Here is a 57,671-nt window from a genome sequence, read left to right on the forward strand (position 1 = left end):
TWAAAACAGTGTCTAAATTCTTCCGCTGGCTGCCATTGATGCGGCTGGGAACCCTCACACGACAGAAATTACTCATCTTTAGCCTGTTATTTACCCTCACCCTCACACTGGTGAGTGTATTTGAGTATTTTCCCCCCTCTTACCAACGCTGCAACCACCCCCCCTCAGATCGCCACCCCCTCTCAACTAAAGGGACACAAGTCGTTGATGCCAAGGGAACCCCAGTCCTCTTAACGGGGGGTGAACTGGTTTGGCATGGAAACAGATGTCCATGTTCCCCATGGCCTCTGGGCACGAGACTACAAAGATATGCTGGCTCAGATTAAAGGTCTGGGATATAACGTCATTCGACTGCCGTTTTCAGTGCAAGCCTTACGCTCTCCGTCCATCAGTAGCGTTAACTTTAGCTTAGGAAGTAACCAAAGCTTGCAGGGGAAAACGCCGTTGCAAGTCATGGACTTAGTAATTCAAGAAAGTAACCGACTGGGGCTATTAATTTTACTCGATAGCCATCGACTGGGTGACTACAGCATTCCGGAACTTTGGTACGGAGATGGCTTTACCGAGGCTGACTGGATTAACACTTGGACAATGCTCGCCAGTCGCTATAAAAACCAGCCAAATGTCATAGGGGCAGATCTCAAAAATGAGCCCCATGGCCGCGCCAGTTGGGGCACAAATGACTTAGCCACCGATTGGAGGCTGGCTGCTGAACGCGCTGGAAATGCCATCCATGGGGTGAATCCTAAGTGGTTAATTGTGGTGGAAGGGGTTGAGAATAACGTCCCTGGACAGAAGCTGTCTCACTGGTGGGGCGGCAACTTAGAGGGGGTCAAGAACTATCCTGTGCAACTGTCACAGCCCAATAAACTCGTCTATTCGCCCCACGAATATGGGCCAGGAGTCTATAACCAGCCCTGGTTTTCTGAACCTACGTTCCCGAATAATCTCGATAGTCGTTGGGAAACTGGATTTAATTACATCACCACCCAGAAAATTGCACCGATCCTGGTGGGTGAATTTGGGGGGCGTCAGGTAAATAACCTCTCCAAAGAAGGGATCTGGCAGCAGCGTTTTATTAATTATATCGGTCAGAAAAAACTCAGTTTCACCTACTGGAGTTGGAATCCCAACAGCAGCGATACGGGGGGCATTCTTTTAGATGATTGGAAGACTGTCTACCAGGCCAAGCAGCAGCTTCTGAGTCAACTATTGACCACACCCACGCCCACGCCCACGCCCACGCCCACGCCCACGCCCACGCCCACGCCCACACCCACACCCACGCCCACGCCCACACCCACGCCCACACCCACACCCACACCCACGCCCACACCACAGTCAGGTCTCCAGGCAACGGTCAGTTTGCAATCGGATTGGCCGGATGGCTTTTGTGCCAACTTCCAGGTGAAAAATCAGAACTCGACTAGTACGCACAACTGGCAACTCTCGTTCAATCTAAATCAAGCCGCCATTTATACCATCTGGAATGCCACGATCTCACAACAAGGCTCCCGTTATGTCGCCACGCCGCCGGACTGGGGACGGGTGATCCAACCTGGGATGACGGTAAATTGGATGGGATTCTGTGCTAGTAAGATCGGCAGTGATTACCTACCCAAACAGGTGTCTGCAATGGGTTCCTACTAGCTGAATTCCCAAATTGATCACCTGAGAGGGCGATCGCCGACGGAGGTAAGCGCCCTCTTTTTTAGGCACGTTAGACAAGGGTCGGTCGAACGGACTAGAGTGATGAAATTGAGGCTAAGTATCTTGTTTAGCCCTTGCCATTTTCTAATTCCCATGTCTGAGCAACGCCCCCCTTCTGAAGTTCAAAGTACCCTGGACGAAATTCGCGCCACCCGACTGGCAAAAGTGGCTCAACTGCAACAGCTGGGCTGGAACCCCTATGCCTATCGCTGGCAGTCTACCCACCATGCCGCCCAACTCCAGGAAAAATTTGCGGAGTTAGCCCCTGGCGAGAGTGTGGATCTGCCCGTGGCGATCGCCGGTCGCATCTTAGCCCGTCGCGTCTTTGGCAAACTGGCGTTCTTCACCTTACAGGATGAAACTGGGGTGATTCAGCTCTACCTAGAGAAGCAGAAGATCCAGGAGGGGATGGCAGCCATGCACCCCCAGTCCTTTGATCTGCTTAAGCAACTCACCGATGTTGGGGATATTCTTGGCGTTAACGGCACGATCAAGCGCACCGAAAAGGGCGAACTGTCAGTCTACGTTGATGACTACACGATTCTTACCAAGTCCCTGTTGCCCCTCCCCGATAAATGGCATGGCTTAACGGATGTTGCCAAGCGCTATCGCCAGCGCTATGTGGATTTAATTGTGAACCCCAAGACACGGGAAACCTTCCGGCGGCGAGCCTTAATTACCGCAGCCATGCGTCGGTATCTGGAAACCCAGGGCTTTATTGAAATTGAAACCCCGGTTCTGCAATCCGAGGCTGGGGGAGCGGAAGCCCGACCCTTTATTACCTACCACAACACCCTGGACATGCCGCTGTATCTGCGGATTGCCACGGAACTACACCTGAAGCGGCTGATTGTGGGTGGGTTTGAAAAGGTCTTTGAGTTGGGACGCATCTTCCGCAATGAAGGGGTGTCCACTCGACACAACCCAGAGTTTACCTCCGTGGAAGTCTATCAAGCCTATGCGGACTACAACGACATGATGGCCTTGACGGAAGCGCTCATTACCACCGTCACCCAAGAAGTGCTGGGAACGCTGCAAATCACCTATCAAGAACAGACGATTGACCTCACCCCTCCTTGGCGTAGGGTCACCATGCATGAAGTGGTGCAGGCGGCTACGGGTGTTGACTTCCGTCAATTCGACACCGTGACAGCGGCACAGACGGCGGCGGCGCAGGCCGGTATTGCAGGGGTCGCAGACTGCGAGTCCATTGGACATATCCTCAACACAGCCTTTGAGCAAACCGTCGAACAGACACTGATTCAGCCCACTTTCATCATTGACTATCCCGTTGAGATCTCACCCCTGGCAAAACCCCACCGTAGTCAACCGGGTTTAGTGGAACGGTTTGAATTATTTGTTGTGGGACGGGAGACAGCCAATAGTTTCTCGGAACTAACAGACCCGGTTGAACAACGCCAGCGGCTGGAAGCCCAAGCTGCTAAAAAAGCTGCGGGGGATCTGGAAGCCCACAGCGTCGATGAAGACTTTCTGACGGCGCTAGAACATGGAATGCCACCCACCGGGGGACTGGGCATTGGCATTGACCGCCTGGTGATGTTGCTAACCGATGCCGCCAGTATTCGGGATGCGATCGCCTTCCCACTGCTAAAGCCAGAGAAGGAGGAGTGAATCAGGACGATCACCCGATGATTCAACCCCAGGGGTTGCTCCGCTAGTTGGAAACCTCAGCCATTTCTATCACCCGCTGATCAATATCTTTCACCAGAAAGTTCAAGGGTTTCTCCCGGCGAATTTTATGGCGAATGCCACGGGTCTGAATCCGCAGCAGTACCTGCTCCAAACAGTCGCGATCGAAGCAGACATGGCGTTGACGATCCTTCTCGCCCAAGCTAGCGCCAGAGATAATATGAAGCTGGGTATTCTTTTTCAGCTGATACCAGAGTCCTGCCGAGCTACCGACGCCCCGGGCTGCCGGACGTCCCATGCCAGCATAGAGGGGGTCTAGCCCCGTGGTGCCAAGGGTCTGCTCATAGTTGTAGTAGTAGTGGAGCGGTACTTCAGCCAAGGGAAGATTCAACAGCCCTTCATAGAACTGTTGGGCGACCTCTAAGTCAGACACCATCATGGTGTGAACTTTCGGGGCACTGGTGAGAAACATCCACATGGCGACGGCATAGGCTCCCAGTAGCATCACCATGATGCCCTGGGTTGAGAAGAGGCCGTCTAGGGGAAGATCTGGAAAGAGAGCAAGGATAGAACTCACAACAAACATTTTGAATAAGTTGCCAGAGTGAAGATGGCAGTGAAGGTTTTACACAGTTTTACATGAAGTTGAGGCATCCCGCATGGGGGATTGACTTTATGATAAGCCCCTGTTTGGCAGGGAGGAGACTGGTTTTTTTCCCTGGAGGTGATCAACCGTTAAGGACTGGGAGTCCCCGTAGCTGCGGGCGTTGGAGGTTGCTTCCAGAGTTGGATCTGCTGTTGGACTTTGCGGTAAATGCTGGCCTGGGGAGGAAGTTTTCTCTGCAGCGGCGATCGCAGCGGTGAGATTGGTGGCAGCCAACGCCTCCGCCTGTTTCAGAATTTGCTCACTCCACTGATTCATCAGCAGGTTGGCCTCTGACCGCTGGGGGCTGGCCGCAGGAACCTGATCTGCCATCTGCACCGCTGCTACCAAGGCATCTAAGGTCTGAGGCTCTGCGAGACGGCGGGCATTCTCCAGATTGGTTTCGCCTTTGACTGTCGCTTGCCACCGCTTCAAGAGTGCCTGGGCATCAGGATAGAGCACACGCCCTGGTTGAATTTGCTCTAAGAGGTCGATGGCAGCGGCTAGATCGCCGTTGCTTGACAAGTCCTGCGCTTGATCCAGGAGGGGCTGGTCTTGAAGTCGCTGTACCTGCTGGGTCCAAGTGCGAATTTTCCCTTGAGCTTCGGGATAAAGTGCCCGCCCCTGAGCAATTTGTTTCGCGGCTTCAATTCCGGCTAATAAGGCTGCAAGATCACCACTGTTGACGATTTGAACCGCTCGTTCCAGGAGGGGGCGATCTTCGATCACCTGAATTTGTCGGGTCCATCCTTCGATAGCTTGTTGCGCTCGATTCCAAAGGGGATTAAAGGAGGGAATCTGGCCCGCTTGATCGATGGCAGCTGATAAATCTGCAATTTGTCCTCGGGCTGCTAACGTTTGCGCTTGCTCTAGGACAGGAATCGCTTCGATTTCTAACTGCCAGCGGGTAACCAGGTCTTGGGCACGGTCGTACAATGGACGATTGACACCCAGTTGTTGAGCTTGGGCGATCGCTGCTTCGACATCTGCTAACCGTCCCGGCCAGGATTTTGACTGCGCTTGGGCTAGAAAAATGAAGTCCTGAACCTCTAACTCCAGGTTGGCACTCTTGGGAATTTTGAGAACGATGTCCGTTGCTTGCTGCAAGTTTCTGCGATCGAGGCTGGCCTGCGCCAAGGCTAGAACTTGATTCCCGAAGGTGGCGATCGCGGTATGGGTTTGCTCAGCGACGTAACTGTTGGGGAGAATTTCCTGGGCCAGTTTAATGGCCGCCAGCAGGTTATCTAAACCACCCTGGGCTGCTAGATCCTTGGCTTTCCTCAGTTTCACGCCATCTTCCCTGGCAGTACGAATGAGGCCGTTGAGTTCTTCATACTTGGTGGTTTCCCAGTAGCTGTTGCCGATGGACAACAGCCCCATCCCCGTCCGAAAGGCCTGTCTCCAGTTTTCCTGGCGTAATTCTGCCTCGGCTCTTTGGTAAATGCTCTCGGCTTTTGACCAAATGGCCTGCCATCGCGCCACCTTCCCCGCCACCTGTTGATGGACAGGGGTATTCTCAGGGATCTTATAGACCATCGTCATGGCTTCCGACAGTTGCCCTTGGTCAAAGGTCTCCTCGGCCAGCCGCAATATATCCGTTGACCATTGCTCTAAATACTGATTGATTTCAGGGCGGACGGGGGTGATCGGCTGGGAGGCTATTGACTAAGGAGATGGCTTCCAGTAAGTCGGCGACGGTTTGCTTGTTCGCCGCCACCTGGGCGCAGTACAGGCGCATCGACGCTGAGGCCATCGGCCAGAAAATTGCCGGACAATTGGGCAGCGCTGGCAGTTTTAGTAACAACGCCACCGCCAGCAGTCCCACTCCCCCAGAGACCAAGATACCTAAGCTAGTCAGGGTGATCCAATTCCACGGCGATCTCTGGGGAAGCGCTCCATTGGGGCGATCGCCCTCGGGCAGTTCCAGCGTGTTGGGGGTGGCTACAGGCGGCGACTCTGGGGTCACAGGAATTGTGGCCACAGGTATTTCAGCGGTGGGCAACGGCCCTGGAAGCGGGCGGCGACGGGGCAAGGGGGGCAATTCTGGTGGCGATTTTGCTGCCCCCTGTGTTTGGGGTCTGGGGGTTGGTGGGCGGTCTGGAGGTGGGCGATCGCGGGTCATGGCCGATACCAGTCTGGCAGTAGCAGCCCCAAGGCTGTGGGGATCAGGGGTGTTTGCTGTCATCCTAAACCTTAAGTTCCCAAAATTCCAAGTAATGGCAGACAGAATGCAGCAGCTTGTCATTACCAACATCTCCTAGACTCACAAAAGAAACGTATAGAGTAGTGAAAATGAGTCTGGAAGCCTGTTTAGACGCGAGAACATGGGCAATAGAGCAATGGGGAAGCGTGGAATTAGGGGATAGTCGTCGGAACGAAGGCGCCATCACCATGGGTGCAGCCATGGCAGCAAATCCGGGCATCAGTTTACCAACCCCTGGTAATCCAGAAATTTTGGGACTCGGAGGGCAACAGATCTGGTCACGCCTGTCAGCAGAGAGTACAAGCACAGCGACTCAACGCCGTCTCCAACATCGTTGACGCGTATGAGACCGATAATATTTCACAACACCAGTTAGCAAAAAACTTTGGAGTCGCTTTAAGTTTGATCCAAACCTTACTTAAACACTATCGTGAACAGAGTAGCATCGTCCCCAAAGTTCGGACTCAGCAGACCCCGACCAAACTTATGCTTCCTGATTTCCTTGCTAACCCAGTGAAGGATGGGAGGGAAGCACTCGTTCTCTGGCTTTTTTTGACCCTTTCATCCATTGGAATCCAACCAGGTTTAGCAAAATGCCAATCAGGAACAAAATCACCATCAACAAGATCTGATACCAGGCGATCGGCTGTACCATCAGATCGGCGAGGAGATGGGCAAAATTCAGCAGGGTATAAATGACCGTTAGCCCGAAGTGAATCCGTCGATAAGACGTTGAATTGGTAAAAATAGTAGCCACGATCGCAAACATTGGCAATATAAAAAAGCCCAGCATCAACCACAAAATTGGAACGATCTCTGCCATACCTTGAGCGTGGGAGTCCGCGACATCGAGACCGTGAAAAAGTGGCATCAATCCCAGTTGAGTGTGGAAGAGAAGCCCCAATAAAAATACGATCCAGAGGGTCACAATCTTTTCTCGAAGATTAATCTCCATATGCTTTATATTCGCTCCTTTTCATTATCCCTAATGGGTTGCTAATTTTGATTTTATGAGTCGCAAAAATTCAACAAACCTGATTAGAAAATGTTTTTATAGCGGTTCTGACTCCCAGAAGATAGATTCTGGCTTAGAGGATGTTTTAAAAGTCTTTCAGGGTGTGTTTCACCACCCTAGCTACCTAGAAGCTAATACGAGAGAATCAGGGTTCCAGGGTTTGCGATCGCGCCTCTGAGTTGTATTTGAGGCTAAAGCCTACCCTTTTAAAACATCCTCTAAGAATCGAGGGTGCAGAATTCAGACGGGTTGTGTGATCATGACTCTTGGCTCCGAAATCCTAACCAAGAAGCTGCCATTGATTCATTGGGAAATTGCGCTAGAAAATCTTTCACTCCTAAAAATAGTCTTGCTAGAGTACCAGTTTAACCCAGGCCATTAAAGGCTTGGGGATCTGTACGCTTGCAAAAAGGTGATGGCAGCCCCTAGACTTCAGCATCAGCGATCGCAGTTGCGCAAGATACTTAACGCCACGGCCTCTGCTACTTTGATGCCATCAATCCCCGCCGAGAGAATGCCCCCTGCGTATCCCGCACCTTCACCCGCCGGATACAGACCTGCGGTGTTGACGCTTTGATAATCCTCATGACGTTTAATCCGAATCGGTGAGGAAGTGCGGGTTTCCACCCCAGTCAACACAGCGTCATCCATGGCAAAGCCTTTGATCTGTTGGTCGAAGGCGGGCAGGGCTTCACGGATGGCGGTGATCGCATAATCGGGGAGGCTATGGCTCAAATCCCCTAAACGCACTCCCGGTGTATAGGAAGGGATCACGGTGCCGAAGGCCGTCGAAGGACGATGGTTAAGAAAGTCACCCACGAGCTGCCCTGGGGCGTCATAGGTACCCCCGCCTAGCTCAAAGGCTTGGGCTTCTAGGCGACGTTGAAAGGCAATTCCAGCTAAGGGATCACCGGGATAATCGTCGGGGGTAATGCCAACGACGATGGCGCTATTGGCATTGCGCTCGTTACGGGAGTATTGGCTCATGCCATTGGTCACCACCCGTCCTGGTTCCGAGGCCGCCGCCACCACCAGACCACCGGGACACATACAGAAGCTATAGACGGAACGACCATTTTGGCAATGGTGCACCAGTTTATAATCGGCAGCTCCCAAGAGCTTATGACCTGCATGGTCACCAAAACGGCAGCGATCGATCAAAGATTGGGGATGTTCAATCCGAAAGCCAATCGAAAACGGTTTGGCCTCTATGTAAACCCCGCGATCGCAGAGCATTTCAAAGGTGTCTCTGGCGCTGTGACCCACTGCCAGAACCACATGATTGCTGGCAATCTGTTTGCCATTGGCGAGGGTGACTCCCCTTACCTGACCATTTTCAATTTGCAGGTCCGTCACTCGACTTTGAAAGTGAATTTCGCCCCCCAAGGCTGCAATTTTAGCTCGAATATTTTGGACAATTCCCACCAATTTGAAGGTGCCAATATGGGGTTTATTGACATAGAGAATTTCCGGTGAGGCTCCGGCATTGACGAGTTCAGTCAGCACCTTGCGACCGTGATACTTTGAATCCCTCACCTGGCTGTAGAGTTTGCCATCGGAAAAGGTACCGGCTCCACCTTCCCCAAACTGGACATTGGATTCTGGGTTCAGTCCCTCGTTTTTTTTTCCAAAAATTAAAGGTGTCAACGGTGCGATCGCGGACAGGTTTTCCCCGCTCTAAAATAATCGGTCGGAACCCCATTTGTGCCAGCAGCAAACCTGCAAACATCCCACAGGGACCTGTACCAATAATGATGGGACGGATTGAAAGGTGTCTCGGTGCTTCAGCCACCGGGTGATAACCCATGTCTGGTGTCAACCTCACCTGGGGATCTTTTTTCAGTCGCTGGAGCAGCGACTGTTCCTGGGTGGTTTCAACATCCAAAATATAGACCAGGATAATCTCTTCCTTTTTACGGGCATCGTAGCTACGCTTAAAGATGGAATAACGGATCAGAGCCTCTGGAGAGATTTGTAGCTTTTTGAGGATAGCCGTCTTGATCGCCTCTTGGGGATGATCCAGGGGCAGCTTGATTTCGGTGAGTCGTAACATAGGCAATATCCCGACTGGATGGCAAAAACTGCACGTTAGTACAGCTCATATTTCATTAATTGACAGGGCAATGTTCCGTTGTACACTGCTATTCGCTGGGATGATTTCAGCCCAATGGATTGGGACAGCTCCTTGTTGCCACTGAGGACAAAGGCAGTCCAACCTTTGAACCGTTGTTTGAGCACATTTCCCAATAGTTTGTAGAATCCCGCCAGATCGCTGTCTCGCCCCAGTCGTTCGCCATAGGGAGGATTGCAGAATACGACGCCACTGTCTGCGGGAGCAACCACGTCATTTAGCTCTATTTGAGAAAACCAGACATGGTTAAGGACACCGCAGTTTGTGGCATTGACGATCGCCTGCTCAATCACAGCACCCTCGCGATCGCTGCCCCAGATAGGAGCTGCCAGGGTTTCTCGTTGACTGGCCTCTGCTGCTTGAATCAGTTGTTCAAACAAAGAGAGATCAAAATCCCGCCAGGTTTCAAACCCAAAGCGATCTCGAAATAGACCAGGAGCGATGTTGAGAGCCTTGAGGCTAGCTTCCAAGGGGAGGGTACCCGAACCACAGAGGGGATCGTAAAACATCTGATCTGGCTGCCAACCGGAGAGCTGGATCAGTGCTGCTGCTAGGGATTCCTTGAGAGGAGCGGCACCCACGGCAGGGCGGTAGCCCCGGCGGTGCAAACTATTTCCCGAACTATCGAGGCTGACGGTACAAGTGTCCTGGTCAATATGAACATTGATCCGCACATCGGGTTCTTGGAGATCCACATCCGATCGCTCCCCTAGCATGGCTTGTTGTTGGTCAACGATGGCATTTTTGACCTGGAGTGCGGTGAAATGGGTGTGGTTGAGATGATCATTTTTACCAGTGGCATTCACTGCCAGGGTGCGATCGGGGGTGAGATAGCTTGACCAATCGATGCTCTGGATGCCGTTATAGAGATCCTGGGCATCGCGACAAGGAAACCCATGGAGTTTCATTAAGATCCGGAATGGCAGCCGTGCCCAAAGGTTGACGCGATAGAGCAGGGCGCGATCGCCCGCAAAGGCGGCACCGCAAAACCCTGGTTCCACTGCATCAGCACCCAATTGCTCTAACTCTTGAGCCACGAGTGCTTCCAGACCCCGGGCAACCGTTGCAAAATACTGATTCATGTTCGCTCTTGAAGGTAATGCCCTGAAGGGCAGAATAGAGTAGGGAGTGGCACCGAAGAGGTTTTGAGCAGGAGTCACTGACTATGACAACGTCTACCTGTCCAAGAAGTTAGACAATCACATCGCAGCTATTTGGAATTTTGTGCATCACTACAATGCAGTATGACGACGCCAACTGGGACTCGCTGGATGCCATTTCACTTCCTTCCTTTCCTTCATGGCACTACCGGAATTTCCAGAGTGATGACCAGTAGTCTCAAAGGTGCTTGTCAGATCTCAATCAGGGGAACTGGGGGCTAATTCCTCAAGGATGGTAAACCGGACATGGTTGAGTGCCAAATCCCCAATGGATAGATCCGCCGTGATTTCCTGAAGCCGTTTGCCCTGGGTTCTCACCGTCTCGAAGGAAATGCCTTTTCCAACTTCTGCATGGGACCAGGGCAGCCCCATAAAAAACGCGCGTGGGATAGGGGCCTCCCTCGACAATATCATCGGGATTGGATTCCATCGGCAGCCAGCCAAAGCCTGGGAGGTAGAATTCCAGCCACACATGGTTAAAGTCAGGCTGGAGAGGAATGCCGCGAAGATCGGCATGGGGGGGACATTTATAGCGTCCTACGGTACGGCAGGCAATGCCATTTAACCGGGCAAGGGCTAGGAGAACTCCCACATACTCCCCACAGGAACCTGTCCCCCGCTCCCACACCTCATCAGGTTGATCAATATGGGGCTTAATACAATAAGACAGGCGATCGTAGACGGTGTTGCGAATCCGCAGCATCTGGCGCAGTCGGTTTGTTTCCGTGCCGATCGCCTCTCGGGCTGCTTGCTGAATCACCTCCGTCCCCATGGACAGGTCATCATCGTCAATCAAGTAACGAGCTTGCAATTCAGGGGACAGGGCCGGAAGTTTTTTCTACGTCCGGGTACGTCAGCTGGTACTTGATCCCCCACACCTCTAGGAGGGCTTTCCAGCCAAAAACCCGACCTTCAAAGGGAGTCAGTTGATCAAAGCGAAACACGGCTACTCGCTGCCCATCCTGGATATCTTCGGTAAAGGGCAGGCCAATCGCTTCCACCTGTCTGACTTTTTGGCGATGGGTTTCGCTGGGCAGGGCAATACGCCACTCTAAATCTTGCAAATGTACGGCTTCTAGGGGAGAAAGCTCTTCCAGATAGGTCATCTCAATCAAGAAGCCATTGGACAGGGCATAGTGATCCGCCCGGTGATAGGCAAAATGCAGGGGATGGACAAAGGTGCGATCGCGAAATTCGAGTTGTTGGGGGGGGGTTTGCGTTGGGGTCATCTCGAATATAGGCTTCTTCACTGGCATAGGCCACATAGAGCATCGAATCCCCCGTTTGCGAGTCAGGATAGAAGGTGAGACCGGTTGGGGAATCGAAGGGAGTTAAGACACTGAATTGCAAATTTCCCGTTGCCCGATCCAGACAGTAAACACTTTGCTCGGTGCGATCGCACACCCACAATTCCTCCCCCCGAAGGGTGAGATTCTCGACCCCTACCCCTGGTGCTCGAAACTGGGTAATTTTTTTCCCAGTGCTACTGCTGATCACCCAAATATAGCCAGCCTGCTGACTGCTCACATACAAGGTAGTGTCGGAAACTGCAATCCCATCGATCAGATCGGGAAGGGTGAGAAACGGTTGGGGATTCAGATCGGAAAGGGAACAGGTATAGATCTGCTTCCCACGGGTCAACCAAAGTGTCTCGCCCTGCCGCGCCAGTCCTGTAACGTCCAAAAAATTTTGGACGTGAAACGGATTCAGAATCGTGGTGTTGTCCGTGTGGGGATCGATGCGTAGCAGGTAGCCCCGCAGGGTGTCGATCGCCAATAAATGCCCACCCAGCGCAGTTAGGCCATACAGAGCATAGGCTGCATAGGGGCGAACGGTGCGAAACTGTAGCGAGGTTGGTAAACCAGCGATCGCTGCGTCGGAATCGAGGTAGGCAGAAGACATAGGGCTGTTGGGTAGCTACCGAGGAAGTCTAAATCATAATCGAAAGGCCGCAAGTTCAATGTATTCAAATCATCTCCATGGTTGCCGCCGTCAGGGGAGTACCCCGATCCGGGAAAAATTGGGGGAAAGCAGCGATCAACTGGGGAAAATCTGAGATGGTAATGGAGGTGGCTTGTCAAGCGGGGAAGACCCCTGCAATATGGGAGATCAAATCAACAATATTTCGCTAGATTGTGCATACACAAGACAGGGGGAGCGGGAGGGCAATGGAAACAGCACAGAAGCATCGAGTTTTGGTGATTGATGATAGTTTGATGGCTCGAAGGTTGTTGTTTGAGCAACTATCCGGCGATCGCTTTGAAGTCTATGAAGGCAAAGATGGCCCGACTGGTTTGGCGGTTGCGGAGGAAGTCAATCCCGATCTGATTCTGCTGGACTTTGTGATGCCGGGGATGAATGGGTATGAAGTTTACCAAGCCCTGCGTGATCAGCCGAAGTTTGTTCATACCCCCGTGATTGTAATCTCTAGTAGCTATGAAGAAGTTTCTAAAAAATTTGGCCACCCCTTTGTAGGGTTTGAATTTCTCCACAAACAATCAACGGGGGAACAACTACTGGAACGCATCAATGCGGTGTTGCCCGAGGCAGTGGCGGTCACCCCAGCGGCAACCGATCCCATGACCGATCTCGAAACTCTGGTTTTGGCTGACAGCCTCGCCCCCGCCAAGGAAGTACTTGCCACTGTTGCACCGACCGAAACAATGGTGGCGGCTCCCCCTGCTGTCGATCCCCCCCCCGCTCTGCCTGTGGTGGATTTGACCCCCCTGATCGCCCGTATCGAGCAATTAGAGCAGCAAATGGTTGCCAGCCTCAGTCATCTGCAACCTCTCCCCGATCGCACCGAAGCAGTGCTGGTGCGGCTGAGTGATCTGGAGCAACAACGCTCAGACACCGAGTCCATGCAAGTATTGGAACAACGGTTTGCTGCCCTGGAACAGCGACTGGGGGAGATACCCCTGGATCGGAGTGGTGAGGTGCTGGAAAAATTGACGGCGATGGAGCAACACTTGGAAACATTGTCTCCCCCCATCCCTTCCCCGGTGTCGTTGCCCTTAGCCCCAGAATCCTTGGCTACCTTGGATGCTATGATCTACAAACTAGATCAGTTCAGCCCGACCGCAACGGTGGATTGGCAGCCAATTCTAGAACGCTTGGAACAATTCGAGCAACAGTTGGGTAACCTCCCCCCTGCCAATTTGGCCGTTGTCCCTGCTGCCACCCCTCCCTCCCTCCCGGGGTGGCAAGTGGTGGTGGTATCAGCCGTCATTGGAGCCGCGATCGCCACCTTGGTGAGCGTTGCGATGAGACCCAGTACGCCATCAACGGCTTCCCACGCCCAGGGATTCCCCACCTGGGATTTCATCACCCCCAGGGCTGTGAATTAGAGAGCGAGAATCCGATGGGAGACTCTGATCAAGGTGCCTCTGGATTTGAGACCAGCAGCAGTTTCTACGACCAATCGACTCGACTATTAGGCATGACTCCGACCGAGTATCAGCAGGGTGGGAATGGCATGGAAATTCAGTTTGCAGTCAAACCCTCATCGTTAGGGTGGGTGCTGGTTGCCGCGACAACCCAAGGGATCTGTGCCATTCATCTGGGTGATACAGTCGAGGAACTAGCCACCCAACTTCAACACCAATTTCCTCAGGCTCAGTTGCGGCAGTGGGATCCCAGCGTTGAGAATTGGCTTGACCAGGTGATTGCCTGGATCGAAACACCCCAGCGAGGGCTAAATCTCCCCCTTGATATTCAAGGAACTGCTTTCCAACAAAGGGTTTGGCAGGCACTCCAAGACATTCCCCTAGGTCGTACCACCAGCTATGCTGCGATCTCAACACAGATTGGCAATCCCAAAGCCGTGCGTGCCGTGGCTCGAGCCTGTGCCGCCAATCAATTCGCGGTTGCCGTTCCCTGCCATCGGGTTGTGGGCAGTGATGGAGCCTTGCGAGGCTATCGTTGGGGCAGCGATCGCAAACGTGCGTTGCTAGAACGCGAAGCAACACCAACAGCCAAAGGGAACGCCTCCCAGTTCAGCTAGACAGCCAATATAGTGGTTCTCACTGACATGCGGTACATTCTGAATGGCTAACCAAGGAGCCGTACCTCTTTCATTGAGGAATTGCGATAACTGTATCCTGTTTAACAATTGGTTACCGAGGGACTGCTTAAGATAAAGGTTTAAATCATTGTAAATAAAAATCGATAAAAGCCAATTTAGAGTCATAATTATGAGCTGTTTTAAGTGATTCAGGTGCATGGCGCAATCCCTCGGAGGTAGATCACCCGCAATGGTTGGTACCCATGTCGGGGTGACTGAGAGTAGCCTGTTTTTTTCTGCTCTCACCCGATATGCTCTGTATCATTGATGCTCAGGGTAATTTCCAAAAGCTAAACCCAGCCTGGGAGAAGAATCTGGGCTTCAGCAAGATGGAACTCCGTTCCCAGTCCTATCTCACCTGGGTACATCCCGATGACCACGCCCTAACCCTCGCCCAGGTGCAGGCCCTCCAGGAAACGGCGGGAACAAGCTGCCTGGAGAATCGCTATCGCTGCAAAGAAGGGGCTTATAAGTGGCTCTCGTGGACGATGACCTCGTTTGGCTCCGCTGGGTTGGTGTACTGTGTGGTGCGGGACATTACCCCTCGCAAACGGGCCGAGCAAGAAAGCTGGTTATTGCAAACCCTCACCCAGGCGATTAGCGAGTCCCAAGACTTTCTGACTGGGCTGAAGGTTGCTCTACAAAAAGTCTGTGAAGTCACGGGGTGGGATTATGGGGAAGCTTGGCTGCCCCGAAGGGATGGTACCCGACTGGAGCGCACCCCCGCTTGGTATGGTCGAGGGGATGATCTCGCTGATTTCAATCGACTCAGCACCCAAATGACCTTTAAGCCGGGGGTTGGGATACCAGGGCAGGTTTGGCTTTCGAAACAACCCCTGTGGATTCAGGATGTGACCACGGAACCCAGCGATCGCTTTTCCCGTAGTCAGGCAGCGATCGCCCATGGCTTAAAAGCTGGCTTGGGAATTCCGATGATTGCCGAGAACGATGTTTTAGCCGTGCTGCTGTTCTTCATGGTTCTCCCCCGCTCGGAAGACCAGCGATGGATCGAACTCGTTTCTACGGTTGCCGTCCAGCTCAGCGTTTTAATGAAACGCAAGCAAGTAGAAGAAAAATACCGCAGCATCTACGAGAATTCCATTACCGGTATTTTTCAGACCACTCCCGATGGTCATTACCTGAGTACCAATCGCGCGCTGGCTCGAATATACGGCTATGAGTGTCCCCAAGAACTGGTTAAAAACCTTTGCGATATTGAACATCAACTGTATGTAGATCCTGAGCGGCGTCATCACTTTGCCGAGTCGATGCGGCAGCATGGAGCAGTGACAAAGTTCGAGTCCCAGGTGTACCGACGTGATGGCAGTACGATCTGGATCTCTGAAAATGCCCGTGAGGTGCGAGACAGTGAAGGGCATCTGCTTTACTACGAAGGTAATGTTGAAGATATTACCGATCGCAAGCTGGCAGAACAGGCTCTGCAAGCCGCGGAAGCTAAAAATCGCGCCCTGCTGAACGCCATTCCAGACTTGATGCTGCGCCTCCACCGGGATGGCACCTATTTAGATTTCAAAGCTCCCCTCGACTTTCAAACCTTGCGGACTGGTGATGTATCGATTGGTCAAAACTTTCTGGAACTGTTGCCACCTGAGATTGCCCAACAGCGAATGCACTATCTCCAGCGCGCCTTACAAACTGGAGATGTCCAAATTTTCGAGTATCAACTGCCCATCAATGAATTAAATCGAGATTTTGAAGCTCGGATGGTTGTCAGCGGCGAGGATGAGGTGACCATGATTGTGCGTGACATCACTGAGCGCAAGCGCATGGATCGCCTGAAAAATGAATTTGTCTCGGTGGTAAGTCATGAACTCCGAACCCCATTGACCTCGATTCGGGGTTCTTTGGGATTAATTGTCGGGGGAGTGGTGGGTGAAATTCCTGCCCAAGCGCAATCTTTAGTGGAGATCGCCCATAAAAACCAGTGAACGCTTGGTGTTGTTAATCAACGACATCTTAGACATTGAAAAAACTTGAATCCGGTAAGATGCACTTTGACATCAAACCCCTGGACTTATTGTCCTTAGTCGAACAAGCGATCACCGCCAATCACGCCTATGGAGAACAGTTTGGAGTTACCTTCCAACTCACCTGTACCTTACCGCCAGTGCAGGTGAGTGCCGACCATAACCGCCTACTCCAAGTTTTAACCAACTTATTGTCTAACGCTGCTAAGTTTTCCGCCCCCGCTAGCCAGGTGGATGTGACCATTACTCGTTCTGCTGAGGGGATGCTCCGGGTGGCTGTGATCGATCACGGTAGTGGCATTCCCGAGGAATTTCGCAGTCGGATCTTTCAAAAATTCGCCCAAGCAGACGCTTCCACCACGCGACAGAAGGGGGGAACGGGTCTGGGGTTGAGCATCAGCAAGGCGATCATCGAAAAACTCGGAGGACGGATTGGATTTGAAACCGAGATCAATATCGGCACCACCTTTTACTTCGATCTCCCTGAACACTGCCAACTGCCCCAGTCAGCCCCCCTGAATCAACCCCAGATGCGGGTTTTGATCTGCGAAGATAGTCCTGACGTTGCCATGCTCTTGAGCCTTATTCTCAAACAGGCGGGCTTCTCAACGGACATTGCCTATAATGCAGACCAAGCCAAGCAGTTCCTAGCCCAGCAGCACTATGATGCCATGACGGTGGATCTAATGTTGCCGGGGCAGGATGGGATTTCCTTAATTCGGGAATTGCGTGAGCAGGAAGTCACGCGATCGCTGCCCGTTGTGGTAGTTTCTGCCTGCCCCCACGAAGAAGCTGAGTTAAGTACGGGGAGCTTAGCCATCATTGACTGTCTTGAGAAACCGATCAATCCAGAACGATTAATGGTGGCGGTGCAACAGGCCGTTTTGCAAACCTTGGGGAACAAGCCTCGGGTGCTACATATCGAAGATGATTTAGACGTGGTGCAAGTTGTGGCAACTATTCTCAACGGAACGGCCCATGTCACCTCTGCCTTAAGCCTCCAGGAGGCACTGCACCAACTCTCGCAACAAACCTTCGACTTGGTGATTCTCGATCTGAACTTAAAAGATGGGATGGGTATGGAACTCATCCCCTACCTCAACAGTCAGGGAAGTTCACCCATCCCGGTTGTGGTTTTTTCTGCCCAAGAAGTCAGTCAGGAAGCATTTCATCAGGTGACTGCTGCCTTGGTGAAATCCCGCACCTCCAATCAAGAGCTTCTACAAACGATTCAATCCCTGATTCGCAGGCGGCGCACCAGTGAATCCCATCCCTCTCCCGTCCGTGTTTTGGAATAATTTGCCCTTTGCCAATGCCTATTCCGCCCCTAAACCTGATTCTCTATGTTGAAGATGAACCTGATATTCAGGCAATTGCCCGACTGGCACTGGTTGCCGTGGGGGGGTTTACGGTGGAAGTTTGCTCCTCAGGCACGGAAGCCATTCGGGTTGCTCCCACCGTTGCCCCCGACTTAATTCTGCTGGATGTGATGATGCCCGATATGGATGGTATCCGCACCCTGAAAGCGCTACGGGAAATTCCCTCTCTACAAGCCACCCCGATTATTTTTATGACGGCGAAGGTGCAAACCCACGAAGTCACCCAGTATCGCCAGCTCGGTGCCTTGGATGTGATTTCTAAGCCCTTTGACCCCATGATGCTGGCCACCACGGTTCGTACCATCTGGGAGCAGCACCATGGTTAGCCTGCCTGACGAGATCCAGGCCCAGCTAGCAACGCTGCGTCAAGCCTATGCCCAACAACTGCTCGGCAGGGTGGAGCAGATTGCCACCACTTGGCAGCAGTTATCTCGGCGGTGGGATGATACGATGTTGGCCACCCTGCACCGGATGACCCATAATCTCGCAGGTTCGGGGGCCACCTTTGGTTTTGCCGCCATTAGCGATCGCGCCCGGGCCCTCGAATGCCTGTTGCAAACAATCATGGAAAGTCGCAACCAAATCACCCAGGAGGAGGGAGATCAGATCACGGCGCTTCTAGAACTGCTGCAACTTGCCGCCGCAGAACCCAATAGTCCCACGGTGATGGCAGAACTGGAGCACATTCCACCCGTCGTGATGCCACCCACCTATCCTCCCGATGAGCGGCTGATCTTTTTTGTGAAGGACACCCCCGATCTCACCTCCGATCTGGTGCAGCAGCTGAGTTACTTTGGCTACCGCGTCCAAACCTTTGCCTCCCTCAAGGCACTCCAGGAAGCGGTTCACGATACCACTCCAGCCGCCATTATTGTGGATGTGCGGGCCTCAGAGGGGAGTTTTGCTGGGACAGAAATGATTAAGCAGATTCAGCAGCGTCGGGAGACACCGATCCCCGTCGTTTTTCTCTCTATCCGCAGTGATCTAGTCGCCCGCTTACAGGCCGTCCAATCGGGGGGCTACGCCTATTTCACAAAACCCGTGGAAATTGGGACGCTGATTGATAAGTTAGATGCCCTTAGCGCCCACCAATCTCCCGATCCCTATCGGATTCTGATTGTGGATGATGAATCCACCCTGGCTTCCTACTACGCTTACACGTTGCAGCAGGCAGGGATGAAAACCTTTGTGGTGTCTGACCCCCTCCAAGTACTGCAACCCCTAGTGGATTTCCGCCCTGATTTAATTTTGATGGATGTCTACATGCCCAGTTGTAACGGCTTAGAACTGGCGGCCGTGATCCGACAACTGGAGAGCTATTTGAGTATTCCCATTGTCTTTCTCTCCACGGAAACCAACTTAGATCGACAACTGGCCGCCATGAGCCTGGGCGGGGATGACTTTTTAATGAAACCCATCCATCCCCACCATTTGATTCGAGCTGTTTCCAGTCGTGCCCAGAGATCGCGGCTGTTGCGTTCCTACATGATTAAAGACAGTCTCACCGGCCTCCTCAACCACACCAAAACCAAGGAGCAGTTGATGATTGAGGTCAGTCGCGCCCAGCGGCGGCAGCGACCCCTCACCTTTGCCATGATTGACATCGATCATTTCAAGTCTATTAATGACAGCTATGGTCATGCCATTGGCGATCGCGTGATTACCAGCCTGTCACGGCTACTGCAACAACGCCTGCGCAAAACCGATGTGATTGGGCGCTATGGGGGCGAAGAATTTGCCGTGATTTTGCCGGAGACGGATGGAGTGGCAGCAACCCCCGTTTTAAATGAACTGCGGGCGGGCTTTGCCCAAATCCGTCATCAAGCTGCGGATCGAGAATTTGCGGTGACCTTTAGTTGTGGTCTGGCAGTGTACCCTCAGTATCCAGAGGCAACCAGTCTCAGTGATGCTGCGGATAAAGCCCTTTACCTGGCCAAAGCCCAAGGGCGCGATCGCGTGATACTCGCCCAACCCAAGGAGTTCGCCTAACCCAAGCCCCCGGTGAGTAGCATCGGAGCTTGGATTTTTAAGATAAGATTAATGTTGTATCTTTAGTTACTGATCCCTGATGGGAAATTGTCCACTCTTCCCGGTTTGAGAGGCAAGCGGGGATAGCTTGTGCTGTTTTTACTGCTATCCACAGCAGTTGCTGCCAATAGGCCAGAAGAGAGCTGAGACTAAATCGCTGCTGGAAAATCGTTTGTTTGACGCACTTTAGAACCACATTTTACAGCTAGAAGGCGGATGCTATGGAACCCAGCGTGGTCAAAGTACTCCTAGTCACAGAGGACAAAAACGACTATGGACTGATCCAGGTGCTGCTATCAGAGATTGAGACGGCAACCTTTAACTTGGAATGGGTAACCACCGCCAGTGCGGCCCTAGGGCAGATGCCCCAGAATCACCATCAGGTCTATCTGGTAGATTATCGACTGGGGGGCCTGGAATTACTCCATGCCGCCATTGCTCAGGGATGTCGTGGCCCGATTATTTTACTGATCCATCCGGGAGATCAGACCATCGATGTGGCGGCATTCGGGGCAATCGCTGTAGACATTCTGATCAAAGGTCGCATTGAGGCATCCTTACTCGAACGGGCGATCCGCTATGGCAGGCAGCACACCCACACCCTGACGGCACTCCATGAAAGTGAGTCCAAGTTAGGGGGAATTCTCAATTCCCTCATGGATGTGGTCTGGTCACTGTCCGCAACCACCCTAGAGGTGCTTTACATCAGTCCGGCCGTGCAACGGGTCTATGGGCGCTCTGAGGCTGAGTTTTTTTGCCAATCCTCATCTCTGGCTTGAGGTGGTGCATCTCGACGATCAGGAAAGGGTTCGGCATTATATTTCAACGGTGGTGCAGGAGGGTTCCATCGATTGGGAATACCGGATTCTCAAGCCCGATGGTGCCGTCCGTTGGGTGCGCAACCGTAGTTGTCTGGTCTGCGATCGCCATCAAAGAACCTGCCGCATTGATGGCATGGTGACGGATATCACCCAGCGAAAGATCGCGGAGGTGGCGCTGCATCAGGCCGTACAGCAAAACAGTCTTTTAGCCCTGGCGATCTCAAATCTCGCCACTGGGGTAATTATCTCTGACGCTACCCTGCCAGACAATCCTGTGATTTTTGCTAATCCTGGTTTCACCGCGATCACGGGCTATGCCAGCGACGAAATCATCGGACGTAACTGCCGTTGCTTGCAGGGTGCTAACACTGAAAGAACCACTGTGCAGGCAATTCGGCAGGCGATCGCAGACAGACAGCCCTACAACTGCGTGGTGCTGAACTATCGCAAAGATGGTATCCCATTCTGGAATGAGCTGACACTGAACCCGGTCTTCGATGTTGCGGGGCAGCTTACCAACTTTGTAGGACTGCAAACCGATGTTACGGCTCGCAAGCAAGCAGAGACGATGCTGGAGCAGTTACGCCATCAACATCAGTTGATTTTGAACTCTGTGGGTGAGGGAATTTATGGCTTAGATTTGCAGGGCCATGCCACGTTTGTGAATCCAGCGGCGGCCAGGATGACAGGGTGGGAGGCCGCAGAGTTAATTGGTCAGTCTATTCCAGGCATCTTGCATCAGTCGATGTCGGAGGAAATTCTTTCCTCCTGGCAGGACGCCATCGTCGGGGAAACCGCCGGAGATCTCAGTCCAGTGGAGGGCGTCTTCTGGAGAAAGGATGGCAGTAGTTTTTGGGTGGAATATATCCGCAAGCCGATTCGAGAGCAGGGCGAGTTGGTTGGTATGGTGGTGACCTTTCAGGATATCACCGAGCGCAAACAGGCTGAGGAAGCACTGAAGGAAAGTGAAGAACGCTATGCCCTAGCGGTACAAGGGGCGAACGATGGGCTGTGGGACTGGAATCTCAAAACCAATCAGATCTATTTTTCCCCCCGATGGAAAGCCATGCTGGGCTGGGGGATCGACGAAATTAGCAACAGCCCCGACGAATGGTTCACCCGCCTCCATCCAGAGGAATTAGCCCAGGTGAGAACCGCCCTGTTGATCCACCTGGAAGGACAAAGTGCTCATTTTGAAATTGAGCATCGGATGCAACACAAAGATGGTAGTTTCTGTTGGGTTCTGAATCGAGGACTGGCCATTCGCGATCGCCAGGGGAGGGTTTCCCGCATGGCAGGATCGTTGACGGATATTACCGAGCGCAAGCAAGCAGAAGCCCAGCTCCTGTACGATGCCTACTACGACCCGTTGACCCAGCTTCCCAATCGGGCCTTGTTGATGGATCGCTTGGAGGAGGTCGCCAATTGGGCGCAGCAGCGGCATACCTTGTTTGCTGTTTTATTCATTGATCTGGATCGGTTCAAAGGGGTCAATGATAGTTTGGGACATACGCGGGGCGATCAATTACTGATCGCCATTGCCCAACTTTTGAAAGTTTGTGTGCGGCAAGGAGATACCGTTGCCCGTTTAGGGGGCGACGAGTTTGCGATTGTTCTTGACGCCCTCCAATCTGTTACCGATGCCATCAGTGTAGCGGAGCGAATTCAGCAAGAACTGACCCTTCCGATTAACTTAAGCGGCTGTGAAGTCTTTGCCACGGTCAGTATCGGCATTGCCCTCAGTGGTGAAGGGAATCAAGAGCCAGAAGACCTGTTGCGGGATTCGGATATTGCCATGTACCAGGCCAAGCTCCTGGGTAAGTCGCGTTATGTAATCTTCGATGCCCAGATGCGCCACCGGGCGATCGCCCAGTTGCAGTTAGAGACAGACTTACGACGGGCAATGACCGCCCAGGCATTTCACCTAGAGTATCAGCCCATTGTTTGCCTCAGTCGTAACTCCATCATTGGGTTTGAAGCCTTATTACGCTGGCGACATCCCTTGCGGGGAGCCATTTCGCCAGGAGAGTTTATTCCCCTGGCCGAAGAGACCGGCTTAATTGTGCCCTTGGGGTTTTGGGCGCTGAAGGAAGCCTGTCTTCAAATGCAGAGCTGGCAATCTCAGTTGCCCACACCCTTACCGCTGACGATCAGTGTCAACCTTTCCTGCAAACAATTTTCCCAACCCAACCTGTTCGAAAACATCGCCCAGATTTTGCAGGAAACCCAATTGGATGGCCAGTTCTTAAAACTGGAGATCACTGAGAGTACGATCATGGAAAATGCCGAAGCTGCTCCCTCCATGTTGACTGATTTAAAAGCCCTGGGCATTCAGTTATCCATTGATGATTTCGGCACCGGCTACTCCTCTCTGAGTTATTTACATCGGTTTCCCATCGATACCTTAAAGATTGATCGGTCATTTATTAGCCGCATCACCACGGCTTCTGAACCATTCGAAATTGTCAAAACCATCCTGGCCTTAGCCGAAAACCTGGGGATGACCGTCGTTGCCGAGGGGGTCGAAACCCCCGATCAACTGGTGCAATTGAAGATGCTAAAGTGCCCCTATGCTCAGGGATATTTCTTCTCTCGTCCAGTTTCCAGTGCCGCAGCGCAGCAATTGATTCTCCAGCAGTGTTCACCAACCGCTCCATCCCAACTGTCCTCAATTTAACAGCCACCACTTCTATGTTCACACTCGCCAATCTGTGGTTTTTTGGCTCCAGTTTTCCCTTTCGAGGTGGGCTGCCAGCATTAGGAGGGGTTGCGATGCTGACAGCCCTTCTCTGGCGCGATCTCAAACCTGTGCTAAGGGGGTCAAAGCTCTCTTCTATCGCACGGGCTTCTGACCGCAGCAAAAATGTCAAATACTAGCCAGACTTTCACTTTAGTGTTTCTATTCCCCCTCAAGATCTACTACAGTGAAGAGAGGGAATGAGTAAATATACAGGGTCAGGAGCAGATTATGTCTGGTGGCGAGTTGCAGACTTTTGGATCTCTCTCGGAGCGAGAACTCCAGGTGCTTGAACTGGTGGCTGCTGGCTTGACCAACCAGCAAATTGCTGAGAAGTTGGACATTAGCAAGCGTACCGTGGATAACCATATCAGCAACATCTTGACAAAAACCGCCACCGAAAACCGGGTTTCCCTGGTACGTTGGGCCTTGCAATGGGGCAAAGTCTGCCTTGATGAATACAACTGCTGCACCTTACCTCTGGCTGAGGATGGAGTGGTTTCCTAAAGTAGCAGTAACAACGGACATGGATAATCTGACACAGCTTAGTGATCAACCCAATGCAGTCGATCAATTCCAGATTCCTGGGTTACCCTTGGCTGTGTACCGAGAACTAGCCGCTCACCTGCAACAGGTTGTGGGGGTCTCAGTGGTACTGGTTCCCCAGTCATCGGAGCAATTTGACTACAGCCAGAGTCAGGTGGCAAGTCTCCAGATTGAGTATGCAATCACCGCCAATCCCATAGCCCGTTGTCAAGTTGAACCAATCTTGGCCTATTACAGAGACCACTACGCAGGCGAGTGACTCTACGGATCGTATTCTCTTATATAAACTTTAAATAAAGTCGGTTTTTTGCGTAATTTACGTAAATTTCTCCCCAGGCTTGTCATACCTCAGTGATTTCTAGGTAAGAATGGACTTGTGGCAGTTGATGCTAGTGATATCACCGAACTCAGTCCCTCGATTAATCCGAACGCTAAGTGCATCGGTGTGAATCACTCTTTAGACCTGATCGTCAATCTTTCGCAAAAACGTGGCTATAGGACTATCGTGATGAAACTTACAGAGGTTGTTCGTGAAGCGATCTTCGTAGGGAAAATGACATTTCTCATCGAAGATCAGATCAACTTTATTCTCTGGTCAGAACATCCAGAAACAGAAGACTTGGAAGCTCTAGATTTGCTATTAGATGGGCTTTCAGTCGGTTCGGTTAAATATATCCCCCATTAGAGTTCCAGCCCATTGCTGTTGCAAGACTATACAATTCGAGAAGTTCTATGTCTGAAATTTTTATCCTTGTGAAAAATGCTTTGAAATCAGGTTATTTAACCATTGAAGCTGAACAGCGATTGCATCAACTCACTCTCGGCCAATGCAGCTTATTTGAGATTGATTCCCTCCTTAAGTTACAACAGGCATTCTTAACAAATCTCGTCAAAAAGGAAACTTACGAACGGAAGCGATCGCAGCTGTTAACCCAGACTGTTCCAGTCATCTCCTTCATCCAATAGATTCTTGGGTTAAGTCCCTAAGAGGGTCTCATGAATTCCTACCCTTTATCTTTCTCAAATTTACAGTTTATCTAGATACCCGACGCAACTAGCAGGCATCTAGATCACCTACGCTAACCAGTGGATCGAGAAAGGGGAAAGGAGTTAAGGAGCATGGGATGAACGGGAAGATGCAACCCGAACAACCCATAATAGATTGGTCTGGGTGTGTCACTTCTTGGGAAATAGAAAGCAGCGATTGCGGCTTATCATCGCCCAACCGCTGTTATGCTCTCGGCACTTTATAATGGGGTGATCACACCCCCTCTAGAACCATTCAGCTGTAATGCAAGGGTGATTCATTATCTCTGGAGATTGTCGGGACGTACCCAATCCCTTGACAAGATCAGTTGCAAATCTTCTGGATTGAAAATAATCAATCGATCATAGGCTCTTCCCCTAGAATTTACTGGCCCTGCAACTCCTCCTACCAAGATGTTGCTGACGAGATCGCCAAACAAGCTACTCAGTCCCTGGCGGGCTGCGGCAGTGGCCACGCCACCTTCAACATTTTGCCGGGTAATATCACGGGTGGCAGATCTGACTCTTGAGACAGCTTGAATGCTAAAAGAACGATTCCCAATCACCACTCGATTGGCGATGTAACGAGCACCAGGATTCCCATTCACTGTCACTGATTGGAATTGCCCCTCCAGGCGACTTCCCTGGGGAATGACCACCTGTCCCCTGTCATTGCGAACAGGCTCACTGACCACTAATGCGCTATTCACATTGTCTCCAGGAGCTAGTATCATACGGCCACGGTTATTCCCTTGATTACGGTTATTCCCTTGATTTAGGTAGTTTGTGTTAATGATCGTGCCCCTAGAAAGCTGAAGCCCACGGTTGTTGCCATTACTGTAGTTACATGGCTGATTCCGGTTATTACCATTCCCGTTGTTACAGGGTCGATTGTTGTAATTCTGTGCAACATCTGAAATATCAGTTGCGATCGCAGGTACCGAAATAAGGATAGATGGTAGGACGGTAGCCGCCATCCCAAGGATCATCAACGTGGTTGCAGCTGACCTATAAAGTGGAGAGTTGCTCATACTTCGTTTTGCTAAAAACATGTTAAAAGTCTCTAAATATTGGCTAGAGAGCTCCTTCATTAACCATGGCATAAAGGCGTTTGAAATCATGTCTAGGCAAATGATTAACTTGTATCAATATGGCGGCTATTCAACTAGTGAATTACAGTCGATTCTTGACTGGCAAAAGCTTCAGGACTGGAAGCGTACCGCATTTAGCCAAGAACCGCTATATATCTGTGAATCGAAAATCATGAATAGTAATACATCAATGGGAATCCATCGTTAATTAAACGGAGAACAATGTCATAAAAGCGCAGATAAAACGTCCCTGGTGCTGTGTCACAGCTTAATTTTAGGGTGGGCAGAGGTGAGTTTACATCTGGCATCATCGATCTTGATTTGCCAATCGACACCACGTTGAGTGTTGTTCATGTCGGTTGACCCAGCTAGGTACACGTAAATTTTGTGATTGCCAGAAAGAGTATATTCATACTGCTTATCAACAACGCCGAAAAGGCATCGTAGCTTTGACAACCTTGGCAATGCGGACGGAGGGACTTGAACCCACACACCTTTCGGTACTAGAACCTAAATCTAGCGCGTCTGCCAATTCCGCCACGTCCGCAAATTTCAATTTTAACGATTATAACAAAAAAGGGATCTCTTGAACCTAGTTCATTGACAAAACTATTCCACAGCGTATTGGTACGTTTATATTTTTAATTTTTCTCCCCTACCTACCTGCTACTGCGACGGGGCTATTGGGAATGGCCATTGGTGACAGATCAGCGGGTTGGCTTGCTGCCGCAATCCTGATGTTTAAAAAAGTGCCCGATCAGGTAGAGAGAACCACATAGGATCGTAAGTGGTTCAATGTCATCCTGATTCTTGAAATCTGAACTATCCTGGAACGCTGCTTGTAAGCCTGAGGCCAAATCTGGATAGGGTTGACAATGAGTGAGCCCCGGACATTGACGTTGTGCTAATTGCGTTAACTCAATTGGGTTAGCAGAACTGTGATCGGGCACAGGAACAAGGTAGAGTGCATCCCCTGATCTTAGTAAGGTTTGGAAAATCTCGCTGTGATCTTTGGTAGACAGCATCCCCATCACCCACTGCACGGAGCGGGCATCTCCTAAGCGATCCACAAACTGGCGTAATACCCCTGCTGCTGCTGGATTATGCGCCCCGTCGATCAGCAAACGATGTTCTTGCCAGTGAACCCACTGAAGCCGACCCGGCCAGTGAGTGTGGGCCATCCCATCCTGAATGGCAGCATCGGTAATCGACCAGCCTTGCTGTCTCAGGACTTGCACCGCTGCGATCGCCAGGGATGAATTCCGCAACTGCACCTCTCCAGCCAGGGGCAACGGGTACTGGATACCCCGAAACTCTGCCCAGGGCATGGGTTTAGGAGAACCGGAGTCAGTTGGCCTTGGAATCTCTTGAGCCGATTCAGGCCAGTCCACTGGACAATTGAGGGCTGCAATCTGCTCTGCCACCACCACAGCAGCCTCCGCAGGTAAGAGACCTACAATTGCGGGGCTACCGACTTTGAGAATCCCTGCTTTTTCTCGGGCAATATCCGCCAACGTTGGTCCTAAGACCTGCCAATGTTCACGACTGAGGGAGGTAATAATGCTAACCAAGGGGCGATCGCAGACATTGGTGGCATCCAGCCGTCCCCCTAAACCCACTTCAACTATGGCAATCTCGACCTGTTGCTGGGCAAAATAGAGCCAACTTGCAGCGGTGATCACCTCAAACTGAGTGGGCATTTCTAGGGGTGAAATCGCAGCCTCAACTTGCTCAAGCACCTGTTGGAGGGCAATGGGGGCGATCGCTTCTTCATTCAGACAAATCCGCTCACACCAGTTGACCAGATGTGGCGACGTGTAGCGTCCCACACGATAGCCAGCCGCTGTTAAGATCCCTGACAAATAAGCACAAACCGAACCCTTGCCGTTGCTTCCCGCCACATGGATGATGGGGTACTGTTGTTGCGGATTGCCCAAATTTGCCAAGAGGGACTGAATCCGATCCAACCCCAGATGGACACCAAACCGCTGATAGGGTTCGAGAATCGTGTCAACGTCGATCACGGGCTACCGCACCTACTTGAAAACTGAAGTACAAGCTCCGCTTAGGGATTCAACCTACGATAGATGGCACAAAGGCGACTGGGCTTAAAAATTTTTGCCTGAAACATGAAGTTAGGGGGTACGTTGATAATCCCATAGTCCTCTGACTCATGAAACTTCTGAAATTCAGCAGGCATTCCTTTCGGTGTAGTAGTGGTGTAGGGAACAGGCTGAAAAATTAACTCGGTGAACTCCACCTGTGGGGAGTCTAACTGTTGAGCAACCTGGGTCAAAAACGTTTCAGTGCTCAACAAGTTGAACAATGCTGCTTTCGCATTCGGCTCTAGGGTAAAGCTGCCGTCAAAGTGATCAATGATCTTTAGGGCCATAGGATAACGGTAGCAATCGATGAATCTAAGACTAACTGTATCGCGATGGCCGGGGGCCGATCTTTGACCATCGCACTGATTTTTGGCATCTTAACACTGCAGCAGCAGGGATAGAGTCTAGAATTTGGTTCGGGAAAGCCTCAAAATAGAGATCACTGGACTCCAACCAGGAACCCCATCAATAACCGAATTTACAACTACAAGTAATTCTAGTTACAACAAGGTATAAGTATCCTGGTTGTTTGCAAAACGGTGTCCTCAGCCTAAGCCTGAATAGGAGGCGATCATCTATGGGTAATGCAATTCATTTTGGTGCACTGGTAATGCTGTCTAGCGTGGTAGGCATAACGGGGCAGGTGGAAGCGATTCAATTGGGGGATGGCAGTCGAGCGTTTGTCAATCCCCCGCGCCTATTGGGGGCTGTCACAACCAGCAGTGATGTTTACGCCTGGAATTCTACCTACTACTTCACATTACAAATTCCGGAAGACGCTGGAGAACCTCTCCAGAAAGTGGTGATTGTGCAACAGGAAGGCTTAGACTTGGATTTGGACTACAATCTCAAGCAATTTGTTGCCTTTGAAGGGGCTTCTTATCGTAAGCGTGGTGCACCGATTGCCATTGGGAATGTGGGCTTCGACCGTAAAAACCAGACTGTAACTGTGAGTTTTGATCCACCTGTTGTTCCCGGCACAACTGTGACCGTGGGGCTGCGCCCTTATGCCAACCCAGATACCAGCGGCGTTTATTTGTTTGGAGTGACGGCGTTCCCACCAGGGGAGAGAACACGTAGTCAGTTCCTGGGCTTTGGACGGCTGACGTTCTATCGAGGGAGAGATTGATGATCTTATCCCCCGTATTGCCAACCCGTACTTTCTAGCAGCAGTGGCTCTCCTTCTCGGTGAACCCCCGCACCGATGACTTCTCCCACAAAGACGGTGTGGTCACCCTGCTCAACCATGCCTACGAGGCGACACTCCAGGTAGCCCAAAGCCTCTTGAATAATTGGGCAGGCTGTCTCTGGCCCTGGATAGAACTCAATCTCTGCAAACTTGCTGCCAACCCGGCGCTGGGGCTGAAAAAAATACCTGAGCTAAGTCTTTTTGACCCGCTTCCAAGATGCTGAGGGAGAAAACGGCACTGGCCTTAATCATCGCGTGAGATTTAGAATCTTGGCGGACGCAGTTGACCACCAACGGTGGCTTAAAAGAGGCTTGCATTACCCAGCTTGCTGTGAAGCCATTCACCTCGTCGCCGTCTTTAACACCGCAAACATAGATTCCATGTGGAATCTTTCGCAGCATGATCTTCTTCGCCTGTTCGTCTAGCAATGCTTTGCTCGCTTTTTCTGCGCTACAAGGCTAAGTGTATCAATCTTGGAGGATCTCTGAGAAGCGCTGCAAAAACACCAGAGGCACAATAAGTATTTATACTTGTTCTGTTACGTCGGTTTCAGCCCTGCTTTGATCCCGATACTGAATCGCTCATGAATTCGTATCTCCAGTACTCGGCTTCCCGCAGGATTAGCGAATCGATTGTCTAACCCTTGGGGTACACCTGCCTTCGGAGAAGAGCAATTCATCTTGAAAAGATCGGGAGATCGGCTCACCATGCAAGAAAAACCCGATAGATTTCAGAGGCAGGGAAGATGATTTTCGAGAAATTCTGCCTAATATACTAGAAAGTCGGTTGGTCAGGTTTATAGAATGTCTAAAATGCAACCTAAGTAGTCATTACTCCACTCACAACAGCTGATCAAGGTAGTTCCAGTCTGGAACTACCTTGCTTACAAGGGTATTCTTAACCTGGAAAGGCTGCTTCCTCAACAACCTCACTAGCGAGGTCAACTGCACGGTAGAAACTCTGGCACCTCTGCGGGAATCGAAGGACCCCCTTTTATCATGCCTATTTGTCCCCAATGTCAGTTTGAGAACTCTGATGCCAATAAGTTCTGTCAAAGCTGTGGCAGTCCCCTCACCCTCTGGTGGGCGATTGTTCAAGGATGTTCACAGACGCCAGCGTTCTATGGAGAAGCATCTCTAGGGGAATCTCTAGATGTAGCGCCTGTTTCAGCCATGGCCACACCCTCAACAGAACCTCTAGCGATCGGGACGGCACCGCTCTTTCTCGATCCTGCGAACCGATATCGATGGCTGGAGACGGGTTCAACTTCCAACAGTCTTTCTGGCAAGCCTGGAGGCTTTCTCTGGGAAATACAGGGAAAAGTCCTGGATTATCAACCTTTTCAGAACACCCTGTTTTCAGTCATCAGTCCGGAAGGCAGCGCTACCAGCATGCCCGATACCATATCGATGCCACCCGTAGCTCAATCCTATTTGGCCTTGGAATCTCGTTTTTATCCCACCCTCCCAGCTGTTCACGATGCTTGGCAGCAAGAAGGGCAGCAGGTGCTGGTTTTAGAAGATCGCTCAGATCTGCTGTTACTGGCGGATTTGTGCGCCCAAGAACCAGTTCCGACCATGCAGATATTGCATTGGTTCCATGAGATGGTAGAACTTTGGGACGCACTGGAGGTCTGGAAGTCTCGGAACAGTTTGTTGGAACTTAGCAACCTTCGCGTCGATGAAGATGGAATTCTCTGTCTGCAAAGGCTCTACCCTGACTCAGCCCCTTACCACCTCCAAGATTTGGGGAAACTTTGGTTACAAGTTTTCGACCAGCCCCCGCAGACGTTGGAAGTAGGGTTGGATACCCTGATTAAAGCTGTGCATGGGGGGGAAATTACTGAACTTGGGGATTTACGAACTCGTCTAGAAGCGATCGCCTACGATGTCCAGATGCAGGAACTTGAGATGGGCAATGAAGATACGGACGTAGACTTAACGCCCTATCTAGAAGATGGGGTCGATCTCGATGACCCCGAGGATCCAGAAGAGGAGGAGGACGGCAGCGACCTGGATGATATGCCCACCGTGGTGTTACCCATGCAGTTGTATAGCGTCGATGATGCCTGCCAGACAGATATCGGGAATCAGCGCAACCATAACGAAGAGTTTTTTTGGCATTGAAACCCAGATCACGAAGGAAGAAGTTCCCCGAGGTCGGACATTACATGCACGGGGGCTGTACATTCTCTGCGATGGCATGGGAGGTCACGCCAGTGGCGAAGTTGCCAGTGCTTTGGCAGTCAAAACCCTACAGGAATACTTCAAAACCCACTGGCAGGAAGACCTCCCTAACGAGGCCACCATTCGGGAAGGGGTGTTGATTGCCAACCAGGCCATCTATGAAGTCAATCAACAGGAGTCCAGTTCCGGGAGTGGCCGCATGGGCACGACCTTGGTGCTGGTATTGTTGCAGGATACTGATGTCGCGGTGGCCCATGTCGGGGACAGTCGGCTGTATCGTGTCAGCCGCAAGCGGGGATTGGAGCAAGTGACAGTGGATCATGAAGTGGGGCAGCGGGAAATTCTGCGTGGCGTTGATCCGGCGATCGCCTACGCTCGTCCTGATGCCTATCAACTGATCCAAGCCCTTGGCCCCAGGGATAACCAATCGGTGAATCCAGATATTCAATTCCTGTCCCTGCGGGAAGATACCTTGCTCGTGCTTTGCTCAGACGGTCTCACAGATAATGATCTACTGGAAACCTACTGGCAAAGTCATCTCGATCCCCTTTTAAGTTCCCAGAGCCAGCTAGATCGGGGGACGAGTCAACTGATCGATCTCGCAAATCAGTACAATGGTCATGACAATATCACGGCCATTGTGGTGCGAATTAAGGTACGTCCCAACTTAGCAATGTTGCCGCGTTAACCGATTGAGAGCAGAAATTTGGTGCCGTGGTCATTACCCTGACCCTCCTCCCTGCGGATACCCCCGAGGCTGCTGTGGGAGCAGCTAACTTAAAACTCCAACAGTGGCGCTTCGATCAGGAGTCCCAGATTTGCATCGGTCGGGGAATGGGGAATCAAGTCATGATTAATCATGCACTGGTATCCCGACATCATCTGGAACTCCAGTGTGCCCACCCAGGTCAGCCAGGGGTCTGGCAACTCACCAACCATGGACTTAATGGCACCTTGGTGAATGGTGCTGTGATGGTACAAGGAACGTTGAAGTCAGGAGATCTGCTACAACTCGCACCGGGCGGCCCCACCTTCCTGTTTAAGATTGAGCCAGCCACGCCAGGGCAACCATCCCCTCCAGTGGAAAGCACCTGTACCCACAGCGGCAATCCCACCCAAAATTTATTTTGTATGCATTGTGGTCAGGCGATCGCGGTGAAACAGATGATCCGCCAGTATCAGATCCTACGGCCCTTGGGACAGGGGGGCATGGGAACGACCTATCTGGCATGCCGCTCAACAGCGACGGGCTCCCCAGAACTGCTGGTGCTGAAAGAGATGAATGCTGACTTGGTGCAAATTGCCAAAGCCCACGATCTGTTTCAACGAGAGGCCCAGGTGCTCCGATCCCTCCGTCATCCGGGGATTCCGAAGTTCTATGACTTCTTCGTTGAGGCTGGGAAAAAATACCTGGTGATGGAATTAATCCATGGAGAAGATTTAGAGGATTGGATTGTCCACCACGGCCCCGTCACTCCCCAACAGGCAGTTCAATGGATGCTCCAGACCTGTGATGTCTTGCACTATCTTCACCAGCAGACTCCAGCGATTATTCACCGTGATATTAAGCCCGCGAACCTGCTGGTGCGCTATCGTGAACAGGCGATCGCCGTACTAGATTTTGGCGCGGTCAAAGAATTGGGGACACCACCGGGAACCCGGATTGCCATTGAAGGCTATAGTGCCCCTGAACAAGACCAAGGGAATCCTGTGATCCAGTCCGATCTGTATGCAGTCGGTTCGACGTTGGTATTTCTGATCACGGGGGAAAGCCCCCACCAGTTTTATCGTCGCAGTGGTAAGACCTTACGGCTGCAAGTGCAGGGATGCAGCAGCATTCCCCGGCGGCTTCAGGGGGTGATTGAAAAAGCGACAGAACCCAATCCCAGTCGTCGTTATGTCAGTGCCCAAGCGTTAGCGATCGCCCTGAAAAACGCCCTGTGATCATCGTTGAGTCACCCTCAAGCTAGGATACTGACCTAGTTCACCTTACCCTGCAAGTGTCATCTCCGAGAGGCTGTTTGTGAACCATCCTCAACATCCAGGACAGGACTTGCTTCACGCCCCTCCAGATTTGACAAGTCTGAAGACGTCTGGGATCTGTGTTCAGGAATCATCGGCACAATAGCTGTAATCTGCCCCCCTCGATCGTGGTAGATATAGCAGCATTTCAGGTGCTGGCCTCGAAAGACTTGGGCTTCAGAAATCTGAAAGTGTTGGGCGTACTCGCTGAGGGATGGTTCAGGGTTCAGTGCCTGCGCCTGTTCTAGCTTGGCTTCTTTTTCCCAGCGACGACGCACCAGCCGACCACTGATCACGATCACGACCATCAGAACCACTACCGCGCCACCCGATCCCCAGGCAGTAGAAAGCCCCAAGAAGCAAAATTTGACCGCTAGAGGAGATTTGAAGATGCTCCAGCGCTTCAAGCTGAGGAGGTTTTTCAGAACCGGTCGCCATAAGGACAACCACCCCCCCCAGAGTGTAGCGGTCGCCAGTTCCGACAGCAACCGCCGTTGCCAACCAATGTGTCCGTGCCGATCAATGATCAATGTCTTTGAGGTCATCACTGTCAACCAGATGAAGGATCAAGCAGCTATATTCAAGTATGACAGTCAAATCCCCCGATCCGGGCTGACCCAGCGGGCTCGCTGACCGGCACTTCGCATCAACACCTTGGGGAAGGCAATAATTGTCGTTAGAACAATAATGATCCAAAAGACAAAGGGGTACCAGATCAGCCAATAATAATTACGCCCAAGCCCTCGATCATATTGACTGTCAAGCCACAGACTCACCGCAAATTGAATCATGCAGGTGATCCCAAGCACAAGACCGCTGGATTCAGGTAAGAGAGGCAAATCGTAGTGATGGATGGCCGCACCCCAGAGGGTAAAGTTGATCATCCAGAAGACGACCAAAATCAAGACTGCATAGGCCCAAATCAGGGTCAGAAACACCTCAGCCATCAATAACCACAGTCTTCGCTGGCGAGGGCGGATGCAAACATCAAGATTTTTCAGCAAGACCTGAGCCCCGCCCATAGCCCACCGGAGTCGTTGCTTCCACAACCCCTGGATGGTTTCAGGCATCAAAATCCAGACAAGGGCATGGGGTTCATAGATCACGTCCCACCCCCCCCGGCTGAAGTTTCCAGGTGATATCTATATCTTCGGTGAGCATATCGGCACTCCAGTAGCCCACTTGATGCACTGCTGATTTACGAAACGCACTAATGACCCCAGACACCGTAAACAGCTGACCAAACCAACTCTGCGCGCGCTTGATCAAGCCAATAATGGATGAAAACTCACCCACCTGTACCCGACCCATCAAGGTTGAGCGGTTACGAATGCGGGGGTTGCCAGTAACGGCTCCTGTTCGGGGATTATGCAGAAAATGCCGCACCATCCAGGGCAGGGCATGGGCATCCAGCAGGGCATCTCCATCGATACAAACGAGAATTTCATAACGGGCTAGGAGACAACCCACTTGCAATGCCAAGGCTTTGCCCTGATTTTCCACTAAGTGCAGCACCCGAAGATTGGAATGGAGCGCAGCTAAATGGTTGAGGATCGCCCCAGTGTTGTCACGACTACCGTCATTAATCGCAATCACCTCAAAGACTGAATAGTTGACGGCTAGGGCATGGGAAATGGTGTCGGCAGCGTTGTCACCCTCATTAAAGCAGGGGATTAGGATACTGATCGGTGTGTCGAGCTCACCCCCAGGAGGACGCACCAGCGATCGCTCCCGATATTCTGACCGGAGGAAAAATAGAACCGCAAAGAACATCCAGGCATAGGACATTACTAGGGGGTAATAAAAAACAAAGGTCAACAACCCATGCCACAGATGCCGCAGCAGGGTATGGATGGCCAGTGGTTCCACCTGGATCATCGAGAAGAAAGCAGTGGCGCACTTGATTTGCTATCAAAAACAGGCCGGATAAGCCTGGAATCGGGCTGACCGCGATGGGGGTTCTCCGGGTAGTAGGCAATATGGCGTGCCCCCCAACTATAGAGATCAGCAATGGATTGAGCCAGTTCCTTCGAGTCGATGTCCTTATGCGTGCGCCAATCCGTGCTTTGTAGCTCAAAGACAACTTTGTTAAGGCCACCCGGTTTTTCTCTGACTTTTTCAAAAATATCTTTCAAAAACCCGTGGGGATCTTGAGCCTTTTCTAAATAGGGCATCGCCATAATTGCCGTGAAGTCATAGTTCTGTAGTGAGCGATCGAGGGACTGAGAGTACCAAACCTCCGACTTTGGGTTGAGTGCAACTTGGGCATAGAGATTACGGGCGGTACGGAGCTGAGGCTGGTTGATGCGAACTACCGCAGCTAGATCCTTGGCTAAATTGTCGAGCGTATTAATTTTGAAATTGGTCCAACGCCCTAGGAAGTCATCTCGCCGCCGAATTGCCGCAAGGTTGCTGGGTAAGCCCCATTTTTGGTAGGTACTCAAGCCAAAACGACTGGCATCTTCATAATCCGAGAGTGTGGCATCATCGTGGAACAAGAGACCATCGAAGGTCGCTCGCCTAGAGAGATCTGCATAAATCTCACGGATAACCGAGACCGCCTTGGGAGAAAAGGGGGAAAGACGGGGGTAGCCCATCACCAAATGGTGGCTCTCGGCTCGTTGGGTGATCACCCGGTGGGCGGCAACTGGATTATTTTTGGGTAACTCAAAGGCCAGCATTGGCATCCAAGCATAGAGCCGCCTGACTTGGGTGCGAGTACGAATCTCCCAGGCCACATGGTTGAATAGATCGGCTCGCATCGGCAGATGTCGGTTGGGGAAATAAACCGCATCCGCAGCTCCATTGCCATCGGGATCGGCGTAGGCTTGGAGGTATACGGTATTGACCCCCATTGTCCTGATCCGTTCTAGCAACTGAGTCAGATTGCGCTCAATCTGAGCCTTCTCTGGGTCGTAGATGTTATCGAGATCAACATGCATGATCTTGGCTGCCCGAGCATTATCCTGGGTATCGGCTTGGCGGAGGGCAATCTCCACCGCTAAATCTCCAGGAGCCATATCCTGCGTCATCATGATGCGGCGCAGGCGGCTCAGGGGAGCGTCCTCTCGATTGGCCCCATCATCCAACGTCAGGCCAACGGGCATTTCCAGATCAGTGGCAATCTTTGAGACTAAAGAGTTGTAACGTCCATAGGGCCAAGCAATTACCCGTGGTTTCCGACCTAACTCTTGAGCTAGCAGTTGGCTATTATGGTGCAGATCTTGTTCAATCCGCTTTTGATAGGGGAATTCATCCTCGTAATGGTGCTGAGAAATACTATATTCACGGGTACTCGCGGCGGGTTGCTGGTTGCCCTGTGGGTTTCCCGTAATACCCTTGTGTAAGTCATGGGTATGGCTAGCAACTTCAACGAGCCCACTCTTGACCATCTCCCGCACCTGTTCCCAGCTCATGAATTCGCTCCTGGGAACCTTTTTGTCTCCAAATTGGATCAAGCCATTCTGCGGCTCCATCCAACTGCCCACGAGGGCTACTACAGCCGGTGCCTTCAGGGATTTCAGGACTGGAAAGACCTCGGTATAAACCGACCGATAGCCATCATCAAAACTTAACAGTACAGGTTTGGACGGTAGCCGTTTCCGATTTGCCCTCGCCGCCAGTACCTGATCCACACTGACAAAGTGATAGCCGTTGAGGCGCAACCAGTCCATCTGGCGCACAAAGTTACTTGGGGTAACAGCTAAGTCAGGTATCTGGGCTGTTCCTGGATCAGTAATTTCGTGGTAGACGATCACAACCAGTGAATCAGAGGCAGCTGCTAGAGATACCCGCCCCACGCCACAGACCAAGAGAATGCCTGCCAGGAAGAGGCTCAACAGACGAATCCAGCGCATAAGCCAACCGTAACCTCGGCTGCTCAAACAGGGTCAGATATCTGAGCAGAAAAAAGACCCTTTTAACTATATACCTCCGTTCCCAAGGTTGGCAGCAGATGAGTACATAGGCTTCATAAAGTTTTCAGTAGGGGTTTGGGTTAAGGAACCGGCCCCGGAATGTCTGGACACGGATGGGGGAAACTATCCTTCAGCATTTCCCTAAGACTTTGTTTGGATCAGTTCCACCCGATAGCCATCGGGATCTTCCACAAAGGCAATGACGGTTGAGCCATGCTGCATCGGCCCCGGTTGCCGCACGACCTTTCCACCCCTGGCTTGAATCGCAGCACAGGTGGCATAGATATCCTCGACCCCAATGGCGATGTGACCGTAGGCACTCCCCAAGTCATACTGCTCTTGACCCCAGTTGTAAGTTAACTCCAGAACGCTATGGTCAGCTTCATCGCCATAACCAACAAAGGCCAGGGTAAATTCCCCAGCGGGGTAATCTTTTTGCCGCAAGAGGTGCATCCCCAAAACTTCACAATAGAACTTGAGTGAGGCATCCAGATTGCCGACGCGAAGCATAGTGTGTAATAGGCGCATACAGATATTTTCTCGGTTGGCTGATTCAACTTTTATTATGGACGCAGCTCTCCAGGGATCTTGGTAAGATACCACCAATAGCCAGTTGTGGAGGCATGAAACTGTGGACGCAGCCAAAAACCTGGAGAAGGTCAAAGCAATCGTGGAACGGGCATTGGCCGATGACAAGCTGACTCGCCAAGAGAGTAACGAGATCATGGATGCCATGCTAGAAGATGGCGAGGTATCAGACGAAGAGCGGGAATTGTTTATGTCTATCAAGCAGCGGATTTGGCTGGGGGAGATTCTGATTGAGGAATAAATCGATCAGCCCCATCTCAGGACTGGTTCCCCTAACCCAGCTCTATGCTCTGGTCAGCCTCACCCCGCCATCACCCTGATGGCAGCTATTTGCACTTGATTCTTGTCTGTTATCTCTGAATCCCCTACCCTAGCAACTAGGTGTTTATGATTGGATTAGTGCCAATGATCTCAAAGCAAGGGAGACCATCACGACTATGGCAATGATTGAGACTAAAACCGAACCCATGGTTCTGAACATGGGGCCTCACCATCCCTCTATGCATGGGGTGTTGCGGTTGATTGTCACCCTGGATGGCGAGAACGTGATTGACTGTGAACCAGTCATTGGCTACTTGCACCGAGGGATGGAAAAAATTGCCGAGAATCGCACTAACGTGATGTTTGTTCCCTATGTGAGTCGCTGGGACTACGCAGAAGGGATGTTTAATGAGGCGATTACGGTCAATGCCCCTGAGAAACTAGCAGACATTCCAGTGCCCCGACGTGCCAGTTACATCCGGGTGATCATGCTGGAACTCAACCGCATTGCCAACCACTTGCTGTGGCTGGGGCCATTCATGGCAGATGTCGGTGCCCAGACTCCCTTCTTTTACATTTTCCGGGAGCGGGAGTTAATCTATGACCTTTGGGAAGCCGCCACGGGGCATCGCATGGTCAACAATAACTATTTCCGCATTGGGGGTGTGGCGGTTGATCTGCCCTACGGATGGGTAGATAAATGTCATGACTTCTGTGACTATTTCTTGCCGAAAGTCGATGAGTACGAGCGCCTGATCACCAATAATCCAATCTTCCGACGGCGCGTCGAGGGCATTGGTACCATCAGTCGGGAAGAGGCCATTAATTGGGGACTGTCTGGCCCGATGCTGCGAGCCTCTGGGGTGAAATGGGATCTGCGCAAAGTTGACCACTACGAATGCTATGACGACTTTGACTGGGACGTGCAGTGGGAAACAGCCGGTGACTGTTTAGCTCGTTATCTTGTCCGAATTCGGGAGATGCGAGAATCCTTGAAAATTGTGCGTCAGGCATTGGCAGGTCTTCCTGGGGGCCCTTACGAGAATCTAGAAGCCAAACGGATCGCAGCTGGCCCGAAGTCAGAATGGGATGGCTTTGATTACCAGTACATCAGCAAGAAGGTCGCCCCCACCTTCAAAATTCCTAAAGGTGAGCACTATGTCCGGTGTGAAAGTGGCAAGGGTGAACTGGGGATTTTTATTATGGGCGATGACAATGTCTTTCCCTGGCGCTGGAAGATTCGGGCTGCTGATTTCAACAACCTGCAAATCTTGCCGCAATTAATCCGGGGGATGAAGGTGGCGGATATTGTGGCAATTTTGGGCAGCATTGATGTGATTATGGGGTCTGTTGATCGATAACGAAAACGAACCGTTAGTCACTTGCTAGTTCCTTGTAATAGGTCAGACAACTTCCCAGAATCGGCATTTAACGGTCTTGTTCTTGGCTACCTGACCAGCCCTATATTTCCCAAGGCAGGCTAAGGTCTGCTTTGGGAAAACTCGGATTTTCCGCTCCCAATTATGATGGCCAATTACGGGCAAGATGATCGCTGACAGCTCCTGCATTGGTTTCCAGGGTGACACGCAGCGCCATGGCAAATGTTGACTCAAAGGCTTGCCGTTTGTAATCTAAGCTCCAGAGTTCTAGGGCGCAGTCATCCTGGGGAAGACTGGGCTGAAGGCAGAGGTGTAGCTCGGGAATTTCTGGGTTGTACTGACACCAAACCCGCTGAATGGCTCCAATTTGCCGCCGATCGAGGGCGACTGCGAGGCGCAGGAGTCCACTGAGTTGATCAACAACCTTCCGGTGGTGCTTGCTGGAGAGATTGCGGTAGTTCTCGTGCTTTTTGCGGGGGCAACTCTTGCGATGGTAGCGCGCCAGGTTGGCGATGGTTTCGATTTCGGTTTCGTTGTACCCCAGGAGTTCGCTGTTGCGGATCAGGTAATAGGAGTGCTTGTGATGGGAGGAGTGACTAATGTGATGACCACAGTTATGCAGAATCGCAGCAACCCACAGTAACTCCCGTTCTTCATCTCCCCAATGGTGGAGTTGTTTTTGGGTCTGGTCAAAGAGACTAAGGGCGAAATCAGCCACCCGCTTGGCGTGTTCTAGGTTCACCTGATATTTTCGGGCAATATTCAGCACACTGCCTTGGCGAACAGAGCTTTGGAAGCGCAGACGGCTCTCAATCAGACCATGGGCCAACATCCAGTCTACGACCACCCCTTCCCGTAAGGCTCGCTCACATAGGGTTAAGGATTCCAGCCCCAAGAGGGTCATGGCTTCTTGAAGAATCACCGCCCCCGCCACAATAATGTCAGCGCGGCGATCGCTCATTCCCGGTAAGGCCAGTCGTTCGGCACAGGAGAGCTTGCGCAGGCGGTTAATCACTTCCCGCAAATCCTTGAGGGAGATTGGGTAGCCTTGGAGTGGTGTCGGTACGATCCCAAGTTTTTCGCGGGCATGGAGAGTTGCCAGGGCTTCCACGGTGCCAGAGGTTCCCACCAGTCGAGGGAGGATGCCCGGTTGTAGATGGCTGCGAATCTCTTCAACCGAGCGTTCCAGCATCCCCCGCACATAAGCCTGCATATACTGGAATTCGTTGGTGCTGATGGGATCCGTCGTCACCAGTTCCGATGTTAAGCGTACGGCTCCCACCTTGGTGCTGGTGAGGCACTGAGGCTCGTGCCCGTCCCCCAAAATCAACTCGGTGGAGCCACCGCCAATGTCGATCACGATGTGGGGTTGGTTGTTGAAATCCATCCCTGATAACACCCCGAGGTAGATGCGTCGGGCTTCTTCGGGGCCGGAGATCAGATCTACATGCAGGCCTAGCTTTTCTGCCACCTGTTGCAGAAAGTCGCGACCATTGGGGGCTTCCCGCACCGCACTGGTGGCAACGGCGACGGTTTGTTCGGCATTGAGGGTGCGGGCAATTTCTTGGCAGCGCTTTAAAGCCACCAGTGCCCGCTCCATGGCATCTTTCTTGAGATTGCCAGTGTGTTTGTCGCGATCGCCCAGACGCACCGTGGTCTTTTCCCGATCAATGATCGTGAATCCCGGCAGCGAGGGCTGAATATGGGCGACCACCATATGAATGGAGTTGGTGCCAATATCAATGGCAGCAAAGATGCGATCGCGTTCAGGTGGCACCATTACAGGACTGACCAAGGGTTCCCTGCCATTCTGAAGTACATTCACCATACTGAACTGATTCCAGATGCCATAGGGTTGACCTAGATTCAGTAACACTCCAGGGGGCAACTGATACTGAAATCCCAATTTTAAATCTCCCCTGATTTTACCCTGGGGGGGGACTGATTGGGAAACCTCGGCTCCGACGATACCAGTGGGCAAGGGAGTGGCAAGGGACACCGAGCAAATAGGCTACAACGATGCCTTGATTGATCAGGGTGGTCTGCCAAATCCCCAACCGTTGCCAACGGCGGGCTGAGGTGACAACGGGGGTCGGTACAATCACAATCTCCCCTCGGCGGGCTAATTGGCGCACGAACTCAAAGTCCTCCATAATGGGCAGGTCAGGGAAGCCGCCGCAGGCGCGGAACACCGAGGCGTTGAGAAATAGCGCTTGATCGCCATAGGGCCGTTGCAACCACCGCGATCGCCAATTCACCCCGGCTTCAATCCACCGAAAGGCTGGCTGGGGGGCATCAATTTGTAGGGCAAAGGCTCCTGCAATTGCCCCGGAGACAGCAAGGGCAGCGGGAATCATCGTGGCAAACCCTGTGGGGAGTTGGGTATCCCCATGGAGGAAGATCAGAATTTCCCCCGTGGCGATCGCTGCCCCAGCATTCATTTGTTTAGCTCGACCTACAGCAGCTGTGATCACTCTCGCTCCTAGTGCTTGGGCGATCGCCACCGTATGATCTTGGCTCCCTCCATCGACCACAATCACTTCCAAGGACTCTATGCCTTGCAAGCCAACCAGCGTCTTGGGCAGGGTTGGGGCTTCATTGAGCACTGGAATAATCACAGTCAGGTGAGGGGACGGTGGAGCGACCATAGCTGGGAATCGGTTACAGGTACACCAGGTCTTCTGGGCGGTCAATGTCCGCAAGGGTTGGTAGTTGGGCGATCGCCAGTTGCAGCGCGGTGGCAATTTCTAGGGTCTGCTGCAACACTTGATCGGTGCCCCAGGTGGGGCCGATCAATAAGGCTGGTATCCACTGCCCCAACCCAATCAGATAGTACCCTCCATCTAGGGCTGGCCCTAACACCAAATCGGCAGTCTCCAGGGACTCAAAGGCCTGAGCCAGATGACTCACTTGCAAGTGGGGACAGTCCGTACCAATCATCACCACCCGTTCCCAGCCCGCCTGAAAACCTTGGGCAAACGCCTGGGTCATCCGGGCACCCAGATCCCCCTCTCCCTGGGGAATATAGGTGGGATAACTCCCCAGCCATGCCCGCATCTGTTGCAGACTACCGCCATGGAAATGCACAGCCACACTCAGGGGACGGATTGCTTGCAGCGCTGTTACCTGCTGGAGGGTTTGTTGCCCCAGATGGTGATGCAGTCTTGCTGCCCCATCGGCTCCGAGGGCTGGAATCAAGCGGGTCTTGGTTCGACCGGGTTCTGGGTAGCGGGTGATCACAATCAGCCCTTCACCCCCACTCCTGCTAGCCCTAGGGAATTCCATGCCCCCTTACTTGAAGGCGCTCTTATGGAGTGCCAGGACGGCACCGATCAAAGATTGCTGCTGCAGAGGTTGCCAGGACAGTACCTTCAAGACCAGTTCCACCTTGGCAACAATCTCCAGGGGACTGGCCATCAGGTTGCGCTCTTGAAACCCGGGAATAAAATCGATTGCCCCTTGATGAATCGCCCACTGGCGCTCAACCGGAAAAATTTCTGTGCGGCTACTACTGACGAGCATAATTTTTAAGGTTGGGTAAGAGGCACGACACTGGCGACAAAAAGCATAGGTATTGGATTTTTGCGATGTGATGTCCACTAAGACTAAATCAGGTAGCTCCTGGCGGCTGAGCTGAAACTGGTAAATGGTTTCTAGCAGTTCCATCCCAGGGGATTCAAAGGCAACCGAAACCCCTTGGGAAGCCAAGGTTACCTGCCAAATGGCGGCTTGGTATTGGGTGGTGTGGGTAATCAGTACCGTTTTGCGCGCCGATTCCCGTTGCACTGGAGGCTGCTGGGTGGTAGCAAACTGCCCATTGGCTGCCGCCGGATCGGAGAATTCAATCTCTGTTGTTCCCAGTACCAGGCGATCGCCATGACGCAGGGTTAATGGCTGGGCAATGCGCTGGCCGTTGACCAGACAACCATTGCGACTCCCTAAATCTTCTAAAGAGAAGTTTCCGTCTTCGGTGAGATGTAACCTGGCATGGTGACGAGACACCCAATGATCCGAGAGCACCACTTCACACTCTTCAGCACGACCAATAGTCCAGGTTGTCTTCCCCACCAGTTCCAGGTAGGAATTACCCAAGACTCTTCGGATAATTAACTGTGGGGAAACGGAAGTTACCACAGGCGGGGAGACCCTATCAAACGGTGGAAAAGACAGAGGTTGGACAATCCCTGGCAAAGCTTATCCATGCAAACAATTTGCTGGAATCTTCATTACCTTAACAATAGTGTATTGAAAATCAGCAAAAATACCATCGGAGTTACCTTCGACACCAACCTTTAGGAGCCTGCCAGGGCCAACTGCACCAGCTGATGTACCAATTCCGAGAACTCAAGCCCACTGTGCTGCCACAGCTGGGGATACATACTGGTGGCTGTAAACCCAGGTAAAGTATTAATCTCATTGATTAGCACTGCTCCACTGGCCTCAATGTAAAAACAGTCAACCCGAGCCAAACCCGCCCCATCAATGGCCTTGAAGGCTTGAATTGCCATAGTCTGAACCGTTTCGGCGATCTCCGTGGGCAACTTGGCTGGAATCACCAGATCAGCCCGACCCAAGGTGTATTTGGTCTCATAATCATAGAAATCACTCTGGTAAGTGATCTCACCCACCACTGAGGCGCGAGGTGTATCATTTCCTAGTATGGCACACTCAACTTCCCGTGCTACGACCCCAGCTTCCACAATCAGACGGCGATCATAGCTGGCGGCTGCATCTAATGCTGCTTCTAACTGCCCTCGGGTTCGCACCTTGGAGATACCCACCGATGAGCCAAGATTCGCGGGTTTGACAAAGCAGGGATAGCCGAGGGTGGTTTCAATGCGATCGCAGAGCTGGGGGAACACACAGGGATTCGACCACACTTCTCCCCGAGACACTGCCAGATACTGCACCTGGGGGAGCCCAGCGTGTGCAAAGGCCATTTTCATGGCGAGCTTATCCATGCCCATGGCTGAGGCCAGCACCCCCGAGCCGACAAAGGGCACCTGCATCAGACGCAGCAATCCCTGAACCGTTCCATCTTCCCCATTGGGGCCGTGGAGGACGGGGAACCAGACTTCCACCTCGGCGATCGCCGAGGGAAATTGCCAACGGTGGATAGCTGCAGCTGGATCTGAATCTGACAGCGCCACGCCAGTTTCCAGTACCTGTTGCGCCAGTCTACCTGCTTGCCAGCAACCCTCCTTTTGAATGTAAACCGGCAGCAGATCGTAGCGATCTCCATTGGGGGGAGTGGTCAATGCCGAGGCGATCGCTCTGGCGGAAGCAATTGACACCTCATGTTCTCCGGAACAGCCGCCAAACAGCAGCCCCACTCGCAGTTTTGCCATGCTTCCCTAAGCCCTAACTCGTCCCGTCAGCCTACCATAACTCTCTGTTTGCCGATCCTCCTGGCTACTGCGGTGGTGGAACCTCTAGGGCGATCGCCCCCAATAGTCCCTTGCGAAAATCATTCAATAATTGCTGGGCGGTGCGTTCCAGATTTCCCTGGTAGGCCTGCTGAGCCAGGGTATGGAGATAGTCTTCACCACTCCGATTCCCCACCTCTAGGGGGTAGCGCGCCGAGAGCAGGGGGGTAGAGTCGCAAGGTACCCAGCAGATCAATCAAGGTACTGGCAACCCGTTGGTGATCGTAAGCCGCTTCCCCAATATCGTCACAGATGGCGAGTTTGAAGGCAGCCTCCTGATCGGCCAGACGCGAGGGCAAAACCCCCGGTGCATCCAACAGTTCAATCTGATCGGAGATCCGCACCCACCGCAATTGTCGAGTGACCCCAGGGCGACGGGCACTTTCAACCACCCGCTTCCCCAGGAGGCGATTGATCAGGGCTGATTTGCCAACATTTGGAAACCCCAACACCACAGCCCTGACGGGACGGGGTAACATGCCGCGATCTCGGCGACGTTGGTTCACTTGGTTGCCAACCTGCTGAGCGGCTTGGGTAATGGATGATACGCCTTTGCCATGTTGAGCATCCGTGAAGTAGGCCAAATCTCCCTGGGCGCGAAACCAGGCGGCCCAGGCCTGCTGCATGGTCAGGGGAATCATATCGACCCGGTTGAGCACTAACACCCGACCCCGGTTACCAATCCATTGGGGCATCTGGGGATGATGGGTCGCCAGGGGAATGCGGGCATCTCGGACTTCGATCACCACATCCACCCACTTGAGTTGGGCTTGCAGGGCTTTTTCGGCTTTGGCAATATGACCGGGATACCACTGAATTGGGGGCGTTGACATCCTCTATACCTTCTGAATTCGGGCACGACCCAACAACCCCTGGGGTCTCACCAGCAGCATTACCAGCAACATAGCAAAGGCGATCGCGTCCTTATAGGCCGAGAAGTTCCCAGGAACCAAGGCTTCAATTACCCCCAACACCAGACCCCCCAGGACTGCCCCTGGAATACTACCCAAGCCTCCCAATACAATCACCGCCAATCCCTTCAAGCCAAAGGCAATGCCAAAATAAGGCCCGGCAATGCTGACACTGGAGCCCACCAACGTCCCCGCCAGCCCTGCCAGAAAGCTACTGGCAAAGAAGGTCAGGACAATGTAGCGATCGGTATTGATACCCAACAGACTGGCCGTCGTTCCATCCTCCGCCACTGCCCGCATCGCCTTGCCAAACTTGGTAGCATTGATCCCATAGGTGAGCACCATCAAGATCACCAGAGAGACCCCAAAGATCACCAACTGCACTGTCCGAACCGGAATCGGTTGTTCTGGAGTGCCAAAGTTAATCGCAGGTGGCAAGTTGCCATAGGTATCTGATGGGAAGGTGTAAATCTCGGCACCAACGGCATATTGGATTAGATTCACAATCACCACGGCCACCCCGAGGCTAGACACCACCGTCAATAGAGGATCAGCGCCCCGTTGGCGCAGGGGGCGAAAGGCCAATCGCTCCACCCCTACCCCCACCGCCCCTGCCAGAATACTGCCCAAGATCAACGCCGGGAAAAAAGGCAGTTTCAACGGTAAGGCTCCATTGGCCAGCAGTCCGTTAAAGCCAAAGGCTTGCCCCATTAACGCATAGGTAAAGTAAGCCCCTAGGGTAAAAATTGCCCCATGGGCAAAGTTGATAATGCCCAAAATCGAGAAAATCAAGGTATAGCCCAGGGCAAACAGGGCATAGACACTGCCAATGGACAGGCCATTGAGAACTTGTTGTAAAAATAGCGCGAGGTTCATGGCACTAGGAACTTAGGGTCAAAACAACTCAGCCTTCACCAAAATTCCTACTTCAGGAAAACAAAGGATCCGCTCTGCCCATCTGGATTCATCTTAATCTGAGCCACATAGAAATCTTTCTGGATCACCTCACCTTCAGGGGTAAAGGCGATCGCCCCTAGGGGTGTCTCATAATGACCCGCGAGTAATTTTTGATTTAATCTGGTTCGCACCACTGCCAGCGGCAAAGTAGATATTTTTTGTTGCTTGTCCAACATCCGCAATGCCTCAACGAATACTTGCACGGCAGTAAAGGCTTGGGCACTGAACTGAGGGGGCTCCTTATGAAACTGTTGACGATAAGCTTTGCTAAACGCTGTATTGATGGCACTTTGATGTTGGGGACTGTAGGCCTGAGCAATCAGCACCCCATTACAGAGTGCCTGACAAACCGTGAAAATATTAGAGGTATTCAAGCCATTTCCCCCAATGATCAGTCCCTGATAACCCAGTTCTCGCAGTTGTCGTACCAGATTACCGCCATCTGCGGCCAATCCTGAAATGATCATCAGGTCAGGCTTGAGATTCATAGCATTGGTAATCTGAGCCTGAAAATCCGTATCGGTAGTCTGGAATTTCTGAATGGTGATCAGATCTAACCTTTGACTGCGGACGGTTTGCTGAAAAATCTCAGTTTCTGACTTACTAAAGGCATCATTTTGGGCGTAAAACACCGCCACCCGCCGGATCTGGGGATTGATCTTTAAGGCTGCCTTCACGGAGTTGGGAGCCACCACCACGACGGAAGCCGAAACACGGGAAACATACGCACCAATTTGGGGCACTCCCTGAGCGGTATTCGATGGCCCTACAACCGGTACCCCCAAGCGCTCGGCTATGGGGTCGGCACTGAAGGCCTGCTGTGAACTACTGGGACCGACAATGCCAACGATGTGGTTTTGGGTGATCAGGGTTTGGAAGGCATTGATGGCTCCGGCCTCATCGCCCCCCGTGTCTTGAAACACCAGTTTAATCGGGGTGCCATTGACCCCCCCGTGCTGGTTGAAATACTGTTCGGCAATCTCTGCCCCCGCTACTGACTCTTGACCCAGCAGGGCAACATTACTCGTCTGTGCGACTGCAATTCCAATGGGAATCGTCTGAGACGAGATCGCAGTTTCCTTGGGAGACAGGCTGAAATTTTCGGCCACCGTACAGGCGGCCAATAGAAAGCCGCAACCCATAGACAGGACTGCGCCGATTGTGATTGCTGCTCCTCTGGAGCTAGGCCGATCAGAAACCATCTGGGACGGCAAGAGAGTCGACATCCTATTCACAAAACCTCATGAAGTACAGACAGTAGGCAATTCCTGAGTGGGGAACATTGGCTTGATGGAGTTTCAGAAAGTCATCATCCTGGTCGTAGGAGTAGGTCAGAGCCGCGTCGACATCAGCGAGGGTAATGATGGGGTAATGGTAAACAATATCGTCGGGGGACATACTAAGGTGTTCGTACCCAATCGCAATGTCTTGCACTCGAATGCGATGACCTGCGTCTGCGGTGGCAAGCCCCGCAGACGCCAGGGGTGATTTGGAGATGTTGAGAGATAACGGTTGTCATGGGGGTTGAAGGGGTGAGAGAAAGATGATATCAATGCTATCGTCAAAGGAATTGAGAATCCATCGCCACCGGCAAACGGACGTTGTTTATGGCAAATTTAATCGTCCGCAACATCGATGAAGCCATCGTCAAAGCCCTCAAAAAGCGAGCCAGTCAGCATGGGGTCAGTGCCGAAGCCGAACATCGCAAAATCTTAGAACAAGCCTTGCTGCAACCGCAACGAAAATCCTTTGCAGAAGTGCTACGCCAGATCCCCAACGTTGGCAACGATTCAGACTTCGAGCGCGTTCAAGATGACACAGCCAGCCAAATATTTAATTGATACCAACATCATTAGTGAACTGCGTAAAAAAAGTAAAGCAAATCCCGGTGTCCTGCAATTTTTCCAGCAAACTGCCGAGCAAGCCGCCCCGCTCTATCTCAGTGTAATCACCATTGGCGAACTGCGGCGAGGGGTTGAACTCATCCGGCATCGCGGCGATCAACAACAAGCAGACCTGCTAGAAAACTGGTTGCAGACGGTTTTAGAAGACTACGCCGACCATATTCTCGATTTCACCGTAGTTGAGGCTCAGGTTTGGGGCAAATTGCGCGTTCCCCATCCCCAAAATGCCCTTGACAAACAGATTGCCGCCACTGCCCTCACCTGCGGTTTAACCCTAATCACCCGCAATGTGAACGACTTTGCTGGGACAGGCGTTCCCACGATCGACCCGTTTGAAACCGTTGACGGTTTCTGACTTACAACTCCAGTTCCCAGGAAAGGTGCCCGTGCCCTATTGAAGAAAGGCGAACTTACCGCTGGTGCCATCGGCATTCATTTGAATTTCGGCCACGTAAAACTGTGTTTGTACCACATCGCCCTCCGGGGTAAAAGAGATGGCACCCAAGGGGGTCTCATAGCGACGGATCAATATCTGATGGATCAACTCGGTTCGCAATTGAGCACGGGACAGCGTTGTCAAAGGGGTCTTCTGGTTTAACTGTTTCAGTGCCTCCACAAACACCTGCACAGCTGTAAATGCCTGAGCACTAAACTGAGAGGGATCTTTCTGAAATTGTTGGCGATAGGCATTGCGAAAGGCAACATTCATTGCTCCCCCATACTCAGGGCTATAGGCTTGAGCCACCAGAATCCCATTACAGAGTGCCTTACAAACCGGAAAAAGATTCGGGGTGTTGAATCCATTGCCACCCACAATCAGACCTTGGTACCCTAACTCTCGCAGTTGCCGCACTAAATTCCCCCCATCCGCAGCCAGCCCAGAAATAATCACCAGATCGGGTTTGAGTTTGATGGCATTGGTTGCCTGGGTCTGAAAATCTGTATCCGTCGTTTGATATTTCTGCACGGTTACCAGATCTAAGCCAAGGGTCTTCACAGCCTTTTGAAAAATATCGGTTTCGCCCCGACCATAGGCATCATCCTGGGCGTAGAAGACCGCAACTCGGCGCAGGTTGGGATTTGACTTCAGAGCAGCTCTAATTGCATTGGGTGCCACCACTGAAACTGGCGCTGAAACTCGGACAATATACTCCCCAATTTGGGGAATTCCTGGAGCTGTATTCGAGGCAGCAATTACAGGCACCTGAGCTCGTTGGGCAATGGGATCAGCACTAAAGGCCTGTTGAGAGAGCGTGGGGCCGATAATGCCAACCACCTGGGCACGATTAATTAACGATTGAAAAGCATTGATTGCCCCAGCTTCATCGCCCCCCCGTGTCTTGAATCACCAGTTTGATCGGAGTTCCGGCAATGCCCTGCCCTTGATTAAAGTACTGTTCTGCAATCTTGATCCCCGCGATCTGCTCCTGACCAAACAACGCTACATTACCCGTTTGAGCCAAAGCAGCCCCGAGGGGAAGTGAGGTTCCAGAGGATCCGGATTCAGCCTCAGGGGGACTCGTTTGCCCCCCGCAAGCACTGAGGAGCGAGAGCAAACAGGCAGAGAGGAGGGTCGCAGATGCAATAGGTTTGATCATGAATCAATTCGATGAGGATGCTTGCCTTGACAAACATACCTGGCAACAGCAGTTGTTGAGCAGTTGTTTTCAGCCATGGGTAGAGAACTGTTGCGATCGCCCATGAAATCTACTCGTCAGGCAGGCCAACACCACTGGACGTGCCGCAGCTGCGGTCTATTTTTGTTTGCGGATAATCTCATCCGCAAACCCAGATTCCTGAATACAGATAGCATAGATCTGGATGCTGCTGAGCCCGGTGAGATTGGTTTGTGCCTGATTGATCGACATCCCCGGTGGGGTACAGAAGCTGGAAACGACCTGAGCATACTGGGCAGACGTACCCAAAAGATTTTCCAGGGACGAGGTATTTTGCAAGATCGGTAACGTCCGCTGCATCACTCCCTCGACTAAGACGCTGATCGACTGACTGGAATTTTTTTGAGGAACCAGTTTGCTATCGGACAACGCAGCAGTCAGGAGTTGTTTCAGTGCCTTTTGTCCCTCTGCGGTGCTAACAAGACCCGCAAACGTCTCTGGTTTCGCTTGGGGGTCAGTTTTAAAGGCAGTACGAAACCCAATCAAAAAGCTGGCGGCTAAAAAGTCCGAGAGGGTGCCAAAGTAATCGCTGTAACGAATCGGTGACGAGCGGCTACCATCCCCGCACACCACCGAACCATCTCCATCCGCACCAACCGTGAGATTAACACTCCCGTGATCTTGACAAGCACTGAGGGTGGCCTGAATCTCGCTCGAGAACATCTGGGAGAGTCGTTGCCCAGGGGATACGGAATTGGGGGTGCTCGGGGTATTCGCCCCCACTGCAACCGGAGATAGCAGCAAGGCTCCCTGGCAGGCGATCGCCAGTAATAGCTGCCACTGAGGCCGTTGATGGTTCACTGCCCATCGGTTAGCCAGGGGTGTCTTGGGAAAAATAGGGTTACTCATTTCATCAGATTAGCGAAAATTCAGCGATCGCCCACACAACACTTGGCGCATCACCCTGAGATTGGCAGGCAACTCAAATTGCATCGCCTGTTGGAGCAATAGGGTTGGCACAGGAATCGTGGGAGTCGCCTGCACCCGATAGGTAAGTAGGGTCCCACCCTGCCAATCCTGGAGGGTCAACTGGGCAGCAAAGTCTAGGAAATCTCCCTGTTCCATCGTGAACCAGATCTGTTGCTCACCCGCTTGATCCGTCTGCTCACGCACTGTTAAGTAGATTTCCACTTGCACCGCAAAGCACAAAAACTGTTTTCGCGCCACCTGGTAGAGATGTTGAATCCTAGGATCCAACTCAACCGGGGCGGGTCGAATCTGACTGCACACCATATCTGGGAAATAGCTTACCCAGCGAGGATAGTCAGTTAACTGCTGCCAGAGGTGCGATCGCGCCATTGGCAGATACAGTTGGGCGATCACCTGCCCCCCCGCAGTGCGATGGGATCTTGTTTTAACTAAAATTTCTCCCTGGAGCAGCGATACCCCATGGGTTACCTTCCAGCCCACCTCGACTGCGATGGCAGCCGTTTTAGGCAAAGCTAACACGCTCATGAATGCCTTTGACTCCTGACGCAAATCAGCAGACTGATGCCCGTCGCTATCTTAAAGTTTGTCTTTGAGAATCAATTGAATCCAGCATTACCATTTCGAGACAGTTTTTAAGCTGGGGACTGAGCTTCCTGATCATCCTTGACTCCACCCCAGGGAAAAACGTGCCAACAGCTTCAGGCAACTTCACCCCTATTTTACTGCCCATCTCCAGCAACTGGTGTGACAGAATCAGGACGAAGCCTGCTCCATATATTCGTGCGGTGCCAGATCAGCAGCCGATGCCGTTCCAGTGAGTCCTGAGGAGCTTACAGGTAATGCGGCTGGTATTCCCTACCCCAAGTGTGAAATGATTGCTCTTTTATTTTGGATTTTCCTTCCCATTACCATTGCCGTCTGGGTACTCAGAGGGTTGGGTATCCTTTCCTTTCTACCCGGTGGCTGGCTCTTGCTGTTGATGCTAATTACCACTGGTAGCGGGATTCTGACAGCGATTCGCCGCACTGCTGGCTAGGCCATGGAACCGAGATCGCACGTTAGGATAGTTCGGAGCAGTCTTGCTGCTGCTAACCATCACCTAGAAGGAGATTTCGATGTTTCTGGATGAGCTATCCCCGATTATGCAGGGCCTGGTACAACAACCCGTGGCCTTTCTAGGTGGTTTCTGTGCAGGGGTCTTGCGGCTGAATCTCGAGGAAGACCCGATTAAAAGTTGGCTCGATCAACAGATTGGGGGCGTTTCTCCATCACCAACTGAGACCCAGAATGGTCAAAATCCCAAAGCAAAAGGCCCACAGACGATCTCGATCGACTAGGCACCCCTTGACAGCTTCAGGGTCGCGCAACAATCCCCACCCCCTGCACGTCTGAAGGGGTAATTGTTGCGAGGTGTTATGCCATGTCTGATTTCACGCCCTGGCAGTCTGGAACTGCACTGCTGGCAACACTGGGGCTGAGTACCGGGATCATCGCCCCTCTGATGCTCCCCGTCCCCGTCTTAGCTCAAACCCAGTCCACCCTCCCCGCCGGAACCACTATTCCGATTCGCTACGACCAAGGCGACAAAATTCTGGTGACCCCCACTGAAACCACGCCGGTAACACTCATTGTGACCCAGGAAATTAGGGCACCCTTAGGAACCACCTTGATTCCAGCCGGCAGCATGGTGAAAGGGGATCTCCAACCCGGTGGGGGGGGCGGTTCTCGGTATGTTGCCAAGCAGGTCACTTTACCCAATGGCCGCACCCTAGCCCTTGATGCCACCTCGCAGGTGGTGACGCGCACTGAGGTGATTAAAAAACGGGCCCCGAACAAGTTCAATTCTGGTGGGAACAGCCTTGGGAAGTGGGGCAGCGGCAGCTCTCTCTGCCATCATTGGGGGTGGAAAAAGTATTACCCCTTGGCGGGTTTTAGCAGGAGCTGGGGTGGGTACCCTGGGTGGGGTCTTTTTAGGGCCGAAAAAGCAGGTGGAGTTAATTGTGGTCAGACCCAACGAAGACTTGACCCTGACCCTGAATCAGGATCTGACGGTAAACTATCCCTGAGCTTTGCCCTCAGAACCCAAGGGTCTCAACTACTTAAGAGCGCCTCAATGAACTCATAGCTGGAAAAGGGCCGGAGGTCTTCAATTCCTTCTCCAGCTCCAATGAAGCGAATCGGTAGCCCCAATTGTTGCACGACCGCGAGGGCTACCCCCCCCGTTGGCAGTGCCATCCAACTTGGTCAGTACCACGCCACTCAGTCGGGCTGCCTCCGAGAATACCTCGGCCTGACGTAGCCCATTCTGTCCGAGGGTCGAATCTAGCACCAGCAAGGACTCAACCACGGCATTAGTTGCCTTCTTATCGATGATCCGGCGGATTTTGCTCAATTCATCCATGAGATTTTTCTTGTTTTGCAGCCGCCCAGCGGTATCCACCAGCAATAGATCGATCCCCCGGGATTGCGCCGCCGTGATGGCATCATAGACAACAGCGGCGGGATCGGTATTTTGCCCCGGATTTGCGATCACATCCACCCCACTGCGCTGTCCCCAAACTTTGATCTGTTCGACAGCAGCGGCTCTGAAGGTATCCGCAGCAGCAATCATGCAGCGATAACCAGACTTTTGGGCAATGTGGGCAATTTTGCCAATGGTCGTGGTTTTGCCAGCCCCATTCACTCCGGTGATCAGCCAGATGTTCAGAACCTCTTTTTGAGGGGCAAAGGTCAGGGTATGGGACTGATCAAACATCTGCCGCAGGATTTGCTTCAGATAGGCGATAGCCGCCTCGGGGGGCAAAGCCTCCTGGCGGAGTCGAGCCTGAAGCGCCTCAATGATATAGTCTGTGGCTTCCACCCCTACATCGGCTTGGAGGAGCAAGGCTTCAATTTCGAGCACGGCTTCTTGATTCAGCGGCCCCTGACCCACAACAGCCCGTAGCTGGTTAATTAACCCTCGGCGCGTCTTGGTCAATCCCTGGCGTAATTTCTGTAACCAGGTAATTTCCTCAATGGAGATGTCTTCAGGCCGCCGTCCCTGGGCTGCCAGAATTTCGGTAGACCAGAGAAAGCCCTCATCTAAGGCCACGGGGGGGGATTTCTGAGTCGGGGAGCAGTGACTCAGTCGTGGCAGCAGCAGCCACGGGGAGGGTCGGGGGGTGACACCACGGGTTCAGGTTCCTGAATCGCTGTGGATTTCAGGCGTTCCAGGCGTTCCAGCCGTTCGGCCTCCGCCCGTGCCCAGAAGGGAAGCACCGCTGCCTCTGTCGCCAGGGTGGCAAGTGGGACAGGTTCTGACGGGGTTGAGAGCGCCTCATCCGCTCCCTCAGGAGGGGTCGGGGAACTATTCAGGGTTGCAGGCATCGGCACCTCCTCCGGGCGGGGGACATCCTCCTCAAGAACGGGTATTAACGAGGGAGGTGTGCCGGGATCAGAGCCAGGAGTTAGAGCAACGGCTGATTCTGGATCAGACTCAATTTCTCGCTGGGTTTCCAGGACAGAGCTAGCGATGCTCGGAGAGGACTCTAGTGACGGAGGAATGGCAGGGGTTTCGGGGGGAGCTTCTGGAGCCGATGAGTCTGAGATCACCTCCTTAGGGGGAGTTGCAGTTTCAACTTGGGAACTCTCATCGGACTGGGCTTTCTGGCGTTGAATATTTTGGTAAGCCGCTTTGGCATAGGCCAAAAGATCAGGAGCAACCGCTGGAGTAGATTCATTACTGGGTGGCGCCTCAGGAGCGGTGCTCTCCAGAGGCGAACCTTCGCCCTCCTCAGCAGCGAGGGGCTGGGGGATTTCTGGTTGAGCATCGGGGCTATCGGAACCCCGAAATTTGCGACGAAACCAATCAAAAGCCATGGAACCTACCTGCTCTGCCAGTCTGAAGATTAACGGGAAGCTTGTGAAGCAACACTCGCTCCTCCTATCTTAAAAAAAMTTACTTGATCTCAGAGATGCTGGTTCTTAATTCAGGGGAACGTTTCAGCTGATCAGTCACTCGCCGGAGCACCCCGTTAATAAAGCGATGCCCATCATCGCCGCTGTAGCGTTTTGCCAGTTCCACCGCCTCATTAATCGCCACCCGATCCGGCTGTCCTAAGTACAACATCTCGACAACGGCAATCCGCAGAATATCGCGATCAATCTGAGCCAGCCGAGAGAGTTGCCAATCCACCAGAGCCTCGGTTAATAACTGATCAATGTCAGCCCGGTAACTCACCAGTGCTCCCAGAATTGCCTGGGTATAGGCACGGACTTCTTGTTGGTTAGCAAGCTGGATAAATTCTGGAAGCTCCACCGCGATCGCCAAGTGATTTATCGTCTTCTCTGTCAGGGCGATCGCCTCACTAACCATTGCTTTCGCAGTCTCGGGATCGGGGGCACGAAACTCACTGCCCAACAGCTGATCCTTGCTCCGCTGCAATTCTGTCGCTGCGGTTTCCAGGGTGTCTTGCACTTCACTGGTCAGGGTGCGAATGGCTGCCACCAGGATGCTAGAAAACTCCTGGGCTGCCAGTCGTTGAGGGTTTGCGGGCAGCTGACTGGTACTCAGGAGCGCCAGTTCACGAGCAATACGACGGGCTTGCATGGCAAAGTGAGGAACAAAAGGGCAGGAAGCGGGGGCGGGAAATGGCTGCTACTTGCCTTCCACCAGAGAGGACTCCAGTTCAGATGCAGTGGTTGTGGTCAGCAACGGCATCGGAGTCGGGGCTGGATTAGCAGGGCTGACAATTCCCCCTGAGATCACGACCTTGAAGGCATCTTCAATGGACATTGAGAGGCTAACCACCTCATCTTCAGGCACCACAGCATACCATCCCGTGGTTGGATTCGGTGTTGTAGGAATGAAGACACTCAGCAAGGTATCGGGAATTTGAGACTGAATTTCGCTGCCTACGGCTCCGGTCACAAAGGCGATCGCCCAGATGCCACGACGGGGATACTCCACAAGCACCACTCGCCGAAACTTGCCATTGGTATCTTTGAGCAGGGTTTCCAGCAGTTGCTTTAAGGTTTTGTAAACCGAACCCGCCAGTGGGATCGCGTGCAGCACCCGTTCCCCCAGATCCAGAAGCCACCGACCGGCAATGTTGCGTGCCATTAACCCGATCAGCAGGATGCAGAGCATGGGAACCGCCAGACCAATCACCAGGTTTAGCAAGTCGCCCAGAACCGGGTGTAAGTCGTTAAACGGATTGAGTTGCTTGGGAATGCGCGTTAAAAAGTTAATCACCCAATTGGCGATGGTAATCGTCAACCAGATCGTGGTCGCCAACGGAATTACCACCAGAAGACCTGCAATCAGATCATTCTTTAAGTCTTGCTTCCAGTGTTGAAACACAGGTAATTCACCCTCCTGAAACCGACCCGGCAAACAAAGCGATTGCAAACTTGGCAACTCGCCCATCTTCTATAGTAATTTTAAATCTTGTTAAAAATTGTTGCAAAGGCTCAGACCTGCTTCCGCTGTGGATTGAGGGAGGTGCCAATAAGGGTGGTGATCCCATCTCAGGAGATATCTTAAAGCATGAGGGAGAGCGTTTCTCAAATTTTATGATGCAGCTCTCATAAAATTGCAGGTGGACTGGACTTCCAAGCTGAGTCTGAAACAGGCTACTCCAGAGTGTGAACCCGTTCATCGTTCAGGTAGGTATAAAAATCTTGGAAGGCGGCGACGGTCTCAAACCGATAAGACGGGAGCAAGGGGCCAACCGACAGTTCAGTCTGATACAGACTAAAAAACACAAAATTTTGCTGCCGGGTACTTTTGGCAATCAGCTGACTGAGTTGGGGACGCACCTGATCCACAATAGTCGCGCACTTTTGTTGTCCCAAGGGCTTCCAATTTGTCTTTGCTTCTGCACATAGACGTTCTTTAGAATACTGGGTCAATTCTTCTACGGCGTAGACTTGATAGTCTGTCAAGGTGGGATTAGTCCAGATCATTACAGCCGAGAAGCTGCCCAAAGCTGCCACCCCTAGCGCGATCGCGACAACAGAACTTTTGAGCATGAACCCACACCTTTTG

Annotated in this window: 50 protein-coding genes, 1 tRNA gene and 7 pseudogenes; 26 read left to right on the plus strand and 32 right to left on the minus strand. The window is 52.2% G+C overall.

What is annotated here, in order from left to right; translation table 11 throughout:
• Positions 1 to 255: 255 nt before the first annotated feature.
• Together DO97_RS14615 and lysS are read left to right on the plus strand one after the other, a co-directional pair.
• On the plus strand, positions 256 to 1,650 hold the full coding sequence (locus tag DO97_RS14615) for a cellulase family glycosylhydrolase (protein WP_156120594.1): 1,395 nt from the start codon (positions 256 to 258) through the stop codon (positions 1,648 to 1,650).
• Positions 1,651 to 1,803: 153 nt separating this feature from the next.
• On the plus strand, positions 1,804 to 3,342 hold the full coding sequence (lysS, locus tag DO97_RS14620; protein ID WP_052128768.1) for a lysine--tRNA ligase: 1,539 nt from the start codon (positions 1,804 to 1,806) through the stop codon (positions 3,340 to 3,342).
• Positions 3,343 to 3,385: 43 nt separating this feature from the next.
• Here the strand turns inward: lysS and DO97_RS14625 are convergent, their stop codons facing one another.
• From DO97_RS14625 to DO97_RS24015, 3 genes are all read right to left on the minus strand, one after another.
• Positions 3,386 to 3,946 (minus strand): glyoxalase-like domain protein, encoded by a 561-nt coding sequence (locus DO97_RS14625; RefSeq protein WP_036534780.1) that lies wholly within the window; start codon positions 3,944 to 3,946, stop codon positions 3,386 to 3,388.
• Between the two features lie 87 nt (positions 3,947 to 4,033).
• Positions 4,034 to 5,593, minus strand: coding sequence for a hypothetical protein (locus DO97_RS14630; protein ID WP_052128769.1), 1,560 nt, complete (start codon positions 5,591 to 5,593; stop codon positions 4,034 to 4,036).
• Positions 5,594 to 5,630: 37 nt separating this feature from the next.
• A complete protein-coding gene (locus tag DO97_RS24015) occupies positions 5,631 to 6,188 on the minus strand; it encodes a hypothetical protein (RefSeq protein WP_156120595.1) in 558 nt (185 codons plus the stop codon).
• Positions 6,189 to 6,295: 107 nt separating this feature from the next.
• On the opposite strand from DO97_RS24015, the gene DO97_RS14635 reads away from it, so the two are divergent.
• Positions 6,296 to 6,544: an IS4/Tn5 family transposase DNA-binding protein gene (locus tag DO97_RS14635; RefSeq protein WP_156120596.1), complete on the plus strand. Its 249-nt coding sequence runs from the start codon at positions 6,296 to 6,298 to the stop codon at positions 6,542 to 6,544.
• Positions 6,545 to 6,711: 167 nt separating this feature from the next.
• Here DO97_RS14635 and DO97_RS14640 read toward each other — a convergent pair whose 3' ends face one another.
• The 4 genes and pseudogenes from DO97_RS14640 to DO97_RS31335 form a co-directional block, all read right to left on the minus strand.
• Entirely contained in the window at positions 6,712 to 7,161 is a 450-nt protein-coding gene (locus DO97_RS14640) for a hypothetical protein (RefSeq protein WP_036534785.1), read from the minus strand.
• A gap of 498 nt (positions 7,162 to 7,659) precedes the next feature.
• Positions 7,660 to 9,274 (minus strand): annotated as a pseudogene (locus DO97_RS14645) (NAD(P)/FAD-dependent oxidoreductase).
• Positions 9,275 to 9,309: 35 nt separating this feature from the next.
• Positions 9,310 to 10,434 carry a THUMP domain-containing class I SAM-dependent RNA methyltransferase gene (locus DO97_RS14650; RefSeq protein ID WP_036534787.1) on the minus strand — a complete coding sequence of 375 codons (1,125 nt, stop codon included), beginning with the start codon at positions 10,432 to 10,434 and terminating at the stop codon, positions 9,310 to 9,312.
• Positions 10,435 to 10,710: 276 nt separating this feature from the next.
• Positions 10,711 to 12,414: pseudogene (locus DO97_RS31335) on the minus strand (transglutaminase domain-containing protein).
• Positions 12,415 to 12,680: 266 nt separating this feature from the next.
• On the opposite strand from DO97_RS31335, the gene DO97_RS21240 reads away from it, so the two are divergent.
• The 12 genes from DO97_RS21240 to DO97_RS14720 all read left to right on the plus strand — a co-directional run bounded on the left by DO97_RS21240 (position 12,681) and on the right by DO97_RS14720 (position 25,040).
• Positions 12,681 to 13,859, plus strand: a complete 1,179-nt coding sequence (locus DO97_RS21240) for a response regulator (protein WP_052128771.1) — start codon at positions 12,681 to 12,683, stop codon at positions 13,857 to 13,859.
• A 14-nt stretch (positions 13,860 to 13,873) separates the two neighbouring features.
• Positions 13,874 to 14,515: a methylated-DNA--[protein]-cysteine S-methyltransferase gene (locus DO97_RS14665; protein WP_052128772.1), complete on the plus strand. Its 642-nt coding sequence runs from the start codon at positions 13,874 to 13,876 to the stop codon at positions 14,513 to 14,515.
• 311 nt (positions 14,516 to 14,826) lie between these two features.
• Positions 14,827 to 16,524 carry a PAS domain S-box protein gene (locus tag DO97_RS21245; protein WP_052128773.1) on the plus strand — a complete coding sequence of 566 codons (1,698 nt, stop codon included), beginning with the start codon at positions 14,827 to 14,829 and terminating at the stop codon, positions 16,522 to 16,524.
• A 35-nt stretch (positions 16,525 to 16,559) separates the two neighbouring features.
• Positions 16,560 to 17,861 carry a response regulator gene (locus DO97_RS14680; RefSeq protein ID WP_204368651.1) on the plus strand — a complete coding sequence of 434 codons (1,302 nt, stop codon included), beginning with the start codon at positions 16,560 to 16,562 and terminating at the stop codon, positions 17,859 to 17,861.
• A gap of 14 nt (positions 17,862 to 17,875) precedes the next feature.
• The gene (locus tag DO97_RS14685; RefSeq protein WP_036534790.1) at positions 17,876 to 18,268 is read left to right on the plus strand and encodes a response regulator; all 393 of its coding nucleotides are present in this window, start codon (positions 17,876 to 17,878) and stop codon (positions 18,266 to 18,268) included.
• Positions 18,261 to 19,931 (plus strand): diguanylate cyclase, encoded by a 1,671-nt coding sequence (locus DO97_RS14690; RefSeq protein WP_036534791.1) that lies wholly within the window; start codon positions 18,261 to 18,263, stop codon positions 19,929 to 19,931. The genes DO97_RS14685 and DO97_RS14690 overlap by 8 nt, the downstream gene beginning before the upstream one ends.
• 260 nt (positions 19,932 to 20,191) lie before the next feature.
• Positions 20,192 to 20,749 carry a DNA-binding transcriptional response regulator gene (locus DO97_RS14695; RefSeq protein ID WP_036534793.1) on the plus strand — a complete coding sequence of 186 codons (558 nt, stop codon included), beginning with the start codon at positions 20,192 to 20,194 and terminating at the stop codon, positions 20,747 to 20,749.
• Positions 20,700 to 23,468 carry an EAL domain-containing protein gene (locus DO97_RS14700; RefSeq protein WP_052128775.1) on the plus strand — a complete coding sequence of 923 codons (2,769 nt, stop codon included), beginning with the start codon at positions 20,700 to 20,702 and terminating at the stop codon, positions 23,466 to 23,468. The genes DO97_RS14695 and DO97_RS14700 overlap by 50 nt, the downstream gene beginning before the upstream one ends.
• Before the next feature lie 291 nt (positions 23,469 to 23,759).
• The gene (gene pedR / locus DO97_RS14705; protein WP_036534803.1) at positions 23,760 to 24,035 is read left to right on the plus strand and encodes a photosynthetic electron transport-dependent transcriptional regulator PedR; all 276 of its coding nucleotides are present in this window, start codon (positions 23,760 to 23,762) and stop codon (positions 24,033 to 24,035) included.
• Between the two features lie 19 nt (positions 24,036 to 24,054).
• Entirely contained in the window at positions 24,055 to 24,333 is a 279-nt protein-coding gene (locus DO97_RS14710) for a hypothetical protein (protein ID WP_052128776.1), read from the plus strand.
• Positions 24,334 to 24,450: 117 nt separating this feature from the next.
• Positions 24,451 to 24,759 carry a hypothetical protein gene (locus tag DO97_RS14715; RefSeq protein ID WP_036534806.1) on the plus strand — a complete coding sequence of 103 codons (309 nt, stop codon included), beginning with the start codon at positions 24,451 to 24,453 and terminating at the stop codon, positions 24,757 to 24,759.
• A 47-nt stretch (positions 24,760 to 24,806) separates the two neighbouring features.
• Positions 24,807 to 25,040 carry a hypothetical protein gene (locus tag DO97_RS14720; protein ID WP_036534808.1) on the plus strand — a complete coding sequence of 78 codons (234 nt, stop codon included), beginning with the start codon at positions 24,807 to 24,809 and terminating at the stop codon, positions 25,038 to 25,040.
• Between the two features lie 341 nt (positions 25,041 to 25,381).
• Here DO97_RS14720 and DO97_RS14725 read toward each other — a convergent pair whose 3' ends face one another.
• The 4 genes from DO97_RS14725 to DO97_RS14745 all read right to left on the minus strand — a co-directional run bounded on the left by DO97_RS14725 (position 25,382) and on the right by DO97_RS14745 (position 28,583).
• A complete protein-coding gene (locus tag DO97_RS14725) occupies positions 25,382 to 25,810 on the minus strand; it encodes a hypothetical protein (RefSeq protein ID WP_156120597.1) in 429 nt (142 codons plus the stop codon).
• Positions 25,811 to 26,656: 846 nt separating this feature from the next.
• A tRNA-Leu gene (locus DO97_RS14735) sits at positions 26,657 to 26,738 on the minus strand.
• 160 nt (positions 26,739 to 26,898) lie between these two features.
• Positions 26,899 to 28,212: a bifunctional folylpolyglutamate synthase/dihydrofolate synthase gene (locus DO97_RS14740; protein WP_036534875.1), complete on the minus strand. Its 1,314-nt coding sequence runs from the start codon at positions 28,210 to 28,212 to the stop codon at positions 26,899 to 26,901.
• A 44-nt stretch (positions 28,213 to 28,256) separates the two neighbouring features.
• Entirely contained in the window at positions 28,257 to 28,583 is a 327-nt protein-coding gene (locus tag DO97_RS14745) for a hypothetical protein (protein WP_036534815.1), read from the minus strand.
• A 290-nt stretch (positions 28,584 to 28,873) separates the two neighbouring features.
• Here DO97_RS14745 and DO97_RS14750 point away from each other — a divergent pair, with 290 nt between their 5' ends.
• Complete coding sequence (locus tag DO97_RS14750) at positions 28,874 to 29,425, plus strand: DUF2808 domain-containing protein (protein WP_036534817.1); 552 nt, start codon at positions 28,874 to 28,876, stop codon at positions 29,423 to 29,425.
• A gap of 5 nt (positions 29,426 to 29,430) precedes the next feature.
• On the opposite strand, the pseudogene DO97_RS31340 reads toward DO97_RS14750, so the two are convergent.
• A pseudogene (locus DO97_RS31340) lies at positions 29,431 to 29,914 on the minus strand (flavin reductase family protein).
• A 570-nt stretch (positions 29,915 to 30,484) separates the two neighbouring features.
• Here DO97_RS31340 and DO97_RS26790 point away from each other — a divergent pair.
• From DO97_RS26790 to DO97_RS14765, 3 genes are read left to right on the plus strand one after another with little or no spacing between them, the layout of a single operon-like run.
• Positions 30,485 to 31,612, plus strand: a complete 1,128-nt coding sequence (locus tag DO97_RS26790; RefSeq protein WP_052128777.1) for a zinc-ribbon domain-containing protein — start codon at positions 30,485 to 30,487, stop codon at positions 31,610 to 31,612.
• Positions 31,548 to 32,360, plus strand: coding sequence for a serine/threonine phosphatase (locus DO97_RS25285; RefSeq protein WP_239651761.1), 813 nt, complete (start codon positions 31,548 to 31,550; stop codon positions 32,358 to 32,360). The genes DO97_RS26790 and DO97_RS25285 overlap by 65 nt, the downstream gene beginning before the upstream one ends.
• A gap of 26 nt (positions 32,361 to 32,386) precedes the next feature.
• Positions 32,387 to 33,616 carry an FHA domain-containing serine/threonine-protein kinase gene (locus DO97_RS14765; RefSeq protein WP_239651762.1) on the plus strand — a complete coding sequence of 410 codons (1,230 nt, stop codon included), beginning with the start codon at positions 32,387 to 32,389 and terminating at the stop codon, positions 33,614 to 33,616.
• A gap of 59 nt (positions 33,617 to 33,675) precedes the next feature.
• On the opposite strand, the gene pgaD is transcribed toward DO97_RS14765, so the two are convergent.
• From pgaD to gloA, 4 genes and pseudogenes are all read right to left on the minus strand, one after another.
• Positions 33,676 to 34,239, minus strand: coding sequence for a poly-beta-1,6-N-acetyl-D-glucosamine biosynthesis protein PgaD (gene pgaD / locus DO97_RS14770; RefSeq protein WP_036534819.1), 564 nt, complete (start codon positions 34,237 to 34,239; stop codon positions 33,676 to 33,678).
• A gap of 48 nt (positions 34,240 to 34,287) precedes the next feature.
• Positions 34,288 to 35,572, minus strand: a pseudogene (pgaC, locus tag DO97_RS31345) (poly-beta-1,6-N-acetyl-D-glucosamine synthase).
• Positions 35,569 to 37,551, minus strand: coding sequence for a poly-beta-1,6-N-acetyl-D-glucosamine N-deacetylase PgaB (pgaB, locus tag DO97_RS14780; protein WP_036534821.1), 1,983 nt, complete (start codon positions 37,549 to 37,551; stop codon positions 35,569 to 35,571). Before pgaB ends, pgaC begins: the two are co-directional and overlap by 4 nt.
• 201 nt (positions 37,552 to 37,752) lie before the next feature.
• Complete coding sequence (gene gloA / locus DO97_RS14785) at positions 37,753 to 38,139, minus strand: lactoylglutathione lyase (RefSeq protein ID WP_036534824.1); 387 nt, start codon at positions 38,137 to 38,139, stop codon at positions 37,753 to 37,755.
• Between the two features lie 103 nt (positions 38,140 to 38,242).
• Between gloA and DO97_RS14790 the strand changes: the two genes are divergently transcribed.
• Both DO97_RS14790 and DO97_RS14795 read left to right on the plus strand, forming a co-directional pair.
• Positions 38,243 to 38,440, plus strand: coding sequence for a hypothetical protein (locus DO97_RS14790; RefSeq protein ID WP_036534826.1), 198 nt, complete (start codon positions 38,243 to 38,245; stop codon positions 38,438 to 38,440).
• Positions 38,441 to 38,636: 196 nt separating this feature from the next.
• Positions 38,637 to 39,821, plus strand: coding sequence for an NAD(P)H-quinone oxidoreductase subunit H (locus DO97_RS14795; RefSeq protein ID WP_036534829.1), 1,185 nt, complete (start codon positions 38,637 to 38,639; stop codon positions 39,819 to 39,821).
• Between the two features lie 160 nt (positions 39,822 to 39,981).
• Here DO97_RS14795 and DO97_RS14800 read toward each other — a convergent pair whose 3' ends face one another.
• The 9 genes and pseudogenes from DO97_RS14800 to DO97_RS22355 form a co-directional block, all read right to left on the minus strand.
• Entirely contained in the window at positions 39,982 to 41,667 is a 1,686-nt protein-coding gene (locus DO97_RS14800; protein WP_036534880.1) for a Ppx/GppA phosphatase family protein, read from the minus strand.
• 97 nt (positions 41,668 to 41,764) lie between these two features.
• The gene (locus DO97_RS14805) at positions 41,765 to 42,487 is read right to left on the minus strand and encodes a TIGR04283 family arsenosugar biosynthesis glycosyltransferase (protein WP_036534832.1); all 723 of its coding nucleotides are present in this window, start codon (positions 42,485 to 42,487) and stop codon (positions 41,765 to 41,767) included.
• Positions 42,488 to 42,500: 13 nt separating this feature from the next.
• Positions 42,501 to 43,124, minus strand: a complete 624-nt coding sequence (locus tag DO97_RS14810; protein WP_036534834.1) for a TIGR04282 family arsenosugar biosynthesis glycosyltransferase — start codon at positions 43,122 to 43,124, stop codon at positions 42,501 to 42,503.
• Positions 43,125 to 43,130: 6 nt separating this feature from the next.
• Complete coding sequence (locus DO97_RS14815) at positions 43,131 to 43,973, minus strand: FHA domain-containing protein (protein ID WP_162183007.1); 843 nt, start codon at positions 43,971 to 43,973, stop codon at positions 43,131 to 43,133.
• Positions 43,974 to 44,131: 158 nt separating this feature from the next.
• On the minus strand, positions 44,132 to 45,187 hold the full coding sequence (locus DO97_RS14820) for a D-alanine--D-alanine ligase family protein (protein ID WP_036534839.1): 1,056 nt from the start codon (positions 45,185 to 45,187) through the stop codon (positions 44,132 to 44,134).
• 64 nt (positions 45,188 to 45,251) lie between these two features.
• Positions 45,252 to 46,098, minus strand: a pseudogene (ylqF, locus tag DO97_RS14825) (ribosome biogenesis GTPase YlqF).
• Positions 46,099 to 46,101: 3 nt separating this feature from the next.
• Positions 46,102 to 47,052 carry a branched-chain amino acid ABC transporter permease gene (locus DO97_RS14830; RefSeq protein ID WP_036534842.1) on the minus strand — a complete coding sequence of 317 codons (951 nt, stop codon included), beginning with the start codon at positions 47,050 to 47,052 and terminating at the stop codon, positions 46,102 to 46,104.
• A gap of 47 nt (positions 47,053 to 47,099) precedes the next feature.
• Positions 47,100 to 48,275 carry an ABC transporter substrate-binding protein gene (locus DO97_RS14835; RefSeq protein WP_052128780.1) on the minus strand — a complete coding sequence of 392 codons (1,176 nt, stop codon included), beginning with the start codon at positions 48,273 to 48,275 and terminating at the stop codon, positions 47,100 to 47,102.
• A gap of 85 nt (positions 48,276 to 48,360) precedes the next feature.
• Positions 48,361 to 48,567: a DUF433 domain-containing protein gene (locus DO97_RS22355; RefSeq protein WP_072016461.1), complete on the minus strand. Its 207-nt coding sequence runs from the start codon at positions 48,565 to 48,567 to the stop codon at positions 48,361 to 48,363.
• A gap of 173 nt (positions 48,568 to 48,740) precedes the next feature.
• On the opposite strand from DO97_RS22355, the gene DO97_RS14845 reads away from it, so the two are divergent.
• Positions 48,741 to 48,974, plus strand: coding sequence for a FitA-like ribbon-helix-helix domain-containing protein (locus tag DO97_RS14845; RefSeq protein WP_036534844.1), 234 nt, complete (start codon positions 48,741 to 48,743; stop codon positions 48,972 to 48,974).
• Complete coding sequence (locus tag DO97_RS14850; RefSeq protein ID WP_036534847.1) at positions 48,946 to 49,392, plus strand: type II toxin-antitoxin system VapC family toxin; 447 nt, start codon at positions 48,946 to 48,948, stop codon at positions 49,390 to 49,392. The genes DO97_RS14845 and DO97_RS14850 overlap by 29 nt, the downstream gene beginning before the upstream one ends.
• Before the next feature lie 36 nt (positions 49,393 to 49,428).
• Here the strand turns inward: DO97_RS14850 and DO97_RS14855 are convergent.
• From DO97_RS14855 to DO97_RS14865, 3 genes and pseudogenes are all read right to left on the minus strand, one after another.
• A pseudogene (locus DO97_RS14855) lies at positions 49,429 to 50,635 on the minus strand (ABC transporter substrate-binding protein).
• A 156-nt stretch (positions 50,636 to 50,791) separates the two neighbouring features.
• Positions 50,792 to 51,562 (minus strand): hypothetical protein, encoded by a 771-nt coding sequence (locus DO97_RS14860; RefSeq protein WP_036534849.1) that lies wholly within the window; start codon positions 51,560 to 51,562, stop codon positions 50,792 to 50,794.
• A gap of 9 nt (positions 51,563 to 51,571) precedes the next feature.
• Positions 51,572 to 52,168 carry an SRPBCC family protein gene (locus DO97_RS14865; RefSeq protein WP_156120598.1) on the minus strand — a complete coding sequence of 199 codons (597 nt, stop codon included), beginning with the start codon at positions 52,166 to 52,168 and terminating at the stop codon, positions 51,572 to 51,574.
• 346 nt (positions 52,169 to 52,514) lie between these two features.
• Between DO97_RS14865 and DO97_RS24660 the strand changes: the two genes are divergently transcribed.
• The 3 genes from DO97_RS24660 to DO97_RS14880 all read left to right on the plus strand — a co-directional run bounded on the left by DO97_RS24660 (position 52,515) and on the right by DO97_RS14880 (position 53,768).
• Positions 52,515 to 52,679 (plus strand): hypothetical protein, encoded by a 165-nt coding sequence (locus DO97_RS24660; protein ID WP_193365086.1) that lies wholly within the window; start codon positions 52,515 to 52,517, stop codon positions 52,677 to 52,679.
• 79 nt (positions 52,680 to 52,758) lie between these two features.
• Positions 52,759 to 52,980, plus strand: coding sequence for a ssl0294 family protein (locus DO97_RS14875; RefSeq protein ID WP_036534853.1), 222 nt, complete (start codon positions 52,759 to 52,761; stop codon positions 52,978 to 52,980).
• An 83-nt stretch (positions 52,981 to 53,063) separates the two neighbouring features.
• Positions 53,064 to 53,768: a hypothetical protein gene (locus DO97_RS14880; RefSeq protein WP_052128781.1), complete on the plus strand. Its 705-nt coding sequence runs from the start codon at positions 53,064 to 53,066 to the stop codon at positions 53,766 to 53,768.
• Here the strand turns inward: DO97_RS14880 and ftsY are convergent.
• From ftsY to DO97_RS14900, 4 genes and pseudogenes are all read right to left on the minus strand, one after another.
• A pseudogene (gene ftsY / locus DO97_RS31350) lies at positions 53,735 to 55,501 on the minus strand (signal recognition particle-docking protein FtsY). The gene DO97_RS14880 and the pseudogene ftsY overlap by 34 nt on opposite strands.
• Before the next feature lie 79 nt (positions 55,502 to 55,580).
• Positions 55,581 to 56,231 (minus strand): transcription antitermination factor NusB, encoded by a 651-nt coding sequence (nusB, locus tag DO97_RS14890; protein ID WP_036534856.1) that lies wholly within the window; start codon positions 56,229 to 56,231, stop codon positions 55,581 to 55,583.
• A gap of 48 nt (positions 56,232 to 56,279) precedes the next feature.
• Positions 56,280 to 56,984 (minus strand): DUF502 domain-containing protein, encoded by a 705-nt coding sequence (locus DO97_RS14895; RefSeq protein ID WP_036534887.1) that lies wholly within the window; start codon positions 56,982 to 56,984, stop codon positions 56,280 to 56,282.
• Positions 56,985 to 57,256: 272 nt separating this feature from the next.
• Positions 57,257 to 57,655, minus strand: coding sequence for a DUF4359 domain-containing protein (locus DO97_RS14900; RefSeq protein ID WP_036534858.1), 399 nt, complete (start codon positions 57,653 to 57,655; stop codon positions 57,257 to 57,259).
• Positions 57,656 to 57,671 lie beyond the last annotated feature (16 nt).

Source organism: Neosynechococcus sphagnicola sy1 (assembly GCF_000775285.1).
In the GTDB taxonomy this organism is placed as follows: Bacteria; Cyanobacteriota; Cyanobacteriia; order Neosynechococcales; family Neosynechococcaceae; genus Neosynechococcus; species Neosynechococcus sphagnicola.

Coding starts and splice junctions, on each gene's coding strand:
- DO97_RS14720 (WP_036534808.1), top strand. CDS start 24,807: ATGTCTGAAATTTTTATCCTTGTGAAAAATGCTTTGAAATCAGGTTAT.
- lysS (WP_052128768.1), top strand. CDS start 1,804: ATGTCTGAGCAACGCCCCCCTTCTGAAGTTCAAAGTACCCTGGACGAA.
- DO97_RS14625 (WP_036534780.1), bottom strand. CDS start 3,946: ATGTTTGTTGTGAGTTCTATCCTTGCTCTCTTTCCAGATCTTCCCCTA.
- DO97_RS14835 (WP_052128780.1), bottom strand. CDS start 48,275: ATGGGTTGCGGCTTTCTATTGGCCGCCTGTACGGTGGCCGAAAATTTC.
- gloA (WP_036534824.1), bottom strand. CDS start 38,139: ATGCGCCTATTACACACTATGCTTCGCGTCGGCAATCTGGATGCCTCA.
- DO97_RS14685 (WP_036534790.1), top strand. CDS start 17,876: ATGCCTATTCCGCCCCTAAACCTGATTCTCTATGTTGAAGATGAACCT.
- DO97_RS14880 (WP_052128781.1), top strand. CDS start 53,064: ATGTCTGATTTCACGCCCTGGCAGTCTGGAACTGCACTGCTGGCAACA.
- DO97_RS14710 (WP_052128776.1), top strand. CDS start 24,055: ATGGATAATCTGACACAGCTTAGTGATCAACCCAATGCAGTCGATCAA.
- DO97_RS14615 (WP_156120594.1), top strand. CDS start 256: ATGGAAACAGATGTCCATGTTCCCCATGGCCTCTGGGCACGAGACTAC.
- DO97_RS14805 (WP_036534832.1), bottom strand. CDS start 42,487: ATGGTCGCTCCACCGTCCCCTCACCTGACTGTGATTATTCCAGTGCTC.
- DO97_RS14860 (WP_036534849.1), bottom strand. CDS start 51,562: ATGAGTAACCCTATTTTTCCCAAGACACCCCTGGCTAACCGATGGGCA.
- DO97_RS14795 (WP_036534829.1), top strand. CDS start 38,637: ATGGCAATGATTGAGACTAAAACCGAACCCATGGTTCTGAACATGGGG.
- DO97_RS14690 (WP_036534791.1), top strand. CDS start 18,261: ATGGTTAGCCTGCCTGACGAGATCCAGGCCCAGCTAGCAACGCTGCGT.
- DO97_RS25285 (WP_239651761.1), top strand. CDS start 31,548: ATGATGCCTGCCAGACAGATATCGGGAATCAGCGCAACCATAACGAAG.
- DO97_RS24015 (WP_156120595.1), bottom strand. CDS start 6,188: ATGACAGCAAACACCCCTGATCCCCACAGCCTTGGGGCTGCTACTGCC.
- DO97_RS21245 (WP_052128773.1), top strand. CDS start 14,827: ATGCTCTGTATCATTGATGCTCAGGGTAATTTCCAAAAGCTAAACCCA.
- DO97_RS14650 (WP_036534787.1), bottom strand. CDS start 10,434: ATGAATCAGTATTTTGCAACGGTTGCCCGGGGTCTGGAAGCACTCGTG.
- DO97_RS14900 (WP_036534858.1), bottom strand. CDS start 57,655: ATGCTCAAAAGTTCTGTTGTCGCGATCGCGCTAGGGGTGGCAGCTTTG.
- DO97_RS24660 (WP_193365086.1), top strand. CDS start 52,515: ATGATTGCTCTTTTATTTTGGATTTTCCTTCCCATTACCATTGCCGTC.
- nusB (WP_036534856.1), bottom strand. CDS start 56,231: ATGCAAGCCCGTCGTATTGCTCGTGAACTGGCGCTCCTGAGTACCAGT.
- DO97_RS14640 (WP_036534785.1), bottom strand. CDS start 7,161: ATGGAGATTAATCTTCGAGAAAAGATTGTGACCCTCTGGATCGTATTT.
- DO97_RS14875 (WP_036534853.1), top strand. CDS start 52,759: ATGTTTCTGGATGAGCTATCCCCGATTATGCAGGGCCTGGTACAACAA.
- DO97_RS14850 (WP_036534847.1), top strand. CDS start 48,946: ATGACACAGCCAGCCAAATATTTAATTGATACCAACATCATTAGTGAA.
- pgaB (WP_036534821.1), bottom strand. CDS start 37,551: ATGCGCTGGATTCGTCTGTTGAGCCTCTTCCTGGCAGGCATTCTCTTG.
- DO97_RS14750 (WP_036534817.1), top strand. CDS start 28,874: ATGGGTAATGCAATTCATTTTGGTGCACTGGTAATGCTGTCTAGCGTG.
- DO97_RS14865 (WP_156120598.1), bottom strand. CDS start 52,168: ATGAGCGTGTTAGCTTTGCCTAAAACGGCTGCCATCGCAGTCGAGGTG.
- DO97_RS26790 (WP_052128777.1), top strand. CDS start 30,485: ATGCCTATTTGTCCCCAATGTCAGTTTGAGAACTCTGATGCCAATAAG.
- DO97_RS21240 (WP_052128771.1), top strand. CDS start 12,681: ATGGAAACAGCACAGAAGCATCGAGTTTTGGTGATTGATGATAGTTTG.
- DO97_RS14665 (WP_052128772.1), top strand. CDS start 13,874: ATGGGAGACTCTGATCAAGGTGCCTCTGGATTTGAGACCAGCAGCAGT.
- pedR (WP_036534803.1), top strand. CDS start 23,760: ATGTCTGGTGGCGAGTTGCAGACTTTTGGATCTCTCTCGGAGCGAGAA.
- DO97_RS14745 (WP_036534815.1), bottom strand. CDS start 28,583: ATGGCCCTAAAGATCATTGATCACTTTGACGGCAGCTTTACCCTAGAG.
- pgaD (WP_036534819.1), bottom strand. CDS start 34,239: ATGACCTCAAAGACATTGATCATTGATCGGCACGGACACATTGGTTGG.
- DO97_RS14700 (WP_052128775.1), top strand. CDS start 20,700: ATGGGCGCTCTGAGGCTGAGTTTTTTTGCCAATCCTCATCTCTGGCTT.
- DO97_RS14820 (WP_036534839.1), bottom strand. CDS start 45,187: ATGGCAAAACTGCGAGTGGGGCTGCTGTTTGGCGGCTGTTCCGGAGAA.
- DO97_RS14695 (WP_036534793.1), top strand. CDS start 20,192: ATGGAACCCAGCGTGGTCAAAGTACTCCTAGTCACAGAGGACAAAAAC.
- DO97_RS14635 (WP_156120596.1), top strand. CDS start 6,296: ATGAGTCTGGAAGCCTGTTTAGACGCGAGAACATGGGCAATAGAGCAA.
- DO97_RS14800 (WP_036534880.1), bottom strand. CDS start 41,667: ATGGTGAATGTACTTCAGAATGGCAGGGAACCCTTGGTCAGTCCTGTA.
- DO97_RS14830 (WP_036534842.1), bottom strand. CDS start 47,052: ATGAACCTCGCGCTATTTTTACAACAAGTTCTCAATGGCCTGTCCATT.
- DO97_RS14845 (WP_036534844.1), top strand. CDS start 48,741: ATGGCAAATTTAATCGTCCGCAACATCGATGAAGCCATCGTCAAAGCC.
- DO97_RS14810 (WP_036534834.1), bottom strand. CDS start 43,124: ATGGAATTCCCTAGGGCTAGCAGGAGTGGGGGTGAAGGGCTGATTGTG.